The following is a 43,439-nucleotide window of genomic DNA, read 5'->3' as shown; positions in this document are numbered from 1 at the left end:
AGGATGTCGAAGACATCTCCATCGTCATGACGCCGGCCGCTGCCGCCGATGCCGATCAGCATCAGGCCATCGTCGTGCGCGTGCAGGCGCATTGCCGCCGGATGCGCTACCGGGTCGGCATCGTCGATGCCCGCGCAGGCATGTCGATCAGCGAGGTGATCGCCCTGCGCAACAACTTCGACGACACGCGCCTCGCCCTGTACTACCCGTGGGTCGTCATTCCCGACCCCACCGGCCACCGCGACACGCTCAACGTCCCGCCATCCGGCTTCATTGCCGGCGTGTATGCCGGCACCGACGTGCGCCGCGGCGTGCACAAGGCACCGGCCAACGAGCCGGTGATCGGCGCGCTGCGCTTCGCGCAGGAAATCAACCATTTCCAGCAGGAGCTGCTCAACCCGCGCGGCATCAACTGCCTGCGCTCCTTCCCGGGCCGCGGCCACCGCGTGTGGGGCGGGCGCACGCTGTCGAGCGATCCGGAATGGAAGTACGTCAATGTGCGCCGCTACTTCCTCTACCTCGAGCGCTCGATCGACAAATCCACCCAATGGGTGGTGTTCGAGCCCAACGGCGAGCGCCTGTGGGCCAACGTACGCACCACGATCGAGGATTTTCTCTACAACGAGTGGTTCAACGGCCGTCTGCTCGGCAGTAGCAAGGAGGCCTTCTTCGTGCGCTGCGACCGCAGCACGATGTCCCAGAACGATCTCGACAACGGCCGTCTGGTCGCCGAGATCGGCGTGGCGGCGCTCAAGCCGGCCGAATTCGTGATCTTCCGGATCGGCCAGAAAACCGCCGATGCCTGACGCCGCATTGTGAAGCAGGGGAGCACGCATCATGGCTGAATTTCGCGACACGCCCTATGGCGTTTTCAACTACCTGGTCAACCTCGGGGACGGCAGCGAAGGCGCGGTACAGGGCGGCTTCTCCGAAGTCTCGGGCCTCGATGCCGAGATCGAAATGGCCGAATACCGCAACGGCAACGCCAAGGCGAACTACGTCACCAAGGTCCCCGGCATACACAAGACCGGCGACGTCACCCTCAAGCGCGGTGTGATCGGCGCGGAGAACCTCTACAACTGGCTCGACCAGATCCGCGCCGGCGACGTGAGCGCCAAGCGCAACGTCGAGATCAAGCTGATGAGCGAGGACCCGAGCAGTCAGTCCGCGGTCGTCACCTGGAAGCTGTTCGGTGCGATGCCGACCAAGTGGACCGGGCCAACGCTGACCGCCAAGGGCGGCAGCGACGTGGCGATGGAAGAGCTGGTGCTGTCGGTCGAACATATCGAGCAGAGCTGAACGAACCGCCCGGAGGGCCCCGATGGATGCACTGCTCGGATCCCGCGTCGTGCTGACACCGCGTCCGCGCCAACGGCGCGCAGCCGCGCTGGAGGTCGCCATGCTCGGGCACTGCCCCGGTCGCATGCGGATGGAGCGCCTGCGTGCGATGGAGGCGGCACTCGACGACATGCGCGCGGCCGGCCTCGGGCGGATCGTCGACGAGCTGCTCGCAGACGCACGCGGAAGCCTTCACGACGTGCCGATCCCGCTCTCCTCGAGCGCCGAGTTCCACGACCTCTTCCCCGATGCCGCGAGCGCCCGGACGCGCTACCGGAGCGAGCTCGCCGGCGATCGTGCATGGCTCGCCCAGGCCGTGGACGATTTCTTCGCCAATGGCGGTGAGCGCCTGTGGATGATGGCCGTGGAAGAGCACGGCGAGGAAGGGGCCGACGATGCCCGGCACGCCTTCCTGCCCTCGCCGGACGCGCGGCTGCACGCGCCAGAGAGCCTGCGCGGACTCGACCTGATGATGACGATCGCGTCGATATCGGTGATTGCCCAGCCGGATCTCGAACGCCTGCAGATACCGCCGCGGCTGCCGGATATTGCACGCGTGCGGCTGGAGAATCCCGATCCGCAATTCCTCCCGTGCAGCCGGAACCTGGACGACGATCACCGCGAGCGGCGCCATTCCAGCGAACTCCCGGACATGCCCGAGCCCTGGCCCTTCGCGCAACTGCTGCCGCGCCTGCTCGGCCCGCTGGCAAAACGCCGGCCGGACATCCAGTATTTGTTCACACTGCCGCTCACCTACCAGGCCGACCGCGGCAGCCCGGCGGTCGACCCGGAGGCCCTCGCGGTGCTGCGCGCCCGCAGCAGCGGACGCGGCGTGGCGATGCTGCGCCACATGCAGTTCCTGTTCCCCTATCTGCGCGGACCGCGCTACAGTCTGCGCAGCCCGGTCGGCCTGGTGGCCGGCCTGCAGGCCGCGACCGCGCGCCAGTTCGGGCCGTGGCATTCGATGGCGGCACGACCGATGACCACCGACAGCCTGCCATGGCCGGCGCCGTCGCTGGCGCAGACCACGGGCCTGCGCGAGGACCCGGGCATCGGGATCCTGCTCTCGCGCAACGGCCGGGTGAGCCTCGACGACGAACGGCTGGTGGTCCCCGCACTGCCCGCCGAAGATGCTGACGCGATACGTGACCCCGCGCGGCGGGCGGGTTTCCGCGCCGGCGAAATCATGCGCTTCATCGGCTTCCTGCGGCGCCAGTTCACGCTCCTCGGCGAGCACCTGATCTTCGACGTCGATCCCGGCGATCCGCGCCCGCGCCTGCTGATCGACGCCTTCCTGCGCCGCCTGCATGCCCAGGGCGCGCTGCGCGGCGCGCTGCCCGAAGACGCCTTCCGCATTACCCGGCTGGCACCGGGCGCCGGAGTGGCGGGCTTCGAGATCGAGATCGCGCCGGCGTTTCCGATCGACCGTCTGCACCTCACCTTCGCCAACCGCAACGGCAACTGGAAAGCGGAGCTGAGCCATGTCTGAGTTCATTCCCTTCCGCTTCCGCATCAGCCTCTACAACGGCGACCGCAGCCAGCTGCTGTGCAGCGGCGCCTTCAGCGAGGCGACCGGCTTCGAACTGACGATGGAACCCAGGGCCATCACCGAGGGCGGGCGCAACTGGGGCGAGCTGCAACGCAGTGGTCCGACCCGCTTCGCGCCGCTGATCCTCAAGCGTGGCGTAACCCATGTCGACGACCTGTGGCAGTGGTTCGACATCACCACCCGCCAGGCCAACTACGGCTACCGCCTCGAGGGCGAAATCCTCGTTCTCGGCAATCCGGGCAGCACGGTCGCGGCCGGCCAACACGGCGTGCAGTCGATCGAGGAGCAAGCCGTGATGCGCTGGGAGCTGCACGGCGTGCTGCCGACCCGCTTCAAGGGGCCCGACCTGTCGGCGACCGCCAGCCAGGTCGCCATCGAGGAGTTGCACCTGGTGCACGAAGGCCTCGAGCTGAAACGGCCGGCACCGGATGAAGGAGGAGCTTGAGATGATCCATCCCGAACACGCCAGGCTGATCCCGGTAAGCGGCACTGCCGACACGCCGGATCTCGACGATGCGCTCGAGGTCCAGTTCAACCCCGCTTCGCTCAAGGTCGCGCTGTCGAACACGCTCAAGGAAAACGAACAGTCCGGCAGCTCGCGCGCGGCGCAGTTCGTCGACAAGAGTTCGTCGACGCTCACCGTCGAGCTGATCTTTGACACGACCTATGCCGCCACCGATGCCGGTGGCGAACAGTCTCGGAACGGCCGGGGCACCAATCTCGGGAGCTTCGACGCCGGTTCGGACGTGCGCCAGCTCACTCGCCGGATCGCCGAGACCTTCGTCAAGACGGTCGAGGGCGACGCTGAGCAGATGGACGCACCGCGCCGCTGCCTGTTCCAGTGGGGTGCGTTCGAGTTCCTCGGCATGATCCTGAGTTTCGACGAGACGCTCGACTTCTTTTCGCCCGAGGGCGTGCCCTTGCGCGCGACCGTCGCGCTCAAACTGAGCGAATCGCGCTTTCAGTTCCGCAGCAACGAGGTGGACGCGGTCAATCGCGCCACCCCGGATTTTGCCCCCGCCGGGGATGGCAACGGCTTGCCCGCGTCGGGCGGCGACGGCGAGGAGCAGCGCAACTGGCGCGATGACGCGCTCTACAACGGCATCGAATCGCCGCGCCTGCCGGGCGCCTCGGCCATGGCCAAGCCCAAGGTGTCGGCCGGCGCAAGCATCGGCGCCTCGATTTCCGCATCCGTATCCGCTTCGGCCTCGGTCTCGGCTCCGGTCTCCGCCAGCCCGCCGGCCTTCCGCTACGGCGCCTCGGCCAGCCTCGGCACCGGGATCCAGGGCGCCTTCGGCGATCCGCGCAAGCCCGCCCCGCTCGGCGTTTCGGCCGGCGCCGTGGCAGGTGTCGGCGCCGGAGCGGGAATGGGCGCTGCAGCAGGCGTCGGGGCTGCGGCCAAGGCGCGCGCCGGCGTCGGCTTCGACTAGACAGCGCAGGAGGACAGCACCATGCCGGTATTCATCGATGAAGTGCTTGCCGAGGTCGACACCCCCGCGGCGCACGATGCCTCCGCAAGCCCGCCCGCGCAGCAGATGCCACTGTCGCCGGAAACCTTCGATCTGGCCGACACGCTCGCGCTGATTGCCGAGCGCGAAGCACGTCTGCGGGTGGATTGAGGTGCGGAGCTCGCAAAAATGACTCTAGCCGCCTTCGCCAACGTCAGACCGCAGATCCGCGTTGCCGGCGAAGCCCGCGACGACCTCGGTGAGGCGCTCGCCGCGATGCTCGTCAATCTGCCGCTCAGCGGTGCGGCGCATGCCGAACTGCAGCTGTCGAACTGGGGCGTGCCGGAGGGCGGACGCGCCCCGGACTTCGTCCTCGCGGCGCTTTCGCCAGGCGATGCGATCGACGTCTCGATCGCCGCCGGCGGCGATCCTGTGAGACTGATAGAAGGCGAAGTCACCGCCATCGAGGAACGCTACGGAGAGGGCGCGCCGATGCTCGTGCTGCTGCTGCAGGATCGCCTCCACCGTCTCGCCCGCTCGCGCCACAGCCGAGCCTTCGAGGACATGAGCCCGGACCAGGTGCTGCGCTCGATCGCGGCCGACGCCGGCCTGCGGGCGGACATCGATGTGTCCGGCGTGAGCGGCAACTGGCACCAATACAACGAGAGCGATCTCGCCTTCGCGCTGCGCCTGCTCACGCGCTTCGACGTCGCACTGCGCCTGGAGGACGGCGTGCTGCGCGCCCGCGCCGAAGCGCCGGACCCCCATCCGGTGCAACTCGATACCCAGGACAGCGCGCTCAGGGTACGACTGATCGCGGATCTCAACCACCAGCATCCGTCGGTCCGCGTGCGCGGCTACAACGCCGCAGTGGCCGATGACATCGACCGCAGCTCGGACACGATGCAGCCCGCCCCGCAGGGCCAGAGCGCCGCCGAACTGATTCGCGAACTCGGCTGGCCGGGTGACGAAGTCGTGCCGCAGCCCTTTGCCCGCAGCAGCGGCGAGGCCGAGGCCTATGCCGCCGGCCACTTCCGTCGCCAGGCACGGCGCTTCATATCCGGCGACATCCACTGCATCGGCGAACCGACCCTGCGCAGCGGACGCGAGATCGAACTGGACGGCGTCTCACCGCGTCTGCGCGGCACCTATCAGGTCGTGCATTGCGTGCACCGCTTCGACAACACCACCGGTTTCGAAACCCATTTGCGCGTACAGCGCGCCGACTGGGAGCGCACATGAACCGCCATGCCCCCGCCACCTTCGACTGCCTCCAGCTCGGCGTGGTCGTCGACAACCGCGACCCGGACGGCCGCGGTCGCGTGAAGCTGCGTCTGTCCGCACTCGACATGGAGCTGTGGGCAAGCGTCGTCGCCCCCTCGGCCGGCCCAGGCTACGGCGCGAGCTTCGTGCCACGCCTCGACGAGATCGCCGTCGTGGCCTTCGTCTCGCCGGACATGCCGGTGGTGATCGGCAGCATCTGGTCAGGGGCCGACAGCGTGCCGCAGGAAGCCGAGCCGCAGGAGAGCAACTACGTCATCCGCACCCCGGCCGGCACCGTCGTCGAGTTCGACGACAACGGCCCCCGGCTCGAACTGCGCATGCCCGGCGGAGGCCGCGTCACACTCTCCGATGGCGGCGGCGGGAGCGTCGAGGTGGAGCTCGGCGGCCAGAACGTCGTCGTCACGCCCGCCGACATCACCGTGCACAGCAGCGGCACGCTCACCATCGAGGCCGGCGGCACGGTCAATGTCAGCGCCCCGATGGTCAAGGTCGATGCCGCAATGTCTAGATTCAGCGGTGTGGTCCAGGCCGACACCGTCATCACCAACGCCGTCGTGTCCGCGTCCTACACCCCAGGCGCCGGCAACATCTGGTAGGAGCCGCCATGAACACCGTCACCCAAACCCATCCGATCCGGCTCGGCCCACCGTGGTTCGCCGACACAGCGCATGCCGGCCTCTATCGTTACCTCGATGCGGATTTCGTCAACCATTTTCGCCAGGACATCGAGCGCCGCCGCTTCGACCAAGAACAGTTCGGCGACTGGATCGACGAGGACCGCCGCGGTGGCGACGCACCGGTGCTGCGCCTGACCGTGCACCGCAGCTTTCACATCTTCTGCTGTGAGGTCAGCTGCGACCGCCCCGGCCAGCCGGCACTCGACCCGCAACGCGTCCGCTCGGCCGGCTTCGTGATCCGCCGCCTCGTCAAGGCCGGCGAACAGGCGTGGATGCTCGAAGACGGCGAGGCCGTCGGTTGGCACCACGCCACGTCCCCCGGACGGGACCCCGACCTGCACCGCCGCCTGCGCGCGAGCGGGGTGCTGCGAAAGCATGGTGACGACCCCTCCTACACCGGCGAGGAAACGCATCCGCTGCACGTGCTGTTCACCCGTGACGAGACAGGTCGCAGCCACACCTTATTGTTCGGCTTCGTGCCGCTCGGCGGCTCGTATTTCCTGCGCCGGGGCGAACCACCTCCGTTCGATCCGGACTCGCAGACGAACACCGAATCGGCCGTTGCCGCGCTGCTGCCGTGGCCGTTCGGTTACCGCGGCGGAGCCCGGGGCTGGAACGATGAAGCGGGCCGACCGATATCCGACGGCCGACCCACGCCTGCGATGTTCGAGTTGCTGCGCACTCTGGTCACGCGCTTCCACGTCGGGGAACACGGCATCGAGGACAACGCTCCGCTGCAGACCCTGCTCGAACGCTGGAACTGGCAGCCACTCGACGGGAAGTGGTACGGCACCTCGGCAGGCGAGCTCACAGCACAATCGGCCTCCAGTCTCGGCGGCTATCTCAAGGCCTGCTTCGCGCGCGACGACAACCCGCTGGTTGGCTGGCTCGCGACGCAGGAAGAACGCTTCGATGCCGGCCACACACTCGGCTGGCTGCCGGCCATCGACGGCAGCGCGTCGATCACGCGCAGCCTCTCGATCGAACCCGCGGACGCCGAGGAACTGCGCGAACTGCTGGGTCAGCGCTACCGCGACCAGACCCTCAAGACAGTACGCGAGATTCCGCTGCCCAAGTTCACCCAGGGCGAGGACGATCGCTACCGCATCGTGCCCTTCGTGCGCACCACCGACGAGCGCGGCTGCGAACGCATCCAGTGGTCGGACGACACCGCGCACAGCATAGCGTTCCGCGTCGCCGCGCCCTTCGATCCGGAGGCCGCGCGCCCGTCGCTGATCCAGATGCCGTCGCTGCGCGACCTCAAGAGTGGGCTGGCGCGCGGCGCATCGATGCTGACTCCGCCGGACACTTTCAACCTGATGGACGCGCTGCGCCTGAAAAAGGGCGCGAGCGAGGACGTCGTGCCCGAAACCAAACCTTCCGGCGGCCTCGGACTGCAATGGATCTGCTCGTTCAGCCTGCCGGTGATCACGCTGGTGGCGATGATCCTGCTGATGATCATGGTGATCGTGCTGAACCTGCTGTTCTTCTGGCTGCCGTGGGTGCGGATCTGCCTGCCGTTACCGAAGATCAAGTGAAAGGCCGGGACAATGCACCCCCCCTTCCCCCGCATCCTCAGCTGGCCGCTCGGCGGCATCTCGGACGGGCGCTACGACTGGTCGCAGGACGAGCGCAGCGTACGCGAGGTGCTGCTCAACATTCTCCTCACCCGCCCGGGCGAGCGGCTGATGCGGCCGGATTTCGGTGCCGGGCTGGCGGGTTTCGTGCATCAGCCCAATAACGAGACCACGCGCAACCTGATCGCCGGCGTGGTGCGCAAGGCGATCGCGCGCCATGAACCGCGAGTGGTCGTGGAAGACGTCGAGGTGAGCCCCGCGCGCGGCAACGTCGCCGAGGTGCATGTCCGCATCCGCTACCGCCTGCGCCACAGCCCGCTCGCCTCCGAACTCGAGCTGTCGATCGGCGCGGGGCGCTGATGCGGACCAACAGGGGATGGAGCTCTCATGCCGCTACCGATACCCAATCTCGATGACCGGCGCTTCGATGACCTGGTCGAGGAGGCGCGGGCACGGTTGGCCACTCAGCTGCCGGAGCTGACCCGGCTGAGCCCAGGGGATCCGGCGCATGCCTTCATCGATCTGTTCGCCTGGCTCACCGAGACCATTCTCTACCGTGCCAACCTGATCCCCGAGCGGCAGCGGCGCGTGTTCCTCAACCTGCTGCAGATTCCGCTGCGCCCGGCGCGCCCGGCGCGCGGCGTAGTCTGCATCGACGCCGGCCCGACCCATCTGGCGTTGACGCCGCTGGTGCGAGAGGGCGCCCAGCTCTCTGGCGGCGACGCGCAGCGACTGACCGTCATCGGCGAACTGCAGCCCACCAGCCTCACGCTCGAACTCGTCATCAAGTACGCGCTCGACGATCACGCGCTCGAGGAAATGGGGATCACCCTGCACGACCTGCGCGAACAGTTCGGCCTGCGCAGCGACGAGAATCCGCAACCCTTCCGCCCGCGCACCCTGCAGCCGGGCGCCGAGCGCCTCAGCCTGGCCGACAGCCTCGACAAGGCCTACTACCTTGCGCTGCTGGCCTCGCCGCAGTTGCAGGCCAATCTCACCGGGGTGCGGACGCGCCTCGCCGGGATCACCCTCAACATCGCTCTCGCGCCGTTCGATGAGCGCACCGGCGACGAGGACGTCATCACTCGCCAGGAACGCGAAAAATCCTGGGGCCTGGTATGGGAACTGATCAGCCGCGACCGCGACGGCCACGCCAACTACCTGCCGCTGGAAGTGCTCTCCGATTCCTCCTTCGGCGGGCGCGAGACCGGCATCGTGCGGCTGCGCCTGCCGCGCAACCCCGCGCTGTTCGAAGGCTTCGTCGCCGCCGACCCGATGTTCGGCGGCGTAGGCGACGGCCCACCCGAAACGGCCGACCCCCAGGATGGCCAGCGCGTCGCGCTCTGGCTGCGTCTGCGCTGCCCGGAAGAGCCCGATCTCGAACTCGGCCACCTTGCGATCAATGCCGTCGAAGTCATCGCCCAGGGGCTGCGCGAAGACCTCATCGTGGGCATCGGCAGCGGCCAGCCGAATCAGTCACTCGCGCTGCCGGACCGCGACATCGACACCGATTCACTCTACCTCGAAGTCGAGGAAAACGGCGTCTGGGTGCGCTGGCAGCAGGTCGACCTGCTCGCCGGGCAGTCGCCCGATGCACGCGTCTATCGCCTCGACGCCGAGGCCGGTCACGTGTTTTTCGGCGACGGCATCGTCGCCGGCCGTCGGCCGGCCGAGGGACGGCGCATCCGTATCCAGTCCTATCGCTTCGGCGGCGGTGCGCAAGGCAATCTGCCGCCGGGCGGCATCGCCGAAATCGTCGACGGCAGCCCGCGCCATCGCGTGCGCCACGAATGGCCGCTGCGCGGCGGAATGGCCGCCGAGACCGTGGAGCAGGCAGAGCAACGCATTCCGGCCTTCCTCACGCATCGCAACCGTGCCGTCAGCCTGGAAGACTTCGTGCGCATCGTCGAGGCCAATCCGGTCGCCCCGGTCGCGCGCGCCGAGGTTTTCCCCGGCTTCATCCCGGGGGCTAGCCTGAACGCGGTACGCGAAGACATGCCGGGTGCGATCAGCGTCTTCGTGCTGCCACCGGGGCCGCCGCTGCTGGGCGAGACGCCCAAGCCCACCGCGCGCCTGCTCAAGGACGTTTTCGATTATCTCCTACCGCGCAGCCTGCTGGGCACCGAACTGTACGTGCTGAGCCCCGAATTCGTGCCGCTCGCACTCGGCGTGGTCGTCGAGGTGCGCGACATCGATACCGAACAGCAGACCCTGCGAGCGGTGCGTCAGGCGCTGGTCGATTACCTATGGGTGCTCGCTCCCGGCGGCGCGGCAGGCGCCGGCTGGCCGCTGGGCGCAGCCGTGCGGGCGAACGAACTGGCGACCCGGGCCGCCCGCGTCGACGGCGTGCTCGCGGTCAATGCACTCGCGCTGTTCACACGTGCGGAGTCGGGCTGGCGCCGGCTGCCCGCCAATGAGCCGCTTACCTTGCTCAACTACCAGCTGCCGGAAGTGCTCGGGGTGCATGTCGAGAGCGGTGGCCCGGACGACACGCCGCACCTGCCGGGCGGCATCGGGCGGATGGAAGGCGACGGCCCGGACCGGGACGGCGGCACGGCGGTGCCGGTGCCCGTGATTCCGGACGTGTGTTGAGGCGAGGCAATGGATGTCAACGGCTCGAACTATTTCCTGCTGCGCGAACCGGAGGATTTCTCCAACGCCACCTTCCGGATGACGTGGAACCCGTCGCGCGACGCACTGACCCTCGCGCCGAACCAGGCCTTGCGCCTCCCGTCGCCGACGCCGGCCGCCGCGCTCGCCGCGTGGACCGCTGCGACCCCTCTTGCACTCGATGCCTTCGGCCAACTCGCCCGCCTGTCCGCAGACCGCAGCGGGGTCGAATATAACGCCGGCCACGCCTTCCGACAGCTGCGCGACGGCGAATTCGATCCGGTCATCGCGCCGACCGGCACGCTACGCGATCTCGCGCTCGGCGGCGACGGCCGTCTCGCAATGCCGTGGAGCGACGACGCAAATGCCCACGGCCTGCTCGTCTTCCACCTCGTACGACGCTGGCAGAGCATGTGCGAACTGCCCGAAGCGCCGCTGCGCGCGTGGGTCGGCGACGACGACACGCTGTGGTGCGTCTCCGCCGGCAGCCTGATGTGCTGCCGTGGCCAACCCCTTCCGCTGCCGTATCAGGCGCAGCCGGAACGCTTCGAGCCGCTCCAACCCAACCCCGACCCGCTCGCCATGCGGTGGCAACAGGCCTTGCCGCCGGGCCTGTCGGCGCTTGCGATCTGCGGCGACGGGGCGCAGCTCTACGTCTTGTGCCACGCCGGCAGCGGGGCCCAGACGGTGCTCGTACGGCCGGCGCAGTTGCGCTCGGACCTGCCGTTCGCGCACTACATCGTCGATGCGGACGCGCCCTTCGCGATCGACCTCGCCGCGCTCGCGCCGCGCCGACTCGCCGCGCTGGCGCCGCGCGATCCCGGCGACGCTGATTTCGCGCAGCGCGACTGCGCGGTGCTCGAACCGGTCGAGCGCCCCGGCGAGGACAGCGGCCTCGCGCGCCTGGTCCGCGAACGCCACCCGATGCTTTCACTCGCTGTGCCTCGCTTCGTCACCAGCGCCGACCGCCGGGTGCGCTACCAGGCCGAGGCGGATGACGAGCTGCCCACGGTCGAACCGCGCCCGCGCCTGCTCCAGCCATTGCGTCGGCCGGCCTTCCACACCGCGGCGACGGGGCTGATGCTGCGCCCGCTCGATTCCGGCCGTCCGGATACGATCTGGCACCGCATCTACGTCGATGGCTGCATCCCCGCCGGCTGCCACCTGCAGATCGCCGTACGCGCCTACGACGATCCCGCGCGGCGCACCCGCACCCCGCTGATCCTGCAACCGCGCCCGGTGTGGAATCCGCTGCCGTCGGAACTGCCGTTTGCCGCCGGCATCGCCGCGCACAAGCCGGGCGAGAGCGGCCTGTTCGAGATCCTGCTGCAGCGCAACGATGGCCCGGTGCGGCGCATCGCCGGACGCTACCTGCAGCTGCAACTGCGCCTTGCCGGCAACCGCCGCGAGACCCCGGCGATCCATGCCCTGCGCGTGTATGCGCCGCGCTTCTCGTACCAGGAGGCCTACCTGCCCGAACTGTTCCGCCAGGAATTCGATGTTGCCCCCGACGCCACCGGCCCGGCCAACGGCGCGGACGTGCGCGAACGCCTGCTCGCCGCATTCGAAGGCGTCCTCACCCCGATCGAGGGGCGCGTCGCCGCTGCCGACCAGCTCCTCCATCCGAATGCAGCGCCGCCCGACAACCTCGCCTGGCTCGGCGCGACGCTGGGCGAACGGATCCCAGGCTACTGGCCGCTGCCGCGCCAGCGCCGCCAGCTGCGCAACATCGGCCTGCTCCAGCAATGGAAGGGCACGCTGGGCGGGGTCAATCTGGCGCTCGACATCGCCACCGACGGAGGCATACAGCGCGGCGAGGTGGTGGTGCTGGAGAACTTCCGCCTGCGCCGCACGCTGGCGACGGTGCTCGGCGTATCGATGGACGACCGCGACCACCCGCTCACGCTCGGCACCGGCATGAGCGGCAACAGCATCGTCGGAGAGAGCCTGATCCTGTCGGAGGCCGATGCGCGAGAATTCCTCGCGCTGTTCTCCCCCGAGCTGGCCGCAGGCGAGGAAGTCGAGATCGTCGAACGCTTCTTCGAGCGCTACGCCCACCAGGTCAGCGTGCTGCTGCACGGGCGCGGCACAGCCCAGCGCGAGGCGGTCGAGACCGTCCTGCGCCAGCACATGCCGGCGCATCTGCAGTGGCGCCTCTTCGAGACCGAACACCCGTTCGTGCTCGGAACCGCGCCGCTTCTGGCAATGGATACCTACGTCGAACACGCTCCCGCCGCACGCCGCGTGGTGATCGACGATACCCGGCTCGGTCGCGAAGGGGTGTTGACGAACCCCGCCGCGTTTTCCCCACGAGATCTGAATGCCGCGCACGGCGCAGGTTGAAACCGGAGTCAGGCCATGGACCGCATGAATGACGACTCTCCCACGCTGGAACAAGACGCCAGCCTCGACGAGCCGCTGCGGCGTGTCGCCTATGAGGCTGGCATGATGCTCGGGCTCGAAGCGGTACGCGACGAGCAGCACTATCACCGCCGCCGGCTGACCCGCCACCAATACTGGCTGCACGGGTTCGGGACGCTGGCCGGGATGGCGGTCCGGGCCGAGCCGGCAAGCCACCCCAATCCGGACGACCACATTACCGTACGGCTGATCGTCGGCCCCGGCCTCGGCATCGACGGTCTCGGCCGCGAGGTGCTGGTACACGAGCCCTACTGCGTGCACCTGGGCGAATGGATCGCCGCGCAGAGTCAGGCCAGGCTGGCCGAGGGCCACGACGCCGGAAGCGGCCGGCTGTGGCTCAAGGTCACGGTACGCCAGCGCGAATGCCAGGTCGCGCGTCAGCCGGTGCTCGCGCGCAAGCTCAACCTCGGCACCGACGCGGTCCAGCCCAGCCGCATCGCCGACAGCGTGCAGATCGAACTGATCCCCGAGCTTCCGCCGGCCGACACCGACGACCGTTACCGTCCGTGGGGAGGCCATCCACCGGTCAGCGGGGACATCGACGACACGCCGCCGGAACTGACCGCAGCCGAGCATGCGCAGATCGCGGCGGTCGGCAACGAGGTCCACGCCGCGCAGCTCCGGATGCACGCACGACTGCTGCATGCGCTCGACGACAGCGGGGTGACGCCGCGCGAACTGGCCACCCGCTTCGAGGACGGAGCACGCCTGCTGCTCGCGCGCATCAGCCTCGAAGCTGACGACATCGACGACATCGTCGTCAATCCGCAGCGCATCTCGATCAACAACCTGGTACGCCCGTTCCTGACGAGCGCGAGCCAGCTGGCCTGGCTCGCACGCCAGCCCTGACCCGGAGCTTCGCCATGTCTGACATCCTGTTTCAGCCGCTCGGCAACCCGCCGTCCAGTCGCGCCGGGATCGAGCGCATCGCCGATATCGATCCACGCCTGACCCGCACGCATTACTTCGACGGCCGACTGCTCACCGCCGAGGATCTGACGCGCGACCAGCTCTATCTCGACCAGCGCCTGCGCGAGGTCGGCCGCGCGCTCGGCAGCGGCGTCGTGCACGGGCTCGGGCTGCGCCTCGTCGACGGCAACCTGGCGCTCGAACCCGGCATCGCGATCAGCGCCGCCGGCCGGGTACTCGAACTCGGCCGTCCGCTCAGCGTGGATCTCGGCGACCGGGCGAAGATTGCCTCCCTCAACCGCGGCCGCTGGTCGCGCTTCAACCGCGGGCTTTACGCCGTGATACTGTCCTATGCCGAGATCGGGCGCGACCGCGCCGAGGTGTTTCCGAGCGATCTCGGCGCCAAACGCGGCTCCGAGATCGCGCTGATCGATGAGGCCGTGCAACTCGGCCTGGTGGCGATGCCGATCCCGCTCGCGGAGCAGGACCCGCTGGATATCCGCGCACGCCTGGTGCGCGAATTCCTCGGCGGCGCGAGCTCGCTCGGGCTGGTACCGGAGGACGCGGTCGCGCTCGGCGTGCTCGCCATCAGCCACGACCGCCCGGCGTGGCTCGACACCGCCCTGCTGCGCCATCCAGTGCGCGGCGAGCCGCAGTCCGGCGACCTGCAGGCGGACATCGCGCGCCACTACGAGGGCCTGCTGCGCGACGTCATTGCCGCACGCGTGCGCGACGATTTCGCCGCCACCGACCACTTCCACCTGCTGCCACCGGCCGGCCGCGTGCCGTTCGGTTCGGTCGACCCGATAAGCGGCCGCCAGGGCTATTTCCCCGAAGACTTCGACGTCACCATCGCGCCGATCCGGCGTGCCGACGTCGAGCTGATCCGCGCCGAATCGATGCATCTGCCCGCGATCGACCTGTCGCTCGACGAGCCGGTCAGCGTGATGGTGCTCGCGCCGCTGTCGAACGCCGACTACAGCCACTACGCGCTGCGCCTTGAACGCAGCCCGGCCGACGAGCCCCGCGCGTTGCCGCGCATCGATCCGCTGCGCCTCAAGCTCCATCCGGTCCGGCCGATCCACCGCCTCGCAACCGATGCCAGCGTGTGGCAGACGATCTGGGACCGCATCGACCCCGCCGACCTGTTCTTCGTGCGCCGCCCGACGCGCGCGGCGGAGACCGCAATCAGCGGCATCGTGCTGGCCCTCGGCACCCCGACGCCGGAAGATGGGGACGCGCCCGAACTGCCCGACAGCCCGGCCGACGTCGGCGGCCTGGTCGAGGACGAGGAGACGGTGTTCCTGCGCCGCATCAGCGTCGCCCGCCTCGCCGCGCTGCGCCCACCCGTGGGAACAGAAGCCGAGGCCGCGCGCGAAGCCTTCGCAGCTGCGCATGGCGACGATGCGGCCAGCGTCCAGGCGGCACTCGACATCCTGCTCGTGATCGGGCGCGACTACGACGGGCTGGTGTGGCAGACACTCGCCGCGCTGGCCGGACTCGACCGCCTCACCGACTTCCGCGACGGGCTCGACGACCTCGGCCACGGGGACGACGTTGCGGCGCTGGTCATCGAACTGGGCACTGCCCTCGGGCTGGACACCGCGCTGCTCGACCAATGGGCCGCGCTGACCGCGTAACGGAGCGAGCGATGACGACGATATGGCTCAACGAAGCGGTCCCCAGCACACGCCGCCTGCAGCGCGTGCACATGTTCGCCGGACGCCACCTCGGCGAGGACGAATTCGACCGCAAGCAGGACTACGCCGACGCACGCGTCGCGCCGCTGCTCAGCGCCGCCCAACCCGGCATCGTGCGCGGCCTCGAGATCAAGGGCGACGGCGACGGCTTCAGCGTCAGCCCCGGTCTGGCGGTGGCGGCCAACGGGCTCGCGCTCGGCCTGTACCATCCGCTGCGCGCCGAATGGCTCGCGCTGATCGCGCACTGGCTGCGCACCACCGGCGGCACCGACGCAACCGGGGTGTATTACCTCGCCCTGCGCCGCGCCAGCCGCGCGATCGACGCGCCAACGGTCGATCCGTGCCAGCGCACCGAGTTCGACCCGACGCGCGATTCCCGCCTGGTGGTGGTCGGGACCCCGGTGCTTCACCGCCTCGCGATCCCCACCGGAGCGGTCACCACGATGGCGCGCGAACGGATCGAGAACTGGATCACCGCCGACCGCATCGACGGACGTTTTCTCGCCACGATGGGCCACGCCGTGCCGCTCGCGCTGCTCGCGATCCACAGCGAGAACGACGCGCACAACGTGCTCTGGCTCTCGCCCGCGGCTGGCCGCTACGAGGCCGTGCCGGGCAGCGGCTACCGCGTATTGTTGAACCAGACCACAGGGGCGATGCGCCGCGTGATGCAGCGCGCCGAAAGAGAGCTCGATCCGGGCGACTCGCTCGAGGACTTTCTCGCTGCCGAACTGCACCTCGATTTCCTCCCCGCCACCGGAGAACTACCGCGCGCGTGGCTGCGCACCCCCGCCGCGCCGAGCCCGAGCCTGCGCTGGCTGCCGCCGCACCTGCGCGTGGACATGGTGGTGGTGCCGGAAGAGGCGGTGGCGGAACTCGTCGGCCGCCATCTCGAACGCCGGGTAATCGACCTGCGCCAGCCGGCCGGCGATCGCATCCGCCTGCTGCTGGCGGTCAACGAACCGGACTACCGCCCCGACCTGCTCGACATTCCGCCCACCGACGCCCAGCTCGAAAACGACATCTACCGCCTCCACCGGCGCAGTCACGATGCCTGGCGCAAATGGCACGAGCAGTTCGATGTGCTCTACCACTTCGACGAGAGCGACGCGCTGGACGAGGCCACGCTGCGCGCGCTCGATCTGCCGCAGCCGCTCGCGCCGCCACCGACGCCGGACACCGTATTCGAGAATGTCGCCGCACGTGCGGCCGAGACGGTCGAGCCGGAAGCGGATGGTTCGCTGCCCTATCCCTACAACCTGCCAACCCCACCCGCTCCGGCCGACTACGAACACTGGCTGGTAACCCCGGACGATGGCGGAGACCCCGTGCCGCCAGCGGTAACGGTACCCGGGGAAAACGGGCTGGTGATTCGCTACGCGCTCACCGAACGCGCCATCGAGGCCGCCGAGAACCGCATCCGCGCGGCGCGCGCACGCCACGAGAAGACGCGTGATTTCCTGATGCTGCAGCGCCAGCAGCTCGACTCCCAAACGGTTTCGCTCGCCGCGCTCGCGGGCGGCGTAGCCGGCGACGGTAGCGGTCTGCAGGTCGCGCGCTGGATGCCTTATGCTCGGTTTGAAAGCGCCCTGGCCGAGGGGGCGAGCCTGGGCGCGGCTCTTGCGGAAAGAAGCGCGGGCGGAGGCACTTCAGGCGAACTGCGCGAAGCGGCAACGGGTGACGGCCTGACGGCAACGCGCACCACAGAGCCGACGCCCCTTTCCACCGACGCAACAACGACGTTCTCCGCCAGCCCGACCCGCTCCACGGCGCCGGCAACTACGCTCAATCTCGGCCAGCTCGCGACTGGCAGCACCGCCACCCGCTTCGGCGCACCAGCCATCGCGGCGATGAGCACGACGACCTCTTCGCCGGCGTTCTCCATCGGCACTGCGGCCTTGACAGAGCGCCAACTGACTTCGGCCGCAAGCTCGCTGTTCGTCGCGCCAACGACGCTGACGGCCAAACCGCAAACCTTCTCCGCCTTCGAACTCGGCATCAACCAGCAACGTATCGCGGCCTTGGCGAGCGTTGCTAAGCGCACGATATCGACACCTGCATTCATGGCCAGGGAACACCACTTCGGCGTGCTCGAACACATCCGCCCGGAAGTCAATGAGTACGCCCGGGCCTTCCAGGGAATGCAGGATCTGCTCAGGACACTGAGCGATCTGTTCGATGCACCCGACGCGCGCAGCCTGCGCAGGAAGCTCCTGCGGGCCGGATCGCCGGAAGATCCGGATGATCTGGAAAGCCGCATCGGCGACGGTTCGAACGGCATGACACGCGACGAGGCCACGGTGCACTACCGCTACAAGGCCCTGTTCGAAGCCGGCAAGACGCTCACCCAGTGGGTCGCGATCGTCGAGGGCCGCTACAGCAACCTCGAACGCAGGCTGCAAGGCTTGCTGCGCGAACATTCCAGGCTGCTAACCCGGCTTGCCAAGCTGGCGGCCCTGATCCGCCGTGCCCGTGAAGAGCTCGACAACCTCGATCGCCAGCGCCTCGACATGCTGGGTGACTTCGGCCTGGCCCAGCGCCTGCTCGGGGAGAACCGGGAGCAGATCTATCGACGCAGCCAGGAGCGCGCCCGCATCCTCACCAGCGGCCTGCGCGGCCTGTACTACGTGCGCCTGCGCAGCTCGCCGGTGAGCGAACTTCCAGCCGATCCTCTCGCGCTGCGCACCGGGCGCAGCAGCGACGTCGTGCCGGGCTGCGACTGGGAAGAAGACGTGGACCTGCCCGAGGAACTCAATCCGTTCTTCGCCGCGGTCACGGAGATTCCGATGTCCGACTGGGCCACCCTCAAACCGCTGCAGCCGCGTATCCCGCTGCAGACTCTTCAGAGCATCGACACCTTGCGCAAGGCGCGCTTTGATGTGCGTGCTACGAGTCGACCGGCGCCGGGCATCAACGCCGCACTGCTCACGCATCTGGCACCCGTGCTGCGGCAGAACCAGGCCGTGCTGGGCCACTGGGCCGGAGCCGTGATGCCGCCGGTGCAAGACCGGGTCAGCCACGGCAAAACCCGTGAGCGGGCGGCGAAGGTGCTGTCGCTCGAGGATCTCGCGACCCACGGCACGGCATTGCTGCGGCGTCGCGCCGAGACCCTGCGCGAACGGCTGGAGCAGTGCCAATACTGCCTGTACGAGCATCTGCGCGAGTTGCCACCGTCGATCCGTTTTGAATGGGCGCAACTGGCCGAGGACGACCGTCTGCGGGTCGAGGATGTGGCATGGTGGCCAGGCCTCGACCGCGCCGAGCGCCACGACTTCAACACCGCGCGCACGGTGGCCGAACTGGTGGCATGGTGGTTCCGCCAGCTCGATCGTGAGGCCTCGGCCGACGCCCGCAGCGCGATGCGCAACATGATCCGTACCAACCTGATCCACGCGGCCCTCGGCGACCCTTCCGGCCTGGTGCACGGCCGCATCAGCATCCCGCCGCGCCGCAACGCGATCGGCGAACGCATCCGCATCGCGCTCGATCGCGAGCCACCGCCAAACGCGAAGCTGCAACTGCTCGACGCGCAACAGAAGCTCGTCGCGGTACTCGCGATCGAGGATTACGCCAGTCATGGCGCCGATGCGCGCATCGTCGAAGTGGTCGACGCCGGCGCGAGGATCACCGAAAAACTGCATGTCGTCGTCGACAGGACCGACAGGCGGAGGCTGAAGCCATGAACACCGCGCTGCGCCCGGATGATGTGTTGATCCGCCGCCTGCGGGTGCGCGGTGGGCCGGGAGACGGCGAGCGCCTGCGCGCTGCGCTGGGCCGGGCCAGCGGCTGCGGCACTGCGGACAACGCGTGGGTCTTCATCCGCACGCTCCGGGTGCGCGGCGCGTGCGGCGAACTGGCCGCACAAGTGCTCTCCGGCGCACGTGCGCGCAGCGGCGCGGCCACTGATCCGGACGTGGTGCGCTTTGCGAACCTCGACGTCCTGCTCGCCGCACTGCTCCACGATCTGTGTGCCGGCTGCGCGGCCGAGTGCTGGTACTGGCGGCGCTGGGCCTCACTTTTCGCCTTGCCGCGCGGACGTGCGATTGCGCAGTTGCTCGTCGAGCATGCCGAGCGGCTCGGTGCGGTCACCGCGCAGCTCGCCCGGCGCGGCCGCCTGGCGCAGGTGTGGCTGATGGCGGAACTCAGTGCCATGAGAACGTTGTCCGATTGTCTCGCGGCACGCTCGGCAGGCCGTCTGGCGACGCCATCGGAAAGCCAGTCCCTGGCGCAGTCGCCGGACACCATCCTCGCCACCCTGCCAAGGCCGCTCTACCACCGTTGGCGGAGCGTGCTCGCCCGGCTCCCGCGGGAAGACCCACGCCGACGCTGTGCGCTGCAGCTGATCGCCGTCGAACATGCGCCGCTTGCGCTGATGCGCGCGCCCCAAGCCTTGCTGCAGGCACTCGATGCGCAGTTTCCGGTGGCGTTCGAGGGCACGGATGAACCGCTTGCCACTCCGGATGCCATGGCAAGCGACAGGCGAGCCGGGCCGTCGGAGGAAACCGACATCGCCGTGCCATCGACTCCCGAGCTCCGTGCTGAGGATGGACAGGTGCGCAGTGAGGGCGATGCCGATGTGCTCCCGGGGCGTGCCGCCGCACCGACCTTGCGGCAGGACGCATCCGGACCGCCTGATGCAGTCCGTGAAGACATGCCTCACGAAGGCCCATTCCCGCCGGACAGGTCCGCGCCACCCGGGGCGGTCCGCACAGCCCCGCCGTCCGTTCCTGATCCAGACGACCGGAAAGTGCCGTCACGACCTCCGCTGCACACGCCCGGCGACCCGTCGGACGCCACAGCCGCGCGACAGCCCGACCATAGAACACCTCCTGGCGTGACCGTGACCGACCTCGCCGGCGAAGACGGCGAATGGCTGCAAACGCGGCAGGGCGGCCTGCTTTATCTGCTCAACATGCTCGATCGCCCCGCCGCACGCGAGCTGATGGAGATGCACTGGCAAAGCCTGCCGAGCGGCTGGGGCTGGGTGTACCGCCTGGGCGGCGAACTGGGCTTCGGGCGGGCCGATCCGCTCGCCGGATTCATCGCCGCGCAACTGGGGCTCGAGCGTGCCGAAGACCTCGACACCCTGCCACCGCTGCCGGCGCGCAGCGACCTGCTCGGCATCGCACGCAACTGGTACGGGCGCAGCGGCTTGTGGACGCCCGAACTACTCTCGCTCGACGCCCGCCTGCGGGCGACCCCGAGTCACATCGACCTGTATGCGCCGCTCGCCGCCGTGCGCCTGGAAGTGCGGCTCGCCGGTCTCGATGTCGACCCCGGCTGGCTGCCGTGGCTCGGGCGGGTGGTCCATTTTCACTACGACTAGGGGCGCAGGATGCACGCCATACCGCACCCGCTTCTCGCTGCCGACTCCCCACCGCCGCTGCCGGTGTTGCTGCGCATCGGGCTGGCGCAGTTCTGGGCCCAGGCGATGGGCGCGGATCAGGGCATGGCGGAACTGCTGCGCGAACAGGCCGGGAGCGACGCGGAATGGTCCGCACTGTGCGCTCAGGCCGCGCGCGACTGGCCGCCAGAACCCGGGCGTGGCGGCATGCCGCGCCCGTTGTGCGACTTCATCCGCGAGCACCGGTTGAGCCTGCCCGTAGCCTGGCTGCTGGCGTTGCTCGGCGAGGCCGAGTCGGATTACCTGATCACGCTCGCGCTGGGCGAGCTGCAGGCCCCGGCGCGTAGTTCGCGCCCCCCGATGCATCTACTTGTCGCGCTGCTCGAACACCTGTTCGGGCGCGATACGCCGGACACGCTGGATCTCGCCGGTAGTCCGCTGGTGGAAGCCGGCGTCATCGCGCTCGACGGAGACGGCCCCTTGCCGCTGCAGGGCGCCCGCGTCGAACCGGCCCTGTGGTCCGCGCTGTGCGGGCGCGATGCGCCGTGGCCTGGCTGCCGCTTCGTGCCGGAATCTGAGCGCAGCCAGCTGCCGCTCGCGCTGCGTCGCCAATTGCCGCAACTCGCCACCCTGCTCGCGCGTGGCGAACTGCAAGGCGTGGTCGTGCGCGGCAACGGCGGCAGCGGGCGCAGAGCGCTCGCGGTAGAACTGGCGGCGCTGCTCGGGCTGCGTGCAATTGCGGTGCCACGCGAGATCTGGCGCGAACGGGGCGCAGTCGCGCTCGCCTGCCGTCATGCGCGCTGGCTGCCGGTGGTTGAGGCGGACGTGTCGGCGGGAGAGACCTGGCAGGTCGGGGCGTCCAACGGCACGCCGCTGGTCATCATCGCCGGCGCCCAGGGTGCGGTCAGCGGCCGCGCGATGCTGGAGATCGAAGCCTGCGTGCCGGACGAGCACGAGCGGCGCGAGTTGTGGGCGCGTGAACTCGACGATCCGGCGCTGACGGACGACCTTGCGACCGCCGCGCTGCTCGGCGGCCCGTCGATCGTACAGGTCGCGCGCAACGCGCGGCTGCGCGCGATGCAGGCGGGCGAGGCGCTCGATGCCGAGCATGTTGCCCGCGCGCGAGCCGATCTCGGCGCCGAAGGCCTGCGCCTGCTCGCCCAGCCGGTCGCGCGCCGGGTCGGCGGCGACAGCGTGGTGTTCGCCCCGCTGGTGCGGCAATACCTCGCCGACCTGATCGCCCGCGCAAGAAAGCGCGAATCGGTCTGGAACGGCCTCGGCCCGACCCTGCAGGCCACCCGCAACGCCGGCCTGCGCACGCTCTTCGTCGGCGAGAGCGGCACCGGCAAGACGCTTGCCGCGAGTTATGTCGCCACTGAGCTGGGCGCGCCGCTGTACCGCGTCGATCTGTCGTCGGTGATGAACAAGTACATCGGCGAATCGGAAAAAAACCTCGCCGCGCTGCTCGACCGCGCCGCGGCGATCGACGCGGTGCTGCTGTTCGACGAGGCCGATTCGCTGTTCGGCCGCCGTACCGATGCCAGGCAGAGCGGCGAGCGCTACGCCAATATGCTCACCAACTTCCTGCTCACCGCGATCGAACTGCACCCCGGCATCGTCATCCTGACCACCAACAACCGTGAACGCATCGACGCGGCCTTCACCCGCCGCCTCGACCTGATCGTGGACTTCCCGCAGCCCGGTTTCGACGAGCGTCTCGAACTGTGGCGCAAGCATCTCGGCGAACGCAGCCCGGACGAGACGGTATGCCGCCTGTTCGCGAGCTACTGCGACTTCAGCGGCGGCCAGATCCGCAACGCGGTGCTCAATGCCGCCGCCTGCGCCGAGGCCGATGGCCCGCTGGCAACCGACGTGCTGCTGCGCGCGATCGAGCGGGAATTCCGCAAGCTCGGCCGCGCCTTGCCGCCGCAGCTGTCTCGGCTGGGGAGAACCACATGACCGGCCCGCAACCCCTCCACCGCCCGCGCGCGGCCGCACGCAAGCCGACCGCCGCCAGGCCCGGGCGCCACGTCCGCCCGTCCCGCCCGGCCTATCTGCGCCGCAAGCTCACGATGAGCCAGCCGCAGGACGCCGAAGAGCGCGAAGCCGACGCCGTCGCCAGCGCAATCACGCGCAGCGCGAGCAACCAAGGCCCGGTCGAGACCGAGGAGATGATCTCCAGCACGCCGGTGCCCGCCGCGCAGCGCATTCATCGCCAAGCGGAGGAAGAGGAGCCGATCCAGGCAAAACTCAAGCCTTCGGTCGAAACCGAACAGCACGAAGACGAAGCGCTGTCCGCGTGGATCGCCCGCGAGACCGTGCCGCCGGACGAAGACACCTCCGCCGCACCGCTGCGGCGTCAGGTCGACGAAAATGAGACCGAGGAAACGCTGCAGACCTGGCTCGCGCGGCATGAAGACGAAATGCCCGAAATCGACGAGGAGGAAGCCGGGGCCGAATCCGACACCGGGCGCACGGTTGCGCCCGACATCGAAGCGGCCATCGAACGCCTCGCCGGCACCGGCGCGCCGCTGCCGGCGGAGGTGCGCGAGGACATGGAAGCGCGCTTCGGAGCGGACTTCAGCCAGGTCGGCATCCATACCGGAGCGGAGGCCGCGGCGCTTAACAGCCGGCTGCATGCGCGTGCGTTTGCGGTCGGCAACGACATCTTCTTCGCGCCCGGCGAGTTCTCGCCACAAACCGAGGCCGGGCGGGAGTTGCTGGCGCACGAGCTGACACACGTGGTGCAGCAGTCGAGCGGCACGGTGCAACGGCTGTATCGCAATGGCGGAGGCGGCACCGGTTCATCCAAAGGCACCTATCACCGAGGCGAGGGATATGTCGATTTGCCGCGCCTGCCTTATCCGAGCGTGCCGAAAATCGCCGACAGCCACTACAACGGTTTTCTGCCCCTGATCCGGCACCGCGGGTATTCCGGCAACCGGAGTACCCAGCAAAACACCAAATGGTTCGGCGAAATCGGTCTCGAGGGCGCGAAAACCAAGCTGCAGGATGCGCCGGGTTACAGCCGCGAGGGGGCGGCCGGCCGGCTGACCTTCGTTGTGCCGTCGCCGCATCAGCGCATCGCCCAGCGCGGCCGCAATGCGTCCAACGTGCGTTACCTGATGGGTTCGCTGGAGGAAATCGCGCGTGACGCCGCCCGCCCCACCTGGACGCCACAGGGTCGGCCGGCGCCCTTGAACGGGCGACGGGCCTCCTATGAAATCGACCATCTGGTCGAGGCGCAGGTCGGCGCGCAATCCGCCCGCGGCGGCAGCTATGTGATGAAGCCGGCGGTGGATTCCATGGCCAATTACGCCCTGCTCAAGGGCGAGAAAAATCAGGCCAAGGGCACGGCGGTCAAGAACTCGGTCGAGCGCCAACTGACCGAGTTCCTCCGCGGCAATGAGGACGACTACCGCAACAAGCCATTCAGCCAGTGGAATGCCGCTTCGCTCAAGCACCGTCTCAGCCTGGAGTTCGCGAGCGTGACGGTCGAGGCGGGTATGGTGCGGATGGGCGACAACGATGTCTGGACCAAGGGCGAGATCGAGAGCGGTGCGCATATCGACGCCTTGCTGAATGCGAACCAGGTGCGTTGCCTCTCCTTGTCGGAACTCGAGGAACAGGTACCGGACGGTCACCTGTGGATCTTCCACAGCAGACAGGGTGGGCTGCGGGTCGATCTGAACAAGAACCAGCCCAGACGTGACTTCCTCAAGCCGTTCCGGCTGCACGAGGACTCCGAGTTCCACGCGGTGGACCATCCGACCGACGAGACCGATCTGGCGACGCTGTACTTTTCGCTTCAGCCGAACAACCGCGCGAAGCTCAAGCCGATGGAGAAATCCGCAGCGGTCCGCATCAAGTCGCTGAACGGTTCGTCGAAACTTGGCCATTTCGAGAACGGGCGGGTTGCGGCGCTGCTTGGCCTGCGGCGGCAGGCCGCTCGCGAGGATGATTCGGAAAGCTCGCAGGACGGGAACCTGCAACTCGCCGGCCAGAGCCCGATTCAGGTCGAGGGCTTCGATCTGACCGGCGACGGCCTGGCCGTCACCGGCAAGATCGTGCCGACCCTCTCGGTCTTCGAGAATGCGTTTATCGATTTCGAGCTGCTGGGCGACCAGCTGACGCTCTCGAAGACCTTCCTGATCGACGAGATCAACGTCCCGCCGCCGTTCTCGATCGAGCAGTGCAGCATCACCCTGTCCGGTGGCACGGGCGGCTTCGCCCTCGACGGCGGCATCGAGTTCGCGATCGATGGACTCGGCGAGGGTAGCGCCGAAGCGGGCTACCACTCGCGCAATGGGGCCCATCTGCGCGGTCGATTCGATTTCGACGAGCGGATCTTCGGTCGCGGGACCGATGCCCGGATTCGCTTTGCCTACGAACAGGGCGCCTGGGTCATCGGCGGCACGGTCACGATTCCGTCCGGCAAGGTGCCGGGCATCAACAGCGCGACGATCGAGGCGGAATATGCCCAGAACAGCGGCTTCAGCGCGCAAGGCCAGGCCGAACTCGGCATCCCGGGGGTCGAGAGCGGCACGCTGGCGGTTCGACACAGCGAGGAAGAAGGTCTTTCGATCGGCGGGCGCTTCAATCTTTCCGGCGATGTGCCAGGCATCCGCAGCGGCCACGTCGAAGCCGAACTGCAGGAACGCCCGGATGGCAGCGGCTATGCGCTCAATGCCAACGGCGAAGCCGTGCCCGACATCCCCGGCTTCAGTTCGAAGCTGACGGTTTCCTACCACGACGGCCTGATCACCGCCGAAGCGCAGGCCGCGTATCAGCGCGGCATGCTCGATGGCCAGGTGCGCGCCGGCGTCACCAATCGCCGCTTCGACGCGGATGGCAACCCGACCGACGAGGTGAGCGAAGAACTCACCGTATATGGCGGCGGCACGGTCACCCTCAAGCTCGCACCGTGGCTGCAGGCGACCGCCGGCATCAGGTTCGAGCCGAACGGTGAAGTTACGGTATCGGGCGAAATCGGCATCCCGAATGCGCTTGATATCTTCGACCGCCGCGAGTTCGACAAGTCGCTGCTCAACATCGCGGTGCAGGTGCCGATCGTGACCGGCGTGGTGGCCGAGATCGGTGGCGGACTCTCGGCGAAGGCCGGCATCGGTCCGGGCAAGCTCGAGCGGCTCAGTCTCGGAATCGAGTACAACCCGGCACGCGAGGAAGACACCCATGTGACCGGACGAGCCCACCTGCGGGTACCGGCCGATGCCGGTCTGCGGCTGTCGGTGCGGGCGGGGATCGGTCTGAGCATTGTTGCCGCAAGTGCGACGGGCGGCCTCGACGTCGGTGGCACGCTGGGCATCGAGGGTGCGGCCGAAGCCGACGTCCATGTCGACTGGACGCCGTCCGAGGGACTCGACCTGCGTACGCGGCTCTCGGTGCATGCGCAGCCGAGCTTCACCTTCGACATCGGTGGCTATGTCAGCGTACGGGCGCTCCGCAGACGCGTATACGACAAGCGCTGGCAGTTTGCGGAATACCGTTTCGGCTCGGATTACCGGTTCGGCATCGCCCTGCCGATTCACTACCATGAGGGCGAACCGTTCGATATTTCGCTCGATGACGTCGAATTCACCGTGCCCGACATCAATCCGCGCCAACTGCTGAGAGGGCTGATCAACAGGATCAAGTGATGAGCACAGACCACACGCACGTAAAGGACTTGCTGCGCCGCGGGCTCGAATACCACCTGCAGGGGCGCCTGGCCGAGGCGGCGCAGGCCTACCGCGCGGCACTCGAACTCGACGCCGACAATGCCAGCGCGCACAACAATCTCGGCTTTCTGCTGGCACAGCAGCAGGCATGGGACGAGGCGCGTGTGCATCTGCGCGCCGCGCTGCGGCTCAAGCCCGACATGGCGATGGCCCACAGCAACCTCGGCCAGGTGCTGGTGGCGACCGGCGAGGTGGCCGACGGCAAGCACCATCTCGAACAGGCCACCCGCCTCGACCCGGAAAACCCCACCGTGTGGGACAACCTCGCCCGCATCCGCCTGCTCGGCGGCGACCTGCAAGGCGGCGAGTACGCCGCGATGCGTGCCGTGCGCCTGCAGCAGGACGATCCCGCGCTGCATGTGCGACTTGGCACCAGCGTCGCGCTGCAGCGGCGCACGGACGAGGCGGTGGAGCATTTCCGTCGCGCACTCGGGCTCGACCCGAATCACGCCGAGGCCTGGGCGCAACTCGGCATTGCCTGCTTCCTGCACAACGACCTGGGCAGTGCCTGCGATGCGCTCGGTCGTGCCCTCGCGCTGCGCCCTGACGATGCCAACGCCGAGCGTCATCTGGCGCTGGCGCGCCTCGCGCTGGGCGAGACGGATGCGGCGATCGCCGGCTTCGAACACCTGCTGGAACGTCATCCGGAGGACGGCCAGACACGGCTCGACCTCGCCGCGGTGCTGCTCTCGCGCCATCGCCCGGACGACGCACTGGCGCAACTCGATGCCCTGCCGGAAGCGCTCCGGCGGTCGGAAAAGGCGGTGTTCCATCGCGCCGTAGCGCTGCGTGCCCGGGGCGACTGCGCCTCCGGCGACGAGATCCTGCGCAGCGTGGCCGACAACCCGACAGGGGAATACGCCGAGCGTGCTAAGGCGGTGCTGGGCGCACACTGAGATCGGCGTTTGTCTACCGGCATGCGGTGAACTAGAGTGAGAATGGAGCACTGCTGCGGTGCGCCCGCTGCGGGTTTCGACCTGCAGCCCGAGAACGGAAGGGAACGCTAATCAGGTGTCCCTGCCCGACAGGCGATCAGGAGTGAGGCATTACCGACGCAGTACGATACGGTGAAAAACCAGAGCGAAAGCAGAGCGTGACCGACAGTCGAGTGGAACATCTGTAGAAGGACTAAGCGGAGTTCACACGCAACGACAAAGCGCGGAAACGTGCGTAATCGCAAGGAACGTAACCGTGAAAGCGGCCTCATAGGTAAGCTCCGACGCCCGCAAGGCATGCGCCTCTCAGGCGCGCGGTCGGAAGGTAGGACCCGCAAGGGCTGCATCCCTTCGGCCGACAAATCCTGTTCACGGCATCTGCGGCAGGCGGGTGGTCTGGCGGGCGATTATGCTTGTCATCCGACAAACGGCCACCCGCGCGCTCCCTTGCGTTTGCGTGGAGTTTCCGCGGGATGTTGATGCGAGGGGTCACGATGCGAAAGCTGACCAGGGAAAACGCACGACAAACCGCTCTACGACGGGGCTTGTAGGGCAATCTCCGCCTGCCGTGAAACGCTAATGCATTTTTTTGGCTGCCTATGCGGCCGTTCACGCCGGGGCACACGCATGCCGGGGCTCTAACCTGCCACTGGAGAGTTCATCGTGACCCACCCCCGCCTCGGCTTCATCGGCATCGGCCTGATGGGCCACCCCATGACCCGCCGCCTGCTCGAGGCTGGCTTCGACGTGACCGTCTGGAACCGCAGCCCGGCCAAGGCCGAGGCGCTCGGCGGGGCCGGCGTCCGGGTGGCCGGTTCCATCGGCGAGCTGGTGGAGAGCGTGGAAGTGGTGATGCTCTGCCTGGCCAATACCGCGGTGGTGGAAGGGGTGGTCTTCGGCGACGGCGGCGTCGCCGAGTTCGGCCGGCCGGGCCAGCGGCTGATCGACTTCTCCAGCAGCGACCCCGTGGCCACCCGCGACTTTGCCGCCCGGCTCGAGGCGCAGTGCGGCATGACCTGGATCGACTGCCCGGTCTCCGGCGGGGTAGCCGGCGCCGAGGCGGGCAGCCTGGTGATGATGGCCGGCGGCGAAGCGGCGCAACTCGACGCCATCCGTCCGCTGCTGGCGCCGCTCGCGGCGCGGGTCACCCATATGGGGCCGGTGGGCGCCGGCCAGGTCACCAAGGTGTGCAACCAGATGGTCGTCGGCTGCCAGGCGGCGGTACTCGCCGAGATGGTGGCGCTGGCCGAGGCCAGCGGCGTGGAGGCCGGCCGTCTCAGCGAGGCCCTGGCCGGCGGCTTTGCGGATTCGAAGCCCTTCCAGATCCTCACCCCGCGCATGGCGGCAAGCGATTTCGCCGACCCGCCCTGGCACCTGCGCACCCTGCTCAAGGATCTCGACATGGCGGTGGCCCAGAGCCAGCGGGCCGGCAGCGCCACCCCCATGAGCGGGCTCGCCGCCCAGCTGATGCGCGCCCACGCCGCCCGCGGCCACGCCGAGCACGACCCGGCGATCCTGGTGGAGGCCTATCGGCCCGGGCCGGCGCTACCGGGCGAGTGAGACGAGAGGCCGGCCTGCTACCCATAGCCCGAATATTGCACCAAGTTGCTCGCGTCCTCACTTGCCCCTTGATCCCACAGGCTTTTCTCCCTCACTCGACCGTACACCCCAGTACGGCGCTCGATCGGGATAAAGCCTGTGAAACCAATTGGCTACGCGATCATCACGGCACCTGGTGCAATATCCGGGCTAGGGCGAAAACCACCTCGACAGGCTGATCGTGCCGAAGCGATGATGCCCTTCCTGCCCCTTGAACTCGTCGCTGCGCCAGGCCTGGCTGTAGGCGAGCTGCCAGCGGCCCCGGCTCAGGGCGAACCCCGTCAGGACATCACCGACCCACGGCTTGCGCGCAACGGAGTGGCTGCTCGTGAAGGTGTTGCCGTCCAGCAGCAGGTTGTGGGCCATGTAGCGCCCCTCCAGGCTCAGGAACAGGTGCCAGCCGAAGCCCTGCCCACGCTGGAAGGTGACCCGGCCGCCCGACGTTGGCGCCATCACCGGAATGCCGGCACTACGCGCCAGGTTGTTGCCGAAGCGCACGCCCACTCCGGCGGCAGCGTAAGTGTAGAGGTTACCCAAGGCCAGGCCCGCCACGGGGCCAAGTTCAAGCCGCTGACGCCCCAGAGGCCAGGCCCGGGTCCAGGCGCTGCGGTAGGCCAGATTGAGCACGGGCTCGTGATCGAGCTGGTGCTCCCAACCGCTCGGCACATTGACACCGAGCAGGCGATGAAACTCGCGCTGCAGGCTCTCCGCCCCCGAGGCCGGGCCCACCACCCCCACATCCAGGCTCAGGCTTCGCACTTGGCGAAAAGCCACATGGCGCCGCTCGGAAAAGAGCGAGACACCCCCCAGGGCCACTCCGGCGTAGGGGCGGTCGTCGGCGACCAGCCGGGAATCGTGGATATCGGCGGGGGTATAGATCTGGTGGCTGGCGCGGTAGGCCACGCCTGCGAGGTCGTCGGCCGCCCAGGCCGGCAGGGCCTCGACCAGGCGCCGCGACCAGTGCAGCGGGCCCGGCTGGAAGGCCCAGCTCAGTTCCAGGCCGTTGGTGTAGTGGCCATCCTCGCCCCCCACATAGGCGTCATTGTCGGACTTCACCGTCAGCAGGCCACCGGCCATCCCCTCGGCGGAGAGGCCAGCCAGGAGCAGCAGGCGTGCCATTCCGAACCGGCGAACCGCACGCAGCAGGGACATCACGGCGAATCTCCCAGCGCCACAGGATGCGCAGTGGACGAACAGCCGCCGCAACAGAGCTTACCGCGATCACCATCCTACCGACTCCGCTGCGCTCACTCATCCACTCTAGTTTAGCGGCTTGGCAACGCCCCTCGCCTTTCCCATGGCGCTCGGGCTGGGAGGGCCGCCCTTTCCCGCAGGGCCTTCGTCACCTGCCCAAAGTACCGGCTGTTCGGCGCAAACACGCCAGAGAAACGGGTCAGGTTGACCCGAGAATTCGGCACCCAGTCAACCACTCTACTATATTGATGATAGTGAGTGATCTTACTCCAAGGGTGCAGTGTGATGAAAGCTTGGAGGAGTGGGCATGGGCTCGCCGGAAGGGGATATCCCTCAAAAGTCGGATAGCGTGGATACCCGGCTTGCCTGGTTGGAGAACGAGATCACGGAGCTGAAACCCTCTCTGGCGCAGCGCATGGAACGGCTGGAAAAGGAGCTTCCCCAAAAAAAGAGTGCAGGAGAACTGTTGCTTGATCTACTTAGCCAGGTTGCTGTGCCCATCATCTCGGGGCTCGTCGTCCTTATTATCGGGTACGCCATCAAGGACTCGGTGGACCAGGCCTTGGCGCGACAGCAGCTACAGCTGGCTTATGCCAGTGAGATGCAGCCTCTCATCGAGCAGATGAGCAAGCCCGGCGCCAGCCTGGCGGAGATCGAGTCGGCTGCGCTTATGCTGGCCACCTTCGGAGACCATGCCGCCGTGCCACTCGTCAACCAGCTTCAGCATGAAGGCTCGCTGCGGGCCTTGGGGGCGGAGACAGGCCTCAGGGCCATGGCGTTGGGCGAGCCTGCTGTGGCTTGCCTGGTTCTGGAGCGCATGATCAATAACCGAACCCGCCTTTACGGTTGGGAGACCCACCTGCGGGCCATTCGCCTCCTGGGGGATCTGCACTGTGAGAGTGCCATGGAAAGCCTTCAAGCGTATCAGCAGCTGTTGGTTGGAGTGGACAACGAGGCATTATTGACTCGCTATCGCGCCATTCTTCGTCGGGATTCGGCACCGAATCGAGACAGCATTGCCCAGATCAGCGAAACCCTGCAACGTTCACGAGAAGTTCTGGAAACCTCTCCAATGCCTTGAGTACACAGGAAGCCCCACCCTATGGCAGGCAGCGTCTTCATTCATAGGCATTCATCTGGTTACCGATTGCATCCGGGACCTTGTAACTGGACCATTGCCGCGATGATGGTCATCTTCGCCGTGCTGTTACCGCCGCGCTGGGCAAACGCCCAGATTGTCGATTGCGGTCGGCCTTCGACTGCCGCCACGCAGTTCACCGTCTACATTGACGAGCCTTACTACGCCAGCGAAGCCTTTGCATCCGATGCCGATCTGGTCACTTTCATGAACCGCTTGTGGTTTCTGCTCGACCAAGAGCGAGACCGGCTCTGGGAAGAGCGCAGCAATATTCCGGTGCGCTTCAAGCTCTGTGATGGGCGCAAGCCCTCCATCGATGGACGAGATTTCGATCAACGCCTCGTGAACTTGCTTTATAATCAGGGTGTCATCGTGGAAATCTGGGGTGTACTGGATGCCCATATTCGCGACGGCCAGGTACACGATCGGCAGGCGCGTATTGGCTATCTGCTCGTACCGGTTCGATTTGCCTTCCTGTCCAGCCAAGACGCACCGCCAAGTATGTATTTCGTCCGTTATCCAGAGGACCCTACCACGCCGGCGCAGGATTTTCTGGAGCTGTTTGCGCAGGCAACCGATATAGACGGTTACGTGGCTATGGGGCTCGGCATCAAGTTTCTGCGTCTTGGCGATTTTGAGCTGGCCCAGAAAAATCTGTGCAAGGGCAGCTTGCTGCTGGAGCAGGTCCGCTTGCAGGCTCAAGGGGGGTTACGTCGCCAGCTCCATGAACTCACGAGCTTCGCTAAGGACGCCGCGGCAATGGCCATCCATTCGGCCGGGGAAGGAAGTCCCCTTGCCTTATTGGACCCGGCCCGTCCATGCCCTTCTGAGGGATAACCATGAGCAGACGCCCACTCCCACGCCGATGGCTGCTTTTGGCCGGTATCATGACCCTGGCCCTTGCCCGTCCAGCCTGGCCTATGGCCCTGGCATCCTGCAGCGAGCCGGTGGTTTTTCCCGGTGCGGCCGTCAATGCGGTGATTCTTCCCTATCGCTATACCGGACCGGACCGCTTCAACCCGCTCAGCCAGACTGGCGAGCAGCTCTCGGGCTTATTACATCTCGAGGTGTTGTTTTCCATGCTTAAATACGGAAGTGTGGGGGCCACGCAACTGATGGGTGAGCCTGGTGGATGTGAACTAACGACGGTCACAGAAAAGGTTCTTGGAATTCGCTCGGCAGATTGGGAAATCCAGCCTGGCAGGGGGGTGGTATTTCTATGGGGAAAGCTCTATGAGGAAGGCTCGGACATCTATGTGCAGAGCTATGCCCGCTTCCTGCGCCGTGATGCCCGGGAAGAGGTGCAGCTAACTATTGACGGCGCTGCCGGCAGTGGCTTTCAGTTCATTGCCCATTTACCACTGGAGAACATTGCATTCGCGCCTCGTCGGTTGAGCCGCAATGACCTGGAACACATCCAGACAGAATTCCAACGCTCGGTGGTAATCCGCCCCAGCCCCGATCTCTCCCAAAGCGGAGAACCCTTACCAATCCACGGCGAAGCTGCTGCCTACTGGGTCACTGATGTTCGCGGCGAATGGATGCACATTGCTTCTCAATTCGATGAGGTTCGCGGCTGGGTGCGGGCCCGACCGGACCCGGCCGATTGGCCCCTGCGCCAGAAGCTGCCAGAGCTTGCCTACCTGGATGGGGTTGCCGGGTTTCTGCGCTACCAGGCCAGTCAAGAAGCAAACGGCGTGAGCCCGTCGCCTGACAGGACCATCGAAAGTATCTCCCGGGCGTTTCAAGTCTACGAAGAGGCGGCACAGGAACGCCACGCTCCCGAGGCAGCGGCTACCTGGCGAGCCATCTTGGGGTTTATGCATCTGGTGACCGCAGTCCAAGAGCCAGAGCGTAGGGAAGCAGCGCGAGAGGCTGAATTCTTGTTGCGCGAGGCTGTGCAGCTGGTTCCGTACAATGGCGATCTCCGTAACCTGGCGTTCCTGGCAAGCTTCTATCTATCATCCAGTCGCCCACCGAGCCCTGATGGAGACCGACTTATCACGGAATTATTGGACGCTCTGGCCGTAGACCCTGAAAACGAGGACGTGCTGACCAATCTGGAACAATTATACGCCTATATGATCACTCAACCCGCGCGAGCACCGTTTTCTACTGCGGAAATCCAGCGACGACTGGATGCCGTTCAGCAGGTAAAGGTCCGTATGCGAGAATAATAAGCATAAGCCCGGCTTATTCATGAACCACCAGTGACGGCGGTGCTTTGCCGCTCCGTGAGGCTCTCGATCGCAGGGGGGTGATCGAGGCACTGGAAGGTCATCTGGTCGATCCCCGTGACCTGCTTCGGGTCCGCCATTCGCTGGCCAGCCAGCTGCGCGCCGTCGTCTTGCAGCGTGCCATAGGGTGGTACGACCGGCCACGGCGTTTCCGTGCGGCACGCCCCAGCGAAGCGCCGCATCTGGCGCTGCTGCTCACCGGTCGGCATCAGTTCGTATTTGAAGGCTTGGAGGTGTTGCATGGCGGCCATCTTACTCGATAAATATACAGCTTTGATAGAATAGGACGCCTACGGCGTCCGCGCTATCCTTCCTCGGCCTTCAGGCCGAGGCTTGCCGCGCGTTTGGTCAGCAGGCCGCCGGCCATCCCCTCGGCGGAGAGGCCAGCCAGGAGCAGCAGGAGTGCCATTCCGAACCGGCGAACCGCACGCAGCAGGGACATCACGGCGAAGCTCCGTAGCCAGCATGTCTTGACGCGCAGTGCACGACCCGCTGCCGCAGGCAGAATAGCCGCGCTCCTGGCAGCACCGGCCCTTGCGCTTACCAAACCGCCTCAGTGTAGCGGCTCGGCGCCACCGCACGCCCCCTCGACTCCCCCTCCCATGGCGCTAACCGCTATCGATTTGTCGCCTCCCCCAACCTTACGTACACTCGTTTGATCTTTTCATCACCTGATTCCGCAAGCGAGGCGTAGCCGATGGCGTTTGACTCCACTTCCACCTATGTGGCCACCGAGGCCCTCAAACAGGCGGTGAATGCCGCCGTGACGCTCCAGCGGCCGCTGCTGGTCAAGGGCGAGCCGGGCACCGGCAAGACCCTGCTGGCCGAGGAGCTGGCGGCATCATTGGGCACGAAGCTGATCACCTGGCACATCAAGTCCAGCACCAAGGCGGCCCAGGGGCTCTACGAGTACGACGCGGTGAGCCGCCTGCGCGACTCCCAGCTGGGGGTCGAGGGCGTGGAGAACGTCGCCAACTACATCAAGCCCGGCAAGCTGTGGGAGGCCTTCACCGCCGACGAGCGGGTGGTGCTGCTGATCGACGAGATCGACAAGGCGGACATCGAATTCCCCAACGACCTGCTCCAGGAGCTGGATCGCATGGAGTTCCATGTCTTCGAGACCGGCGAGACCATCCGCGCGACGCATCGCCCGATCATCGTCATCACCTCCAACAACGAGAAGGAGCTGCCCGACGCCTTCCTGCGCCGCTGCTTCTTCCACTACATCGAGTTTCCCGACCGCGAGACCATGGCCGCCATCGTCGACGTCCACTTCCCCGACATCGCCCCGAAGCTGGTCGGCGAGGCGCTGGAGGTGTTCTTCGAGCTGCGCCAGGCACCGGGGCTCAAGAAGCGCCCCTCCACCTCGGAGCTGGTGGACTGGCTGAAGCTCTTGATGGCCGACGAGCTGGCCCGGGAGGCGCTCTACCAGCGCGACCCGGTCAAGGCGATCCCGCCGCTGGCGGGGGCGCTGGTCAAGAACGAACAGGACACCCAGCTCCTGGAGCGGCTGGCCTTTATGCTGCGGCGTCAAGGTAGGTAAACGATGTTTATCGGCCTGTTCGAGACCCTGAAGCGCGCCGGGGTGCCGGTGTCGCTGCGCGAGCTGCTCGACCTCCACGCGGTGGTGGAGCGCGGCGTGGTGTTCGCCGACATGGAGGCCTTCTACCAGCTGGCACGCACCGTGCTGGTCAAGGACGAGCGCCACTTCGACCGCTTCGATCGCGCCTTCGCCGCCTGGTTCGAGGGGTTCGAGAGCCTCGACGCCGCCATCGAGGCGCTGATCCCGGACGACTGGCTGCGCCGGGAGTTCGAGAAGCAGCTCTCCGCTGAGGAGAAGGCCAAGATCGAGTCCCTGGGCGGGCTCGAGAAGCTTATCGAGACCTTCAAGCAGCGCCTGGAGGAGCAGCAGGAGCGCCACGCCGGCGGCAACAAGTGGATCGGCACCGGCGGCACCAGCCCCTTCGGCGCCCACGGCTACAACCCGGAGGGGATCCGCATCGGCCAGGAGGGCTCGCGCCATCGCCGCGCGGTGAAGGTGTGGGATGAGCGCCGCTTCCGCGACTACGACGACTCCCTGGAGCTCGGCACCCGCAACGTCAAGATGGCGCTGCGCAGGCTCAGGAAGTTCGCCCGCCAGGGGGCCGCGGAGGAGTTCGACGTGGACGCCACCATCCGCGAGACGGCCCGGGACGCGGGCCTGCTCAACGTGCAGATGCGTCCGGAGCGCCACAACGCGGTGAAGGTGCTGCTGCTGCTCGACGTGGGCGGCTCCATGGACGACCACATCCGCACCTGTGAGGAGCTCTTCTCGGCGGCGCGCTCGGAGTTCAAGCACCTGGAGCCCTACTACTTCCACAACTGCCTCTATGAGGGGCTGTGGCGACACAATGCCCGGCGCTTCGACGAGCGCATCCCCACCCTGGACGTGCTGCATACCTACGGCGACGACTACCAGGTGGTGATCGTCGGCGACGCCGCCATGTCACCCTATGAAATTACCCACCCCGGCGGCAGCGTCGAGCACTTCAACGACGAGCCCGGGGCCGTGTGGCTGAAACGCCTGGTCGACAAGTTCCCGCATCTGGCCTGGCTCAACCCCATGCCCCGCCGCGCCTGGGACACCACCCACTCCACCCAGCTGATCCGCCGGCTGATCGACGACCGCATGTACCCCATGACCCTGGCGGGGCTGGAAGAGGCCATGCGCGAGCTGGCGAGATAGGCCCCCCGCCGGTACGTTCGGCAACGCCTTGGCCGAGAGGCGACCGGGTTATTTCCAACTATACTTTGTCCAGGCGACGGCGCTGAAGGCGCCGCCGACCAGGGATGACCATCGTAAAACGGGTGACGAGGGTCAACGCCATATGAACGTTGGCACCTACCGACTCAGGGGTTGGCTCGCGCAGGGGTCGCCGTTGTTCGGCCCGACGAGCGGTCCGGTCGCATCGCCCGATCCGACTGGACGGGCCCCGCCGTGAGCTATGTCGGCCTTCCCTTCACTCACGATCTCTTCGTCAGCTACAGCCACGGCGCCGACGACGGTGGCAATGCGTTTCTCAAGGAGTGGTCGGTGGCCTTCGTCAAGGAACTGGAGCAGGAACTCCGCACCGACCGCAAATACCGCGATGGCCTGAGCGTCTTCCTCGACGAGGATCATCGCCAGCAACGCGGCGTCGACCCGATGGCGCCGCTCACCGACCAACTCCAGCGCGAAATCGGCGCCTCCGCGCTGCTGATGGTGCTGATGTCGCCCGATTACCTGGCCTCCGACTGGTGTGCGAAAGAGCGGGACTGGTGGTGCACGCGGCAAGCCCAGCGGAACCTGCCCGCCGAGGGGCATCTCGCGGTGGTGCGGATCTGGCCGACGGAGCCGCCCTGGCCTCCCGCCCTAACCGATGCGAGTGGCCATCCGCTGGTGGGCTTCCCCTTCTACTCCAGCGATGACATGCCAGTCCGACCGTTCGGCTGGGTGGAGGTGCCGGGCCCCTTCGGCAGCGACTTCCGCAAGGCCCTGCTGGGCATCGTCGGCCGCCTCTATCCCAAGCTCGACGATCTGAAGACCTTGCTGGACGAACGCCTCCGGGCCGAGGACGAGGCAGCGAGGCTCGTACAGACCGGTGGCCAGTCCATCTACCTGCACGGCCGGGCGGATCACGCGCGGGAGTGGGAACGGGCCGGCATCGCCCTCACCGATGACGGCTTTGTCGTCTTACCCGGCGAGCCCGACCCCGTCGAGCATGATCCGCACAGACTGCAGGAAGCACGCGAGCGACGTGTCGAGACGATGAGCGCCTGTGACGCCCTGCTCCTGCTCGGCACCGAGGACGGCCTCGCCCTGGACCTCGATCTCGTGGTCGTCGGCAAGCATGACCGCCAATCCGCCCGTGCCCGCTCCAACCGCCTGCTCCCCTGTGGCCTGCTCGACACCGTGGGCGAGCCGATCGCCACCCCGGTGCGTCGAGCCAACGCACGGAACGTTCAGGCCGACTGGCTCGACGGCACCCGTGACCCCTGGACCCCCGAGGTGCGACGCTGGCTCGGCGAGAAGAGCGCCCTGCTGGAGCCCGCCCTGCTGGAGCCCGCCCTGCTGGAGCCAGAGCCATGAACTCGCCCGACGAGGTCGAGTCGCTCTTCCGGGTCGACCTCCCGGCTCGTCCCTACCCCGGGCTTCGACCGTTCGAGAAGCACGAATGGCCGATCTTCTTCGGGCGCGAGCGCATGACCGATGCCATCGTTGCCCAGCTGATTCGCCAACGCCTGATCGTCGTGCACGGGGATTCCGGCTGCGGCAAGAGTTCGCTCATCCTCGCCGGCGTATTGCCGCGACTCGAGCAGGACAACGCGCGCGGCGGTTGCTGCTGGCGGACCTGTACCCTGACGCCGGGGGAAGCCCCCTTGTGGAACCTTGCTCGGGCCCTCGCCGAGCTGGATGGCAGTCCTGCCGGCGAGGAACGGGTGATCGAGATCCGCCGACTCCTCAACGCCGGTCGCCACGCCCCGGAAGCACTGGCGGAGCGCCTGTGCCATGCCCCCGACACCCATGTCTGCCTGCTGATCGACCAGTTCGAGGAACTGTTCGACCATGCCCGGCGACACGAACCGGACGAGGCGCGCCTGCTGACCGACATCCTGGTCGGCCTGTTCACCGCACCACCCGAGGGACTCTACGCCGTGCTCACCATGCGCTCGGAGTTTCTCGGCGCCTGCGCCCGCTTCCAGGGGTTTGCCGAGACCGTCAACGCCACCCAGTACCTGCTGCCCCGCATGGGTCACGCCGATCTGCTGCGCGCCATCCGCGAGCCGGCGCTGCTCTATGACGGCACGGTCAGCCGCGAACTCGCCGAACGGCTGATCGCCGATTCGGGCGGAGGCCAGGACCAGCTGCCGCTGATCCAGCATGGGCTGATGCTGCTGCACCGCCAGCAATCCACGACACCCGCCTGGCGCCTCGGCCTGGAACACTACCCCCGCGGCCTCGGACTCGCCGGCCTGTTGTCCGAGCATGCCGATGCGGTGATGCACGAGGTGCAGCAGGCGCATCGGCAAGTCGGGGACTCACCCCGCCTCGTCGAGGACCTGTTCCGGGCGCTGACCGACATCAACGCCGAGGGCCAGGCGATCCGCCGACCCCAGACGCTAGCCCGCCTGGTGGCGGTCACCGGGGCCAGGGAAGCCGCCTTGCGAGCCATCATCGACGCCTTCCGCGCCGACGGTGTCTCCTTTCTCCGTCCCTATGGAAACGAACCGATCGCCGCGCAGGAACGGATCGACGTCAGCCACGAGGCCCTGATCCGCTGCTGGCGCAAGATCGCCGAACCCGAAGACGGCTGGTTGATCCGCGAATTCAGAAACGGCCTCGTCTGGCGCGCGCTGCTGGTCCAGGCCGACAGCTTCGAGCGCGATCCCACCAACGTCCTGGCCCCCACGACCACCGACGAGCGCGAGCTCTGGCTGCGCCGCCGCAACCCGGCCTGGGCCGAGCGCTATGGCGGTGGCTGGGAGCGGGTGCAGCGACTCCTCGCCGCCAGCGCCGCGGAACGTGATCGCAAACGCGCCGAGCAGGCTGCAGCAAAACGCAGAGAAACGCGGCTGCGGACCGCCATTGTTGGCTTGGTGTTCACGATTGTTCTTTCCTCCATAAGCGGCTACCTGGGTATCTACGCTTGGCAGCAGTCCGATATTGCGAAAGCCGAACTGGAGGAGGCCCGGATCCAGTTCGCGAATGCAACAGCCGCACGTGCGCGCAGCGAAGAACTGAGGGAGGAAGCCCAGCAAACCGTTGATGCACTACGTAAGGTAGTAGCGGAACTTGAACGTGTCATCGCTGAAGCTGACTTGAATCCGATGCTCGAACTGACACTTCACGGCGCCACTGGCGATCTCTCGGCCCAAGTCTACAACTTGGCTGCTGTCGCCCGGCAACCTGCTGAGCTATCCGAAGAGCCACCACCTCCACCGGCGACGCCGGCCATCGCCCCCCGCGTCTATGTGCATATCGCCGACGAAGATCAACGGGAGCCCGCCCGAGCCTTCCAACGCCAACTCGCGATGACCTCGCTGGACGGTGTCACCGTGATCGTCCCCGGCATCGAACTGGTGAAGGCCGCCCCCCGGCGCAGCGAACTGCGTTGCTTCCGGGCGGCGGAATGCCGGGACGATGGGGAGCAACTGCTCGAGCTCGTCAACGGGCTGCTGATCGCCCCGCAGCTCGTACTGCAGGACCTGAGCGCCCGCTACGGGGCATCCACCAGCATCCGCGATCGTCTCTACGAGATCTGGTTTGCGCCGGGAGAGGAGATCCGGCTGGGCTCCGACTGAGCGGAGCCTGCCACGTCCACCGAGGAGACCGCCGACATGTCCGTGGTACCAAAAAGCTGGATGCCCAAGGCCGCGATGAAACGCATCGTCTGTCACTGGACCGCCGGCACTTACAAGGCTTCGGATCTGGATCGCAAGCGTTACCACATCCTGATCGAGAGCGACGGCAATCTGGTTCAGGGGATTCATTCCATCGCCGACAACGTCTCCACCTCGGATCACCAGTACGCCGCCCATACCCACCTGCTCAACACCGGCTCCATCGGCATCTCGGTCTGCTGCATGGCTGAGGCCCGGGAGCGCCCCTTCGATGCCGGGCGCCGCCCCCGGTCGTCGCCCCGTCCCGAACCTCGGCGCCTGGTCGTCAAGCGCGGCGATACCCTGTTCGCTCTCGCCGCCCGCCATCTGGGCAACGGCAGCCGCTGGTCCGAGCTGCTTCAGGCCGCTGGCACGCCCTTCGACGAGGCCTCCGCTCGCGGCCTGGCACCCGGTGACGTGCTACTGATACCGGCTCGGCCCGGATCGGACTCACCCGATGTGCAGATCACCGGCCGGGCCAACTACGCGTTCTGGTCGCATCGCCTCGGCCTCGATCTGGTGGCGGATCCCGACCTCACCTTCCAGGACCCGAGCATCGCCGCCCGAATCCTGGTCCAGGGCATGCGCGACGGCACCTTCCGAGCGCCCCACAAGCTTGCGCGCCATGTCAATGAGGAGCGGACCGATTTCTACAATGCCCGTGAGGTCATCAACGCCGACAAGGCCCGTGTGGACCGGGGCCATACGCAGGATCGCGGTACCCGGATTGCCAGAATCGCGGAGCGGTATTTGTCAGGAATGGAGTGATCGATATGGATATCAAAGAACAAATCGAACGCATCCTCGAAGGTAAAGAACCGTTCCCGGAGAACAAGGAGCTGGACACCTTGATCGGGAACCTGAAGGGTGAACTGGAATTCGGCCTGGCCAGAAAACTCCTCAACAGCGCTAGGGAATCCAGCAGCGACAACGACTGGATCATCCAGCAATTGGCGCTGTGTACCTACAAGGACGAGGAGTTGCCCCCGGCCATCCGATTCACCGAAGCGCTGGAGCTGCTGGAGAGCATCGGTCTACGCGATCCCGCCATCCGGGACGCCGAGACCCTCGCCTTGGGCGGGGCGATCTACAAGCGCCTTTGGGAACACCGTGGGCAGCTGGAACATCTTCACGAGGCACTGGCCTTCTACCGGGCCGCCCATGAACGCAATCCGCAACAGGATATGGGCTACGGCGGGATCAACGCCGCCTATATCCTCGATCTGCTGTCGGCACGGGGACGCGGCATCGCCGCCCGAACCGGCACCTCCACAAAGTATGCGGAAGACCTCGCCGACCAGGCGAAGCGATTGCGCGAACGGATGGTCGCCGACCTGCCGAAGGCGGCCGAGCAGGATCCATTGCTGCTCTCTCAATACTGGTTCGTGGTGACGCTCGCCGAAATCTACTTCGGCCTCGGCAACTACGAGGAAGCCGCTGAGTGGTTGGCCAGAGCGAAGGCTCTCGAGGCCAGGGAATGGGAGAAACAGACCACCTTTCGCCAGCTGGTCTCCATCGCCCGCCTCCAGGGGCAGCCAACTCCCGCCGAAGGCACCTCGGTATCCGACTGGGCGCCGGCCTGGCAGGCCCTCGCCGCCTTTCTGGGAGAGGCAAAAACCCCGCTGGCGCTCTCCTGCTACCGAGGCAAGGTCGGGCTGGCCCTGTCCGGCGGCGGTTTCCGGGCCTCCTTCTATCACCTCGGCGTGTTGGCCCGACTGGCGGAAATGGACGTGCTGCGCAGCGTGGAAGTGCTCTCCACCGTCTCCGGTGGCAGCATCGTCGGTGCCCACTACTACCTGATGGTGAAGCATGAGCTGGAGACCAAGGCGGACGAGACGATTACCCGGGACACCTACCTCGAGATCGTCCGCGATCAGCAGCGGCAGTTTCTCGCCGGCGTACAGCGCAACCTGCGCACCCGCGCGCTCTCCAGCCTCCCCGCGAATCTCAGGATGATCTTTACCAAAAGTTACACCCGCAGTCACCGCTTGGGCGAGCTGTACGAGGCGCTGCTGTTCTCCCGGGTGAAGGACGATCATCCCAAGGACCAGTCACGTCCACTGGGTGGGCTGCTGATCAAGCCCGCGGGGGATCCCGACAAGGAGCGCTTCAAGCCGAGATTCTCCAACTGGCGTCGACGCGCCAAGGTGCCTGTGTTGTTGCTCAATGCCACGACCCTCAACACCGGCCACAGCTGGCAGTTCACCGCCCGCTGGATGGGAGAACCGCCGGGACTGATCGGTGAGCAAGTCGATGCCAACGAACGTCTGCGCCGGCCGTATTACGAGAATCTTCCCACCGAGGCACTCAAGCGCTATCCCCTGGGCCATGCCGTGGCGGCCTCGGCCTGTGTCCCGGGTCTGTTCGAGCCGCTGACCGTGGATGGCTTGTACGATGACCGCATCATCCGTCTGGTGGATGGCGGTGTCCACGACAACCAAGGCATCTCCGGCCTGCTCTGCGAGGACTGTTCACTGATGCTGTGCAGCGATGCCTCTGGCCAGATGGAGGACCAGCACAACCCCTCGGACAGCCTGATCGGCCCGCCACTGCGCGCCAATGATATCCTGATGAAGCGGGTGCGGGAGATTCAGTACCAGGACCTGCTGAACCGCCTGGACAGCCAGGCCCTGCAGGGCGTGTTCTTCATCCATCTCAAGCAAGAGCTTGGCGTACCACATGTGGACTGGAGAGGCTGCGAGGACCCGACTCCACCGCCTGCCTCCGACGGCAACACCACGGCCTACGGTGTGGACCGGGACATCCAGCGACAGCTCGCCGCCATTCGCACCGACCTGGACAGTTTCACCGAAGTCGAGGCCCACGCCTTGATGCTGGACGGCTATCTGATGGCCGAGCACCAGTTCAAGCAGTTGCAGCGGCAGCATGAAAAGTCCGGACGGCCAGGCACCTGGGGGGACTACGACATCCAAGCACCGCGCGGCGACTGGCCGTTTCTCGCCCTGGAGGCCATCGTCCGGCAACCCCCGGATAGCGCCGATCCCCGTCGTCAGGACCTCGGAAAGCAATTAAAGGAGGCATCGAGGCGCCTGTTCAAGGTCCGGCATCTGGTACCCGGCGTGACCACGGGGGCCTGGATCGCGGCAGCGATCATTGGACTTCTGGGAATGGGAGTCGTATGGGCCTATTGGGATACACCTCTCTACAGCTTGACGGTCGGCGCCTTTATTCTGGTTATCGTGCTCGCGGTCGCTGCGCCCCTGATACTGGGCCCTGAATCCGTGAGGCCGACCCCATTAAGTGCTTCTAACCCACTGACCTGCATGGCAATATAGTGGATATCGCCATTCACCCAGACAGTGCCATGCCCAACGTCAAATT

The 43,439-nt window shown here is 67.1% G+C and carries 31 protein-coding genes and 1 pseudogene; 30 read left to right on the top strand and 2 right to left on the bottom strand.

The window, feature by feature from the left end:
* The 20 genes from J5F18_RS10050 to J5F18_RS09955 all read left to right on the top strand — a co-directional run.
* Positions 1-806: phage tail sheath subtilisin-like domain-containing protein (locus J5F18_RS10050; RefSeq protein WP_346302098.1), on the top strand; the 806-nt coding region annotated here is incomplete at its 5' end.
* A gap of 31 nt (positions 807-837) precedes the next feature.
* Complete coding sequence (locus J5F18_RS10045; RefSeq protein WP_346302097.1) at positions 838-1,299, top strand: phage tail protein; 462 nt, start codon at positions 838-840, stop codon at positions 1,297-1,299.
* Positions 1,300-1,321: 22 nt separating this feature from the next.
* Positions 1,322-2,827 carry a hypothetical protein gene (locus J5F18_RS10040; RefSeq protein ID WP_346302096.1) on the top strand — a complete coding sequence of 502 codons (1,506 nt, stop codon included), beginning with the start codon at positions 1,322-1,324 and terminating at the stop codon, positions 2,825-2,827.
* The gene (locus J5F18_RS10035) at positions 2,820-3,332 is read left to right on the top strand and encodes a phage tail protein (protein ID WP_346302095.1); all 513 of its coding nucleotides are present in this window, start codon (positions 2,820-2,822) and stop codon (positions 3,330-3,332) included. The genes J5F18_RS10040 and J5F18_RS10035 overlap by 8 nt, the downstream gene beginning before the upstream one ends.
* Position 3,333: 1 nt before the next feature.
* Positions 3,334-4,317: a hypothetical protein gene (locus J5F18_RS10030; RefSeq protein ID WP_346302094.1), complete on the top strand. Its 984-nt coding sequence runs from the start codon at positions 3,334-3,336 to the stop codon at positions 4,315-4,317.
* Between the two features lie 21 nt (positions 4,318-4,338).
* Positions 4,339-4,506 (top strand): hypothetical protein, encoded by a 168-nt coding sequence (locus J5F18_RS10025; RefSeq protein ID WP_346302093.1) that lies wholly within the window; start codon positions 4,339-4,341, stop codon positions 4,504-4,506.
* Positions 4,507-4,524: 18 nt separating this feature from the next.
* Positions 4,525-5,577 (top strand): phage late control D family protein, encoded by a 1,053-nt coding sequence (locus J5F18_RS10020; protein ID WP_346302092.1) that lies wholly within the window; start codon positions 4,525-4,527, stop codon positions 5,575-5,577.
* A complete protein-coding gene (locus J5F18_RS10015) occupies positions 5,574-6,215 on the top strand; it encodes a phage baseplate assembly protein V (protein WP_346302091.1) in 642 nt (213 codons plus the stop codon). Before J5F18_RS10020 ends, J5F18_RS10015 begins: the two co-directional genes overlap by 4 nt.
* A gap of 8 nt (positions 6,216-6,223) precedes the next feature.
* Positions 6,224-7,834 (top strand): hypothetical protein, encoded by a 1,611-nt coding sequence (locus J5F18_RS10010; RefSeq protein WP_346302090.1) that lies wholly within the window; start codon positions 6,224-6,226, stop codon positions 7,832-7,834.
* A 12-nt stretch (positions 7,835-7,846) separates the two neighbouring features.
* A complete protein-coding gene (locus J5F18_RS10005) occupies positions 7,847-8,233 on the top strand; it encodes a GPW/gp25 family protein (RefSeq protein ID WP_346302089.1) in 387 nt (128 codons plus the stop codon).
* Positions 8,234-8,260: 27 nt separating this feature from the next.
* Positions 8,261-10,465 carry a baseplate J/gp47 family protein gene (locus J5F18_RS10000; protein ID WP_346302088.1) on the top strand — a complete coding sequence of 735 codons (2,205 nt, stop codon included), beginning with the start codon at positions 8,261-8,263 and terminating at the stop codon, positions 10,463-10,465.
* A gap of 9 nt (positions 10,466-10,474) precedes the next feature.
* Positions 10,475-12,826, top strand: a complete 2,352-nt coding sequence (locus J5F18_RS09995) for a phage tail protein (protein ID WP_346302087.1) — start codon at positions 10,475-10,477, stop codon at positions 12,824-12,826.
* Positions 12,827-12,841: 15 nt separating this feature from the next.
* Positions 12,842-13,753: a hypothetical protein gene (locus J5F18_RS09990; protein WP_346302086.1), complete on the top strand. Its 912-nt coding sequence runs from the start codon at positions 12,842-12,844 to the stop codon at positions 13,751-13,753.
* A gap of 14 nt (positions 13,754-13,767) precedes the next feature.
* Entirely contained in the window at positions 13,768-15,453 is a 1,686-nt protein-coding gene (locus tag J5F18_RS09985) for a hypothetical protein (protein WP_346302085.1), read from the top strand.
* 11 nt (positions 15,454-15,464) lie between these two features.
* On the top strand, positions 15,465-19,196 hold the full coding sequence (locus J5F18_RS09980) for a hypothetical protein (RefSeq protein WP_346302084.1): 3,732 nt from the start codon (positions 15,465-15,467) through the stop codon (positions 19,194-19,196).
* Entirely contained in the window at positions 19,193-20,839 is a 1,647-nt protein-coding gene (locus J5F18_RS09975) for a hypothetical protein (protein WP_346302083.1), read from the top strand. Before J5F18_RS09980 ends, J5F18_RS09975 begins: the two co-directional genes overlap by 4 nt.
* Positions 20,840-20,848: 9 nt before the next feature.
* Positions 20,849-22,816, top strand: a complete 1,968-nt coding sequence (locus tag J5F18_RS09970; RefSeq protein ID WP_346302082.1) for an ATP-binding protein — start codon at positions 20,849-20,851, stop codon at positions 22,814-22,816.
* Positions 22,813-26,514 (top strand): DUF4157 domain-containing protein, encoded by a 3,702-nt coding sequence (locus J5F18_RS09965; protein WP_346302081.1) that lies wholly within the window; start codon positions 22,813-22,815, stop codon positions 26,512-26,514. Before J5F18_RS09970 ends, J5F18_RS09965 begins: the two co-directional genes overlap by 4 nt.
* Positions 26,514-27,491, top strand: coding sequence for a tetratricopeptide repeat protein (locus J5F18_RS09960; protein WP_346302080.1), 978 nt, complete (start codon positions 26,514-26,516; stop codon positions 27,489-27,491). The genes J5F18_RS09965 and J5F18_RS09960 overlap by 1 nt, the downstream gene beginning before the upstream one ends.
* A gap of 702 nt (positions 27,492-28,193) precedes the next feature.
* Entirely contained in the window at positions 28,194-29,090 is an 897-nt protein-coding gene (locus J5F18_RS09955) for an NAD(P)-dependent oxidoreductase (RefSeq protein WP_346302079.1), read from the top strand.
* Positions 29,091-29,279: 189 nt separating this feature from the next.
* Here the strand turns inward: J5F18_RS09955 and J5F18_RS09950 are convergent, their stop codons facing one another.
* Positions 29,280-30,281, bottom strand: coding sequence for a lipid A deacylase LpxR family protein (locus J5F18_RS09950; RefSeq protein ID WP_346302078.1), 1,002 nt, complete (start codon positions 30,279-30,281; stop codon positions 29,280-29,282).
* Between the two features lie 349 nt (positions 30,282-30,630).
* Here J5F18_RS09950 and J5F18_RS09945 point away from each other — a divergent pair, with 349 nt between their 5' ends.
* From J5F18_RS09945 to J5F18_RS09930, 4 genes and pseudogenes are all read left to right on the top strand, one after another.
* Positions 30,631-31,404, top strand: coding sequence for a hypothetical protein (locus tag J5F18_RS09945; protein ID WP_346302077.1), 774 nt, complete (start codon positions 30,631-30,633; stop codon positions 31,402-31,404).
* A 102-nt stretch (positions 31,405-31,506) separates the two neighbouring features.
* Positions 31,507-32,298, top strand: a complete 792-nt coding sequence (locus tag J5F18_RS09940; RefSeq protein ID WP_346302076.1) for a hypothetical protein — start codon at positions 31,507-31,509, stop codon at positions 32,296-32,298.
* A gap of 50 nt (positions 32,299-32,348) precedes the next feature.
* Positions 32,349-33,638 (top strand): hypothetical protein, encoded by a 1,290-nt coding sequence (locus tag J5F18_RS09935; protein ID WP_346302075.1) that lies wholly within the window; start codon positions 32,349-32,351, stop codon positions 33,636-33,638.
* 26 nt (positions 33,639-33,664) lie between these two features.
* A pseudogene (locus tag J5F18_RS09930) lies at positions 33,665-33,835 on the top strand (IS1380 family transposase); the annotation flags it as partial.
* A gap of 167 nt (positions 33,836-34,002) precedes the next feature.
* Here J5F18_RS09930 and J5F18_RS09925 read toward each other — a convergent pair.
* Positions 34,003-34,140 carry a hypothetical protein gene (locus J5F18_RS09925; RefSeq protein ID WP_346302074.1) on the bottom strand — a complete coding sequence of 46 codons (138 nt, stop codon included), beginning with the start codon at positions 34,138-34,140 and terminating at the stop codon, positions 34,003-34,005.
* Between the two features lie 255 nt (positions 34,141-34,395).
* On the opposite strand from J5F18_RS09925, the gene J5F18_RS09920 reads away from it, so the two are divergent.
* From J5F18_RS09920 to J5F18_RS09895, 6 genes are all read left to right on the top strand, one after another.
* The gene (locus J5F18_RS09920; protein ID WP_346302073.1) at positions 34,396-35,241 is read left to right on the top strand and encodes a MoxR family ATPase; all 846 of its coding nucleotides are present in this window, start codon (positions 34,396-34,398) and stop codon (positions 35,239-35,241) included.
* A gap of 3 nt (positions 35,242-35,244) precedes the next feature.
* Complete coding sequence (locus J5F18_RS09915; protein WP_346302072.1) at positions 35,245-36,423, top strand: VWA domain-containing protein; 1,179 nt, start codon at positions 35,245-35,247, stop codon at positions 36,421-36,423.
* Positions 36,424-36,675: 252 nt separating this feature from the next.
* A complete protein-coding gene (locus J5F18_RS09910) occupies positions 36,676-37,806 on the top strand; it encodes a TIR domain-containing protein (RefSeq protein WP_346302071.1) in 1,131 nt (376 codons plus the stop codon).
* A complete protein-coding gene (locus J5F18_RS09905) occupies positions 37,803-40,019 on the top strand; it encodes a hypothetical protein (RefSeq protein ID WP_346302070.1) in 2,217 nt (738 codons plus the stop codon). The genes J5F18_RS09910 and J5F18_RS09905 overlap by 4 nt, the downstream gene beginning before the upstream one ends.
* A 36-nt stretch (positions 40,020-40,055) precedes the next feature.
* Positions 40,056-40,865: an N-acetylmuramoyl-L-alanine amidase gene (locus J5F18_RS09900; RefSeq protein ID WP_346302069.1), complete on the top strand. Its 810-nt coding sequence runs from the start codon at positions 40,056-40,058 to the stop codon at positions 40,863-40,865.
* Positions 40,866-40,870: 5 nt separating this feature from the next.
* The gene (locus J5F18_RS09895; protein WP_346302068.1) at positions 40,871-43,393 is read left to right on the top strand and encodes a patatin-like phospholipase family protein; all 2,523 of its coding nucleotides are present in this window, start codon (positions 40,871-40,873) and stop codon (positions 43,391-43,393) included.
* The last annotated feature ends 46 nt before the right edge of the window (positions 43,394-43,439 follow it).

The organism is Halomonas sp. BM-2019 (assembly GCF_017584085.1).
Note: the sequence above shows the minus strand (reverse complement) of the source record. Positions and strands in the feature narration are given on the sequence as shown.

Excerpts from the sequence above, each read along its gene's own strand:
- J5F18_RS10045 (WP_346302097.1), top strand. The coding sequence starts at position 838 with ATGGCTGAATTTCGCGACACGCCCTATGGCGTTTTCAACTACCTGGTC.
- J5F18_RS10040 (WP_346302096.1), top strand. The coding sequence starts at position 1,322 with ATGGATGCACTGCTCGGATCCCGCGTCGTGCTGACACCGCGTCCGCGC.
- J5F18_RS10035 (WP_346302095.1), top strand. The coding sequence starts at position 2,820 with ATGTCTGAGTTCATTCCCTTCCGCTTCCGCATCAGCCTCTACAACGGC.
- J5F18_RS10030 (WP_346302094.1), top strand. The coding sequence starts at position 3,334 with ATGATCCATCCCGAACACGCCAGGCTGATCCCGGTAAGCGGCACTGCC.
- J5F18_RS10025 (WP_346302093.1), top strand. The coding sequence starts at position 4,339 with ATGCCGGTATTCATCGATGAAGTGCTTGCCGAGGTCGACACCCCCGCG.
- J5F18_RS10020 (WP_346302092.1), top strand. The coding sequence starts at position 4,525 with ATGACTCTAGCCGCCTTCGCCAACGTCAGACCGCAGATCCGCGTTGCC.
- J5F18_RS10015 (WP_346302091.1), top strand. The coding sequence starts at position 5,574 with ATGAACCGCCATGCCCCCGCCACCTTCGACTGCCTCCAGCTCGGCGTG.
- J5F18_RS10010 (WP_346302090.1), top strand. The coding sequence starts at position 6,224 with ATGAACACCGTCACCCAAACCCATCCGATCCGGCTCGGCCCACCGTGG.
- J5F18_RS10005 (WP_346302089.1), top strand. The coding sequence starts at position 7,847 with ATGCACCCCCCCTTCCCCCGCATCCTCAGCTGGCCGCTCGGCGGCATC.
- J5F18_RS10000 (WP_346302088.1), top strand. The coding sequence starts at position 8,261 with ATGCCGCTACCGATACCCAATCTCGATGACCGGCGCTTCGATGACCTG.
- J5F18_RS09995 (WP_346302087.1), top strand. The coding sequence starts at position 10,475 with ATGGATGTCAACGGCTCGAACTATTTCCTGCTGCGCGAACCGGAGGAT.
- J5F18_RS09990 (WP_346302086.1), top strand. The coding sequence starts at position 12,842 with ATGGACCGCATGAATGACGACTCTCCCACGCTGGAACAAGACGCCAGC.
- J5F18_RS09985 (WP_346302085.1), top strand. The coding sequence starts at position 13,768 with ATGTCTGACATCCTGTTTCAGCCGCTCGGCAACCCGCCGTCCAGTCGC.
- J5F18_RS09980 (WP_346302084.1), top strand. The coding sequence starts at position 15,465 with ATGACGACGATATGGCTCAACGAAGCGGTCCCCAGCACACGCCGCCTG.
- J5F18_RS09975 (WP_346302083.1), top strand. The coding sequence starts at position 19,193 with ATGAACACCGCGCTGCGCCCGGATGATGTGTTGATCCGCCGCCTGCGG.
- J5F18_RS09970 (WP_346302082.1), top strand. The coding sequence starts at position 20,849 with ATGCACGCCATACCGCACCCGCTTCTCGCTGCCGACTCCCCACCGCCG.
- J5F18_RS09965 (WP_346302081.1), top strand. The coding sequence starts at position 22,813 with ATGACCGGCCCGCAACCCCTCCACCGCCCGCGCGCGGCCGCACGCAAG.
- J5F18_RS09960 (WP_346302080.1), top strand. The coding sequence starts at position 26,514 with ATGAGCACAGACCACACGCACGTAAAGGACTTGCTGCGCCGCGGGCTC.
- J5F18_RS09950 (WP_346302078.1), bottom strand. The coding sequence starts at position 30,281 with ATGTCCCTGCTGCGTGCGGTTCGCCGGTTCGGAATGGCACGCCTGCTG.
- J5F18_RS09945 (WP_346302077.1), top strand. The coding sequence starts at position 30,631 with ATGGGCTCGCCGGAAGGGGATATCCCTCAAAAGTCGGATAGCGTGGAT.
- J5F18_RS09940 (WP_346302076.1), top strand. The coding sequence starts at position 31,507 with ATGATGGTCATCTTCGCCGTGCTGTTACCGCCGCGCTGGGCAAACGCC.
- J5F18_RS09935 (WP_346302075.1), top strand. The coding sequence starts at position 32,349 with ATGACCCTGGCCCTTGCCCGTCCAGCCTGGCCTATGGCCCTGGCATCC.
- J5F18_RS09925 (WP_346302074.1), bottom strand. The coding sequence starts at position 34,140 with ATGTCCCTGCTGCGTGCGGTTCGCCGGTTCGGAATGGCACTCCTGCTG.
- J5F18_RS09920 (WP_346302073.1), top strand. The coding sequence starts at position 34,396 with ATGGCGTTTGACTCCACTTCCACCTATGTGGCCACCGAGGCCCTCAAA.
- J5F18_RS09915 (WP_346302072.1), top strand. The coding sequence starts at position 35,245 with ATGTTTATCGGCCTGTTCGAGACCCTGAAGCGCGCCGGGGTGCCGGTG.
- J5F18_RS09905 (WP_346302070.1), top strand. The coding sequence starts at position 37,803 with ATGAACTCGCCCGACGAGGTCGAGTCGCTCTTCCGGGTCGACCTCCCG.
- J5F18_RS09900 (WP_346302069.1), top strand. The coding sequence starts at position 40,056 with ATGTCCGTGGTACCAAAAAGCTGGATGCCCAAGGCCGCGATGAAACGC.
- J5F18_RS09895 (WP_346302068.1), top strand. The coding sequence starts at position 40,871 with ATGGATATCAAAGAACAAATCGAACGCATCCTCGAAGGTAAAGAACCG.